Origin of the sequence: Lysinibacillus sp. FSL M8-0355, assembly GCF_038008985.1 — a bacterium.
GTDB classification, from domain to species: Bacteria; Bacillota; Bacilli; order Bacillales_A; family Planococcaceae; genus Lysinibacillus; species Lysinibacillus fusiformis_D.
In genome coordinates, this window is sequence record NZ_JBBPAI010000001.1 from 4,439,726 (window position 1) to 4,496,434 (window position 56,709).

At 37.1% G+C, this 56,709-nt stretch carries 64 protein-coding genes and 2 other annotated features (1 of these 66 running past the window's edge); of the genes, 23 read left to right on the forward strand and 41 right to left on the reverse strand.

Annotation, left to right across the window (positions count from 1 at the left end):
• Window positions 1-186: 186 nt before the first annotated feature.
• On the forward strand, window positions 187-624 hold the full coding sequence (locus MKY46_RS21665) for an Rrf2 family transcriptional regulator (protein ID WP_036128579.1): 438 nt from the start codon (window positions 187-189) through the stop codon (window positions 622-624).
• A gap of 48 nt (window positions 625-672) precedes the next feature.
• Here MKY46_RS21665 and MKY46_RS21670 read toward each other — a convergent pair whose 3' ends face one another.
• The 4 genes from MKY46_RS21670 to MKY46_RS21685 all read right to left on the reverse strand — a co-directional run bounded on the left by MKY46_RS21670 (window position 673) and on the right by MKY46_RS21685 (window position 3,396).
• A complete protein-coding gene (locus tag MKY46_RS21670) occupies window positions 673-1,653 on the reverse strand; it encodes a GNAT family N-acetyltransferase (RefSeq protein WP_036128581.1) in 981 nt (326 codons plus the stop codon).
• Between the two features lie 61 nt (window positions 1,654-1,714).
• A complete protein-coding gene (locus MKY46_RS21675) occupies window positions 1,715-2,092 on the reverse strand; it encodes a VOC family protein (RefSeq protein ID WP_036128583.1) in 378 nt (125 codons plus the stop codon).
• A complete protein-coding gene (locus MKY46_RS21680; protein ID WP_036128592.1) occupies window positions 2,093-2,527 on the reverse strand; it encodes a DUF1801 domain-containing protein in 435 nt (144 codons plus the stop codon).
• Window positions 2,528-2,901: 374 nt separating this feature from the next.
• Entirely contained in the window at window positions 2,902-3,396 is a 495-nt protein-coding gene (locus tag MKY46_RS21685; protein ID WP_036128585.1) for a DUF1648 domain-containing protein, read from the reverse strand.
• Between the two features lie 311 nt (window positions 3,397-3,707).
• On the opposite strand from MKY46_RS21685, the gene MKY46_RS21690 reads away from it, so the two are divergent.
• On the forward strand, window positions 3,708-5,402 hold the full coding sequence (locus MKY46_RS21690; protein ID WP_036128588.1) for a methyl-accepting chemotaxis protein: 1,695 nt from the start codon (window positions 3,708-3,710) through the stop codon (window positions 5,400-5,402).
• 68 nt (window positions 5,403-5,470) lie between these two features.
• On the opposite strand, the gene MKY46_RS21695 is transcribed toward MKY46_RS21690, so the two are convergent.
• Window positions 5,471-6,223: an HAD-IIB family hydrolase gene (locus MKY46_RS21695; RefSeq protein WP_036128598.1), complete on the reverse strand. Its 753-nt coding sequence runs from the start codon at window positions 6,221-6,223 to the stop codon at window positions 5,471-5,473.
• A gap of 198 nt (window positions 6,224-6,421) precedes the next feature.
• Window positions 6,422-6,660, forward strand: a binding site (T-box leader).
• Window positions 6,661-6,751: 91 nt separating this feature from the next.
• Between MKY46_RS21695 and MKY46_RS21700 the strand changes: the two genes are divergently transcribed.
• The gene (locus MKY46_RS21700; RefSeq protein ID WP_036128600.1) at window positions 6,752-8,323 is read left to right on the forward strand and encodes a 2-isopropylmalate synthase; all 1,572 of its coding nucleotides are present in this window, start codon (window positions 6,752-6,754) and stop codon (window positions 8,321-8,323) included.
• 107 nt (window positions 8,324-8,430) lie between these two features.
• On the opposite strand, the gene metG is transcribed toward MKY46_RS21700, so the two are convergent.
• The 4 genes from metG to rsgA all read right to left on the reverse strand — a co-directional run bounded on the left by metG (window position 8,431) and on the right by rsgA (window position 12,657).
• Window positions 8,431-10,065 carry a methionine--tRNA ligase gene (gene metG / locus MKY46_RS21705; RefSeq protein WP_340835365.1) on the reverse strand — a complete coding sequence of 545 codons (1,635 nt, stop codon included), beginning with the start codon at window positions 10,063-10,065 and terminating at the stop codon, window positions 8,431-8,433.
• A gap of 57 nt (window positions 10,066-10,122) precedes the next feature.
• Window positions 10,123-10,384 (reverse strand) — a binding site (T-box leader).
• Window positions 10,385-10,480: 96 nt separating this feature from the next.
• Complete coding sequence (locus tag MKY46_RS21710) at window positions 10,481-11,128, reverse strand: HAD-IA family hydrolase (RefSeq protein ID WP_036128603.1); 648 nt, start codon at window positions 11,126-11,128, stop codon at window positions 10,481-10,483.
• Window positions 11,129-11,143: 15 nt separating this feature from the next.
• A complete protein-coding gene (gene fosM, locus MKY46_RS21715) occupies window positions 11,144-11,569 on the reverse strand; it encodes a FosM family fosfomycin resistance protein (RefSeq protein WP_036128605.1) in 426 nt (141 codons plus the stop codon).
• A gap of 17 nt (window positions 11,570-11,586) precedes the next feature.
• Window positions 11,587-12,657, reverse strand: coding sequence for a ribosome small subunit-dependent GTPase A (gene rsgA, locus MKY46_RS21720; RefSeq protein ID WP_036128607.1), 1,071 nt, complete (start codon window positions 12,655-12,657; stop codon window positions 11,587-11,589).
• Window positions 12,658-13,059: 402 nt separating this feature from the next.
• On the opposite strand from rsgA, the gene MKY46_RS21725 reads away from it, so the two are divergent.
• Together MKY46_RS21725 and MKY46_RS21730 are read left to right on the forward strand one after the other, a co-directional pair.
• Window positions 13,060-14,142, forward strand: a complete 1,083-nt coding sequence (locus tag MKY46_RS21725; protein ID WP_036128609.1) for a type III polyketide synthase — start codon at window positions 13,060-13,062, stop codon at window positions 14,140-14,142.
• A gap of 1 nt (window position 14,143) precedes the next feature.
• Complete coding sequence (locus tag MKY46_RS21730) at window positions 14,144-14,686, forward strand: isoprenylcysteine carboxyl methyltransferase family protein (RefSeq protein ID WP_036128611.1); 543 nt, start codon at window positions 14,144-14,146, stop codon at window positions 14,684-14,686.
• 19 nt (window positions 14,687-14,705) lie between these two features.
• Here MKY46_RS21730 and MKY46_RS21735 read toward each other — a convergent pair whose 3' ends face one another.
• Window positions 14,706-15,899, reverse strand: a complete 1,194-nt coding sequence (locus MKY46_RS21735) for a GTP-binding protein (protein ID WP_036128614.1) — start codon at window positions 15,897-15,899, stop codon at window positions 14,706-14,708.
• 169 nt (window positions 15,900-16,068) lie between these two features.
• On the opposite strand from MKY46_RS21735, the gene rpmG reads away from it, so the two are divergent.
• Entirely contained in the window at window positions 16,069-16,218 is a 150-nt protein-coding gene (gene rpmG, locus MKY46_RS21740; protein WP_036128616.1) for a 50S ribosomal protein L33, read from the forward strand.
• 336 nt (window positions 16,219-16,554) lie between these two features.
• On the opposite strand, the gene MKY46_RS21745 is transcribed toward rpmG, so the two are convergent.
• The 4 genes from MKY46_RS21745 to MKY46_RS21760 all read right to left on the reverse strand — a co-directional run bounded on the left by MKY46_RS21745 (window position 16,555) and on the right by MKY46_RS21760 (window position 18,938).
• Window positions 16,555-17,289 (reverse strand): hypothetical protein, encoded by a 735-nt coding sequence (locus tag MKY46_RS21745; protein ID WP_036128618.1) that lies wholly within the window; start codon window positions 17,287-17,289, stop codon window positions 16,555-16,557.
• Between the two features lie 11 nt (window positions 17,290-17,300).
• On the reverse strand, window positions 17,301-17,582 hold the full coding sequence (locus tag MKY46_RS21750; protein ID WP_036128620.1) for a hypothetical protein: 282 nt from the start codon (window positions 17,580-17,582) through the stop codon (window positions 17,301-17,303).
• On the reverse strand, window positions 17,575-18,147 hold the full coding sequence (locus MKY46_RS21755) for a hypothetical protein (protein ID WP_036128622.1): 573 nt from the start codon (window positions 18,145-18,147) through the stop codon (window positions 17,575-17,577). Before MKY46_RS21755 ends, MKY46_RS21750 begins: the two co-directional genes overlap by 8 nt.
• Window positions 18,148-18,299: 152 nt before the next feature.
• Complete coding sequence (locus tag MKY46_RS21760) at window positions 18,300-18,938, reverse strand: hypothetical protein (protein WP_036128625.1); 639 nt, start codon at window positions 18,936-18,938, stop codon at window positions 18,300-18,302.
• Between the two features lie 235 nt (window positions 18,939-19,173).
• On the opposite strand from MKY46_RS21760, the gene MKY46_RS21765 reads away from it, so the two are divergent.
• Both MKY46_RS21765 and MKY46_RS21770 read left to right on the forward strand, forming a co-directional pair.
• Entirely contained in the window at window positions 19,174-20,349 is a 1,176-nt protein-coding gene (locus MKY46_RS21765) for a hypothetical protein (protein ID WP_058843894.1), read from the forward strand.
• Window positions 20,350-20,516: 167 nt separating this feature from the next.
• Window positions 20,517-21,131, forward strand: a complete 615-nt coding sequence (locus MKY46_RS21770) for an exosporium glycoprotein BclB-related protein (RefSeq protein ID WP_058843893.1) — start codon at window positions 20,517-20,519, stop codon at window positions 21,129-21,131.
• Between the two features lie 82 nt (window positions 21,132-21,213).
• On the opposite strand, the gene MKY46_RS21775 is transcribed toward MKY46_RS21770, so the two are convergent.
• From MKY46_RS21775 to MKY46_RS21840, 13 genes are all read right to left on the reverse strand, one after another.
• On the reverse strand, window positions 21,214-21,726 hold the full coding sequence (locus MKY46_RS21775; RefSeq protein ID WP_036128632.1) for a YfiT family bacillithiol transferase: 513 nt from the start codon (window positions 21,724-21,726) through the stop codon (window positions 21,214-21,216).
• A gap of 79 nt (window positions 21,727-21,805) precedes the next feature.
• Window positions 21,806-22,462 carry a hypothetical protein gene (locus tag MKY46_RS21780; protein WP_082673706.1) on the reverse strand — a complete coding sequence of 219 codons (657 nt, stop codon included), beginning with the start codon at window positions 22,460-22,462 and terminating at the stop codon, window positions 21,806-21,808.
• A gap of 367 nt (window positions 22,463-22,829) precedes the next feature.
• A complete protein-coding gene (locus MKY46_RS21785; protein ID WP_036128636.1) occupies window positions 22,830-24,383 on the reverse strand; it encodes a BCCT family transporter in 1,554 nt (517 codons plus the stop codon).
• A gap of 117 nt (window positions 24,384-24,500) precedes the next feature.
• A complete protein-coding gene (locus MKY46_RS21790; protein ID WP_036128638.1) occupies window positions 24,501-25,271 on the reverse strand; it encodes an alpha/beta hydrolase in 771 nt (256 codons plus the stop codon).
• The gene (locus MKY46_RS21795; protein ID WP_036128674.1) at window positions 25,268-26,050 is read right to left on the reverse strand and encodes an ABC transporter ATP-binding protein; all 783 of its coding nucleotides are present in this window, start codon (window positions 26,048-26,050) and stop codon (window positions 25,268-25,270) included. Before MKY46_RS21795 ends, MKY46_RS21790 begins: the two co-directional genes overlap by 4 nt.
• A 29-nt stretch (window positions 26,051-26,079) precedes the next feature.
• Complete coding sequence (locus MKY46_RS21800; RefSeq protein WP_271911233.1) at window positions 26,080-27,111, reverse strand: FecCD family ABC transporter permease; 1,032 nt, start codon at window positions 27,109-27,111, stop codon at window positions 26,080-26,082.
• Window positions 27,104-28,111, reverse strand: a complete 1,008-nt coding sequence (locus MKY46_RS21805) for a FecCD family ABC transporter permease (RefSeq protein WP_036128640.1) — start codon at window positions 28,109-28,111, stop codon at window positions 27,104-27,106. Before MKY46_RS21805 ends, MKY46_RS21800 begins: the two co-directional genes overlap by 8 nt.
• 162 nt (window positions 28,112-28,273) lie before the next feature.
• The gene (locus tag MKY46_RS21810; protein ID WP_036128642.1) at window positions 28,274-29,254 is read right to left on the reverse strand and encodes an ABC transporter substrate-binding protein; all 981 of its coding nucleotides are present in this window, start codon (window positions 29,252-29,254) and stop codon (window positions 28,274-28,276) included.
• A gap of 203 nt (window positions 29,255-29,457) precedes the next feature.
• Window positions 29,458-30,288, reverse strand: a complete 831-nt coding sequence (locus MKY46_RS21815; protein WP_036128644.1) for a helix-turn-helix domain-containing protein — start codon at window positions 30,286-30,288, stop codon at window positions 29,458-29,460.
• A gap of 10 nt (window positions 30,289-30,298) precedes the next feature.
• Window positions 30,299-30,430, reverse strand: coding sequence for a hypothetical protein (locus MKY46_RS21820; RefSeq protein ID WP_268987995.1), 132 nt, complete (start codon window positions 30,428-30,430; stop codon window positions 30,299-30,301).
• Window positions 30,420-30,764 carry a DinB family protein gene (locus MKY46_RS21825; protein ID WP_230593980.1) on the reverse strand — a complete coding sequence of 115 codons (345 nt, stop codon included), beginning with the start codon at window positions 30,762-30,764 and terminating at the stop codon, window positions 30,420-30,422. The genes MKY46_RS21820 and MKY46_RS21825 overlap by 11 nt, the downstream gene beginning before the upstream one ends.
• A gap of 18 nt (window positions 30,765-30,782) precedes the next feature.
• Window positions 30,783-31,352 (reverse strand): nucleotidyltransferase family protein, encoded by a 570-nt coding sequence (locus MKY46_RS21830; RefSeq protein ID WP_036128646.1) that lies wholly within the window; start codon window positions 31,350-31,352, stop codon window positions 30,783-30,785.
• Between the two features lie 203 nt (window positions 31,353-31,555).
• Window positions 31,556-31,921, reverse strand: coding sequence for a nuclear transport factor 2 family protein (locus MKY46_RS21840; RefSeq protein ID WP_036128648.1), 366 nt, complete (start codon window positions 31,919-31,921; stop codon window positions 31,556-31,558).
• 119 nt (window positions 31,922-32,040) lie between these two features.
• Between MKY46_RS21840 and MKY46_RS21845 the strand changes: the two genes are divergently transcribed.
• Window positions 32,041-32,532 carry an SRPBCC family protein gene (locus MKY46_RS21845; protein ID WP_036128650.1) on the forward strand — a complete coding sequence of 164 codons (492 nt, stop codon included), beginning with the start codon at window positions 32,041-32,043 and terminating at the stop codon, window positions 32,530-32,532.
• Window positions 32,533-32,557: 25 nt separating this feature from the next.
• Here the strand turns inward: MKY46_RS21845 and MKY46_RS21850 are convergent, their stop codons facing one another.
• The 3 genes from MKY46_RS21850 to MKY46_RS21860 form a co-directional block, all read right to left on the reverse strand.
• On the reverse strand, window positions 32,558-33,313 hold the full coding sequence (locus tag MKY46_RS21850) for a hypothetical protein (protein ID WP_036128652.1): 756 nt from the start codon (window positions 33,311-33,313) through the stop codon (window positions 32,558-32,560).
• A 73-nt stretch (window positions 33,314-33,386) separates the two neighbouring features.
• Window positions 33,387-35,018 (reverse strand): ribosomal protection-like ABC-F family protein, encoded by a 1,632-nt coding sequence (abc-f, locus tag MKY46_RS21855; RefSeq protein WP_036128654.1) that lies wholly within the window; start codon window positions 35,016-35,018, stop codon window positions 33,387-33,389.
• A 345-nt stretch (window positions 35,019-35,363) separates the two neighbouring features.
• The gene (locus MKY46_RS21860) at window positions 35,364-35,726 is read right to left on the reverse strand and encodes a hypothetical protein (protein WP_080717174.1); all 363 of its coding nucleotides are present in this window, start codon (window positions 35,724-35,726) and stop codon (window positions 35,364-35,366) included.
• Window positions 35,727-35,858: 132 nt separating this feature from the next.
• Here MKY46_RS21860 and MKY46_RS21865 point away from each other — a divergent pair, with 132 nt between their 5' ends.
• Window positions 35,859-36,716 carry an endo alpha-1,4 polygalactosaminidase gene (locus MKY46_RS21865; RefSeq protein WP_036128658.1) on the forward strand — a complete coding sequence of 286 codons (858 nt, stop codon included), beginning with the start codon at window positions 35,859-35,861 and terminating at the stop codon, window positions 36,714-36,716.
• 107 nt (window positions 36,717-36,823) lie between these two features.
• The gene (locus MKY46_RS21870) at window positions 36,824-37,306 is read left to right on the forward strand and encodes a DUF2243 domain-containing protein (RefSeq protein WP_419185201.1); all 483 of its coding nucleotides are present in this window, start codon (window positions 36,824-36,826) and stop codon (window positions 37,304-37,306) included.
• A 129-nt stretch (window positions 37,307-37,435) separates the two neighbouring features.
• On the opposite strand, the gene MKY46_RS21875 is transcribed toward MKY46_RS21870, so the two are convergent.
• The gene (locus tag MKY46_RS21875; protein WP_340833939.1) at window positions 37,436-38,896 is read right to left on the reverse strand and encodes an IS1182 family transposase; all 1,461 of its coding nucleotides are present in this window, start codon (window positions 38,894-38,896) and stop codon (window positions 37,436-37,438) included.
• Window positions 38,897-38,991: 95 nt separating this feature from the next.
• Between MKY46_RS21875 and MKY46_RS21880 the strand changes: the two genes are divergently transcribed.
• A complete protein-coding gene (locus MKY46_RS21880) occupies window positions 38,992-39,810 on the forward strand; it encodes a cytochrome c oxidase assembly protein (protein ID WP_340835377.1) in 819 nt (272 codons plus the stop codon).
• 13 nt (window positions 39,811-39,823) lie between these two features.
• Here MKY46_RS21880 and MKY46_RS21885 read toward each other — a convergent pair whose 3' ends face one another.
• Window positions 39,824-40,336: a DNA-deoxyinosine glycosylase gene (locus MKY46_RS21885; protein ID WP_036128664.1), complete on the reverse strand. Its 513-nt coding sequence runs from the start codon at window positions 40,334-40,336 to the stop codon at window positions 39,824-39,826.
• A gap of 18 nt (window positions 40,337-40,354) precedes the next feature.
• Window positions 40,355-41,149, reverse strand: a complete 795-nt coding sequence (locus MKY46_RS21890; protein ID WP_340835380.1) for a DUF2268 domain-containing protein — start codon at window positions 41,147-41,149, stop codon at window positions 40,355-40,357.
• A 105-nt stretch (window positions 41,150-41,254) separates the two neighbouring features.
• On the opposite strand from MKY46_RS21890, the gene MKY46_RS21895 reads away from it, so the two are divergent.
• Window positions 41,255-41,515 (forward strand): hypothetical protein, encoded by a 261-nt coding sequence (locus tag MKY46_RS21895; protein ID WP_036128668.1) that lies wholly within the window; start codon window positions 41,255-41,257, stop codon window positions 41,513-41,515.
• A gap of 65 nt (window positions 41,516-41,580) precedes the next feature.
• Here MKY46_RS21895 and MKY46_RS21900 read toward each other — a convergent pair whose 3' ends face one another.
• A complete protein-coding gene (locus MKY46_RS21900; RefSeq protein WP_036128670.1) occupies window positions 41,581-42,318 on the reverse strand; it encodes a polysaccharide deacetylase family protein in 738 nt (245 codons plus the stop codon).
• A 252-nt stretch (window positions 42,319-42,570) separates the two neighbouring features.
• Between MKY46_RS21900 and MKY46_RS21905 the strand changes: the two genes are divergently transcribed.
• The 4 genes from MKY46_RS21905 to MKY46_RS21920 all read left to right on the forward strand — a co-directional run bounded on the left by MKY46_RS21905 (window position 42,571) and on the right by MKY46_RS21920 (window position 45,173).
• The gene (locus tag MKY46_RS21905; protein WP_257982952.1) at window positions 42,571-42,693 is read left to right on the forward strand and encodes a hypothetical protein; all 123 of its coding nucleotides are present in this window, start codon (window positions 42,571-42,573) and stop codon (window positions 42,691-42,693) included.
• Window positions 42,694-42,867: 174 nt separating this feature from the next.
• On the forward strand, window positions 42,868-43,170 hold the full coding sequence (locus tag MKY46_RS21910) for a YunC family protein (protein ID WP_036128672.1): 303 nt from the start codon (window positions 42,868-42,870) through the stop codon (window positions 43,168-43,170).
• A 684-nt stretch (window positions 43,171-43,854) separates the two neighbouring features.
• A complete protein-coding gene (locus tag MKY46_RS21915) occupies window positions 43,855-44,481 on the forward strand; it encodes a DUF2238 domain-containing protein (protein ID WP_036128680.1) in 627 nt (208 codons plus the stop codon).
• A gap of 47 nt (window positions 44,482-44,528) precedes the next feature.
• Window positions 44,529-45,173: an SIMPL domain-containing protein gene (locus MKY46_RS21920; protein WP_036128682.1), complete on the forward strand. Its 645-nt coding sequence runs from the start codon at window positions 44,529-44,531 to the stop codon at window positions 45,171-45,173.
• 42 nt (window positions 45,174-45,215) lie between these two features.
• Here the strand turns inward: MKY46_RS21920 and MKY46_RS21925 are convergent, their stop codons facing one another.
• On the reverse strand, window positions 45,216-45,863 hold the full coding sequence (locus MKY46_RS21925; protein WP_036128684.1) for a uridine kinase family protein: 648 nt from the start codon (window positions 45,861-45,863) through the stop codon (window positions 45,216-45,218).
• Between the two features lie 238 nt (window positions 45,864-46,101).
• Window positions 46,102-46,749 carry a TetR/AcrR family transcriptional regulator gene (locus MKY46_RS21930; RefSeq protein ID WP_036128686.1) on the reverse strand — a complete coding sequence of 216 codons (648 nt, stop codon included), beginning with the start codon at window positions 46,747-46,749 and terminating at the stop codon, window positions 46,102-46,104.
• A 130-nt stretch (window positions 46,750-46,879) separates the two neighbouring features.
• Between MKY46_RS21930 and MKY46_RS21935 the strand changes: the two genes are divergently transcribed.
• From MKY46_RS21935 to MKY46_RS21950, 4 genes are read left to right on the forward strand one after another with little or no spacing between them, the layout of a single operon-like run.
• Window positions 46,880-47,899: an ABC transporter substrate-binding protein gene (locus MKY46_RS21935; protein ID WP_036128688.1), complete on the forward strand. Its 1,020-nt coding sequence runs from the start codon at window positions 46,880-46,882 to the stop codon at window positions 47,897-47,899.
• Window positions 47,886-48,944 carry a FecCD family ABC transporter permease gene (locus MKY46_RS21940; RefSeq protein ID WP_036128690.1) on the forward strand — a complete coding sequence of 353 codons (1,059 nt, stop codon included), beginning with the start codon at window positions 47,886-47,888 and terminating at the stop codon, window positions 48,942-48,944. Before MKY46_RS21935 ends, MKY46_RS21940 begins: the two co-directional genes overlap by 14 nt.
• A 1-nt stretch (window position 48,945) precedes the next feature.
• Complete coding sequence (locus tag MKY46_RS21945; RefSeq protein ID WP_036128692.1) at window positions 48,946-49,722, forward strand: ABC transporter ATP-binding protein; 777 nt, start codon at window positions 48,946-48,948, stop codon at window positions 49,720-49,722.
• A 44-nt stretch (window positions 49,723-49,766) separates the two neighbouring features.
• Window positions 49,767-51,221: an MFS transporter gene (locus MKY46_RS21950; protein ID WP_051891776.1), complete on the forward strand. Its 1,455-nt coding sequence runs from the start codon at window positions 49,767-49,769 to the stop codon at window positions 51,219-51,221.
• Window positions 51,222-51,341: 120 nt separating this feature from the next.
• Here MKY46_RS21950 and MKY46_RS21955 read toward each other — a convergent pair whose 3' ends face one another.
• Both MKY46_RS21955 and MKY46_RS21960 read right to left on the reverse strand, forming a co-directional pair.
• A complete protein-coding gene (locus tag MKY46_RS21955) occupies window positions 51,342-52,196 on the reverse strand; it encodes a DMT family transporter (protein WP_036128694.1) in 855 nt (284 codons plus the stop codon).
• On the reverse strand, window positions 52,196-53,104 hold the full coding sequence (locus MKY46_RS21960) for a DMT family transporter (RefSeq protein WP_036128696.1): 909 nt from the start codon (window positions 53,102-53,104) through the stop codon (window positions 52,196-52,198). The genes MKY46_RS21955 and MKY46_RS21960 overlap by 1 nt, the downstream gene beginning before the upstream one ends.
• 118 nt (window positions 53,105-53,222) lie before the next feature.
• Here MKY46_RS21960 and MKY46_RS21965 point away from each other — a divergent pair, with 118 nt between their 5' ends.
• Window positions 53,223-54,560: an aminotransferase-like domain-containing protein gene (locus tag MKY46_RS21965; protein WP_036128698.1), complete on the forward strand. Its 1,338-nt coding sequence runs from the start codon at window positions 53,223-53,225 to the stop codon at window positions 54,558-54,560.
• Window positions 54,561-54,633: 73 nt separating this feature from the next.
• The gene (locus MKY46_RS21970; RefSeq protein ID WP_036128699.1) at window positions 54,634-54,879 is read left to right on the forward strand and encodes a hypothetical protein; all 246 of its coding nucleotides are present in this window, start codon (window positions 54,634-54,636) and stop codon (window positions 54,877-54,879) included.
• A gap of 48 nt (window positions 54,880-54,927) precedes the next feature.
• Here MKY46_RS21970 and MKY46_RS21975 read toward each other — a convergent pair whose 3' ends face one another.
• From MKY46_RS21975 to MKY46_RS21985, 3 genes are all read right to left on the reverse strand, one after another.
• Window positions 54,928-55,086 (reverse strand): DUF1540 domain-containing protein, encoded by a 159-nt coding sequence (locus tag MKY46_RS21975; RefSeq protein WP_004231699.1) that lies wholly within the window; start codon window positions 55,084-55,086, stop codon window positions 54,928-54,930.
• Window positions 55,087-55,176: 90 nt separating this feature from the next.
• Window positions 55,177-56,061, reverse strand: coding sequence for a helix-turn-helix transcriptional regulator (locus MKY46_RS21980; protein WP_036128701.1), 885 nt, complete (start codon window positions 56,059-56,061; stop codon window positions 55,177-55,179).
• A gap of 69 nt (window positions 56,062-56,130) precedes the next feature.
• On the reverse strand, window positions 56,131-56,709 hold the 3' portion of the coding sequence (locus MKY46_RS21985) for an erythromycin esterase family protein (RefSeq protein ID WP_230593982.1). It continues 684 nt past the right edge of the window; 579 of the gene's 1,263 nt are visible here — the last part of the coding sequence; its start codon lies off the right edge, out of view; it ends in the stop codon at window positions 56,131-56,133.

Below are 56,709 nucleotides of genomic sequence, written 5' to 3' on the forward strand. Positions count from 1 at the left end.
CTTACCATCCTTTCGTGATTACAATATAACCCTTTCATTTTCTTAAAGCAATATTTTAAATACATCTTTAACAAAATGGACATAATTAATGTATTTTAAATACATCTTTAAAAATGGTTTGAAAATATTATACTTCAATGTAAAAATGCTATAATTATTTTGAATTATAGAAAGTAGGGTGTTCTGATGCGCTTAACTTTATACACAGACTACTCTCTGCGTACTCTTATTTATCTAGGTGCGAAGGAAGATGGTCAATTATCAACTATTCAAGAGATTTCAGATGCTTATAATATATCGAAAAACCATTTAATGAAGGTGACACATCAGCTTGGATTATTAGGGTATATCGAAACAATTCGTGGACGTGGTGGTGGCATTCGCTTAGCCATCGATCCAAAAACCATTACTATCGGTGAAATTGTTCGTCATACAGAAGAAGATTTTCATCTTGTAGAATGTTTCGATAAAGAAAATAATCTATGTAAAATAGCCCCAGAATGTCAGCTGAAAGGTGTTCTGTATGAAGCTTTACAAGCCTATTTGAACGTATTAGATCGCTATACATTAGACGATTTCTTACATTCCAAAGAAAAGTTAATGGCTCTTCTGCTTGGGAAATAAAAATACCCGCTCAACCTTTGTTGAACGGGTATTTCTTTATGAAGATACTTATAATGCCTTTGAAAAGAAAATCATATCTAATGCGCGAATGCCGTTTTCATAAATAGGCTCTGGATAATGGCGGAAGAAATCTTTTTCAATAGCCTCCATGCGAAAGCCTGCTTTTTGATAAAAGGCAATATTATCAATACTTGAGTTGGCTGTTCCAACAAGCACTGTTTGATAGCCTTCCTTCTGGCATATTTCAGTGAGTTGTCGTAATACCTCTTTGCCCATTCCCGTCCCTTGGTACTTTGGCACAATAGCAATATTCTTCAACTCGATCGTTGTATCAGATTGCGCAATGACTAACGCCACCCCCACCAGCAGCTCCCCACACTTAATTTCAAATAAAGTGCCTTTATCTAAGTATTCTCGAACTACCATTTCACTTTCATCAGCTAGCATTAATTGTGGTAAAAAATCTTCACGATTGCCATCTACCTTCTGTAGGGATATTCGATAACGGACAAAATCTTCACGTTCAAAGACATTTAACACACACGGTTGTTTTTCCTTCACCTCCAACCATGAATGCTCCTCTGGATATTTACTTTCCACACCTAATCGAATAAAAGGCAGTTTTTCTTGTGCTTTTTGTGATCGGATATTTACCTTCCGAGCCCCAGCAAAAACCCGTGCTAGTCCTAGCTCAAAAAATGCAATGTCTAAGATAGCTGTTTTGGCTTCAAGATTATAGTCTTTCCCCCAAAATTGGTGACCTAGCCAAGAGCCAATATGACAGCTCTTTTTATCATGATCTATAAACATTAGGGATGTTACACCAATCAGTTGCCCTTCCTCATTCAAAACTACACGAGGAACCGTCTTCCCCTCTTCCTCGTCCACACATTCACGTTTGATAAAATTAATGGTATCTTCTACCTTACCAGCAGGTAACCCGAGGGCATCTCGCACCTGCGGCATAGAAGATAACTCATGCATCGCCTCAGCATATTTAATATCATGCTTCACTAAAGTTACCGCCATCCTCAATTCCCCTTTTACTACTATTTTTTGTTTTCTTTTCATTATTTATATTCCTAATTCATCAATCATACGATAATTGCCAGGACATGCCAAAACGATCTTGAATCCATGCAAACTGTTTAGAAAAACCATAATGATTAAGTGGCATTAATGCTTGGCCGCCTTCTAGCATTTGGGCAACAAAACGGTTTATTTCCTCCTCCGAATCACACTCTATAAAGACTGATGTTGATGGAGTAAACGTAAACTCGTGTTGAATGGCACTATCATTCACCAGCAATTTTAATCCCTTTAAATGGAGGACTGCCATTGCTACCTGTTGTGAATTATCCATATACGCTAAGCTAACAACTTCTAAATCTGGAAACCACTGCTTATATTGTTCAATCGCCTCATTGGCCTGCCCTTGAAACATTAAAAATGGAGTCGCGCTTTTCATCTATTTTTTCACTCCTTCATAATGTGAAATCCATTGCGCAGGGGTTATTTTTGACACAAGCTCACTGATTAAATCAAATGGAATATTTTTTGCATTTGTAAATCGAATACAGCTTTTCCCCATATTTAATTTTGTGGGCACTCGCTTTGCATACTCCTCTTGGAACCAAGAAAGCAATGCTGGATCTGCATAAATACCCATGTGGTAGAGTGCAATATGACGCTTCTGTACAGCTAGGCTAATAAAAGGTAATGGCATATTCGGTGTCACATGGTAACCCTCAGGATAGGATGTTAATGGTACCACATAACTGACCATTCCATATTGCATTGTTTGTTCAAATCCATCTGGTACATTCGTTTCTACGACAGCAACAAGCTCACTAAAAGCATCACGCCATTTTTCTTCGACTTGCTCCATATATACATTTTTCATATTTTGCCTCACTTTTATCATGTAGTTTACTACCTTCACTCCTAGCGTAGTCCTCTTTAACACTTTTTGTAAATAATTTACCATCTCATCACTAGAGAACACAAATGAAATAATTCGATTAAATGGTGCTTTACCAGAACTTCTAACTAACAAATCACGAGGTTTATTGATTATAACAACTGCTAATTCAGCCTTCAGTTTAAATTCCTTTTGCCTAGCTTTAACACCATTTTACTGTACCTTTATCTCCTTTTTGGCAGCTAATAATGTACTGATACATTTTCATCTTAGTTTTGTTAGTATACTGAATTATTGAAAATTTGGGTATAAAAAATAAACGCCTGAAAAATTTCAAGCGTTTACGTTATTACCTATTATTTTATTTTTGCAGTCGCAATTATCCCTTTAATGATCGGAATAGCAGTTCCTAATAGGATGACAGGTAAGACCCACCAACCTAACGAATTTGTTTCACCAAGACCAATACGAACCATTTGGAAGGATATAAATGCGAAGAAAATAAGACAGAGGTTTTTCACTTCATTTAGTATTTTTCTGCTATTTAAATAGAATGCTTCCACATTGTTTTCATTCAAGCGTGCTGGATAGTTATGCATATGTGGGGCCCTTTCTAGTAGTCCCATGACAATCCATAAAAATAAACCAATGAATGGAAGAATAAATAACTCTACTTTTGAGCCCCATCGATCTACCTCGCCTACACCATTAAAGTGCGCAGGAATTTCATTAGGTAATTCGAACCATGCAAATATAATATAGATGATGGATACAACAAATATACCTCCGCCAATATAATTCCATATTTTCTCTGATTTTGTTTTGGGTAATTTTAAAATTGGTCTATACATTTCCTTCACCCCTATTCATTTCCATTACTCCTTCTACGTAACTACTATAAATAAAGTTTCAAAATTTATGAAAATTGGCTTAATATTCAATAGATATCATTAACCATCTCTATTATTATTAATATTTTATCTATAAAATCTCCTTTTTTTATCACATCACATATAAATTGATATTATCTTCAAACTATTAATTACAGTAAAAATACTCATAATACTTTGTAAAATCCGTATAATCTGATATAAATGATATATATACATATTTCATTATTTTGTAACATTTCTACTAATTACTGAGAAAGGACATTTCAACTATGCGATTTACTATCTACAAGAAATTATTACTCGGTTTTTTTATAGTGATTTTAGTGCTTGTTACGACAATTGGTTTAAATATAAAACAGCTAGATTCTGTAAATAAGACCTATCGTACATTACTGGAGGAACAAACAACTAAATCAATCAGTATTCAGGAATTACGAGTTATTGCAAAACAAGAAATTGTTAGTATGCGTGGCTATTTACTGCTTGGAGACAAGCAAAATTATCAAAGCAATCAGGACTCTCGCGAGGAATTTAAGCAAAAATCTGAAGAGTTGATGGCTACTTTAGATTCTGATGAATCAATAAAATTCTTAGAGGCTATTAACAAAAGTGAGCAAAGTGTCCAACAATTCGCTGACCGTATGTTTGCGTTAAAGGCTGAAGGAGAAACTGAAAAGTATGAAAAACTTGATAGTACTCAAGGACGCCTAATCATTAAACAGTTTGATGAACGCGTTGAAAACCTTTCAAATTATCAAAGTGACTATATTGATAAAAAAATGGCTGCTACATCAAAACAAATTCAAGATATTAAACTCCAAATGCTTCTACTTGGGGTCTTTGCTGTTGTCATAAGTCTGATAATTGCAATGGTTGTAGGAAGCCTAATGTCCCGCCCTATTAATGGCATGGCTAAAGCTGCTAAAAAAATAGCGGAAGGCGACTTAACAGCCGAACAAATTCGTATTAAAAACCGTGATGAGGTGGGTGACTTAGCCCTTGCCTTTAATCAAATGGCTGCAAATTTAAAGGATTTAATTACAAATGTCCGTCAAAACACAGTGCAAGTTAGTGGCTCTGCTGCTGAGTTAACAGCAAGTGCAGACCAAACTATACAGGCTACAGAACAAATCACTTCTTCTATTCAAGAGGTTGCTAGTGGCTCTGAAGCCCAAGGAAAAAATGCCTCAGAAAGCTCTGAAGCGATGAAAAATATGACAAAGGGCATACAGCAATTAGCTTCTACGACGGCTGCGGTTTCTGAACTGGCAATCGAAACGAATTCAGAAGCTAAGAAAGGCAATGATTCATTACATCGTGTCATTTCTCAGATGACAACAATTAATACAGCCGTCTTAGAGTCGGCAAGTGTTGTGAAAAATTTAGATGAACATTCTATTGAAATTGGCAATATTATTGGGATTATTACGGATATTGCTGAACAAACAAATTTATTAGCACTTAATGCTGCAATTGAAGCGGCTCGTGCAGGCGATCATGGGCGTGGTTTTGCCGTTGTTGCTGATGAAGTGAAAAAGTTAGCAGAGCAATCGAAAAAATCCGCGGAGCAAATTGCTACTTTAATTTCTGAAATTCAGCAAGATACAAATCGTGCTGTGACCGTGATGGATACCGGTACGCAAGAGGTTCAAATTGGTATGAAAGTTGTAAAAGTAGCAGAAGAAGGCTTCTCTAAAATTGTCGAGCTTATTGAACAAGTTTCCATGCAAATCCAAGAAGCTACAACCGTGTCGGAGGAGATGTCATCTAGTGCAGAGCAAATTTATGCTTCCTTTGATGAAATAGCAACGATTGCACAAATGTCCTCATCTAATTTACAAAATGTCGCTTCTGCCTCAGAAGAACAATTGGCTACTATTGAAGAAGTGGCAGCTTCAGCAGCTACCCTTTCAAATATGGCAGAAGAGCTTCACACGCAAGTTTCTCGTTTTAAATTAGATTAAATAAAAACTGCTCATTTTCTGAAGGTTTATTGCCTCTAGAAAATGAGCAGTTTTTTAGTTATATATTTCTATGTACTGTACTTTACACTTAGCATAAGAAGCATTTCAATGACGGCAGCTTCCTCGCTAGGAACTTGTAATGTAGCCATTTCACGTACCTGGTGCTCTCCTACACAGATACTTTCCTTCGCCTTCAAAAACATAGAAGCATCATTTGCATCATTTCCAAATGCAATAAACTCTCCTGCAGCAACACCCAATTTAGATAAGCCGTTCCATTTATCAATACCATTAGGACTTATATCCACAATATTTTCTGAAGCATGCTCATACAGACTCACCGGAAGCTTTTGTAGTTCAGACAATACAGCTTCTCGCTGTTCCCCTGGAAATAACACTACCTTTACAATGTCATGAATATCCTGCAATGCTACTTTTTTTGCCGCTTTTAAAGGATCTAGATTTCGATAAATTGGATGATCCTCACTTCCTGTATAAGCATAATCCCAATGACTATCTACTAGATATGGTAATTGAAAAGCGGTAATAATCTGCCGAATACCCTCCACTATTTTTGAAGTAAAAGCTGTCACCTCAATTGTTTCTCCATCACGAGCAACAAATGCCCCGTTACCACCTACCATTGGATATGCTCTCATTGATTCTGGTAATACCGGTAATAGATCACGTATTGGTCTTGCAGAGGCAAACATCACTTCATGTCTATGCCGTCTACATGCTTCTAAAGCATTGATGATTCCTTCACTTAACGGTTTCCCTTTAAAACAAATAGTCCCATCTAAATCAAAGACAAATTTCATGGTGTTTCCTTCCTTTCATGGTGTTCAATTACTCCATTATTATCTCACAGAAATTACTATTTTTAGTGGTTTCCTATACATTTCACTAAATATCAAATGATTAATAAGATACACATCGTTTAAGACAGAATTAAAAAAATTTTTAGAATATTATTGACAGGAAGTTAATATCCAAGTATTATTGCTTTCAACAACACATTGCAGGCCAAGATTGGAAATAGTAAAAGTGATTGTGTACTTGTAGAGAGCCGATGGTTGGTGTAAATCGGTAGACACACATTTTGAACTCGTCCATGAGCTACTCCCTGAACATAGTAGTAAGGGATGTCGGTTTCCCCCGTTAACAGGATAGACAGTGATAGCTGTCGATAAGTGGACTTTTTCTGTAATGAGAAGGTCAATTAGAGTGGTACCGCGAGCATAAACTCGTCTCTATTTTTATATAGAGATGGGTTTTTTTATTTTTTTAATGACTTTGGCCTACGTGTAGATTTTAGATACTAATTACGACAAAAGGAGTGTTTGAGAATGGGAAGAAAAATTTGGGTGTTTGATACAACTTTACGTGATGGCGAGCAAGTGCCTGGTGCAAAGCTAAATCTATATGAAAAAGTAGAGATTGCACAGCAACTGAAAAAACTAGGGGTCGATATTATCGAAGCTGGATTCCCCGCTTCATCACAAGGTGATTTTGATGCTGTCAGGGCCGTAGCTGAAAAGGTCGGCAACACGAACGACATCATGATTACAGCATTAGCACGTGCAGTGAAGGCAGATATTGATGCCGTCTATAACGCTGTAAAATATGCAGAAAATCCAATGATTCACATGGTACTTGGAACATCCGACATTCATGTGGAGAAAAAATTCAGCAAATCAAAGGATCAAATTCTACAAATTGGTGTAGATGCTGTGAAGTACGCTAAATCATTATTGCCGCAAGTTCAATATTCCACAGAGGATGCGTCTCGTTCAGATTTTGAATATCTTTGGAAAACAATCGAAGCTGTTATGAGAGCTGGCGCAACTATGATTAATGTTCCTGATACGGTTGGCTTTGCAGAACCAGAAGAATTTGGAGAGATGATTTTTAAATTAAATGACCGTATGAAAAATTTAAACGATAGCGTTCTTCTAAGCGTTCATTGTCACAATGACCTAGGGATGGCAACGGCTAATACACTTGCTGCCATTAAAAATGGGGCGGATAAAGTGGAATGTACAATCAATGGTATCGGTGAACGTGCAGGTAATGCTGCATTAGAGGAAGTTGTCATGGCGCTAAAAACTCGTAGCTCCGTCTACAACGCTGAGACACGTATCAATACAAAAGAGATTATGAATACTTCACGCCTTGTTTCTAGCTTTATGGGTCTAGATGTCCAGGTCAATAAAGCTATTACGGGAGATAATGCGTTTGCGCATTCTTCTGGTATTCATCAGGATGGTTTGCTAAAATCTCGTGATGCTTATGAAATTGTCCACCCTGAAGACGTAGGTCTTGATGATATGGAGCTAGTACTAACAGCTCGCTCTGGTCGCCATGCAGTAAAAAATGCCCTTGAAAAATTAGGGTTTACTAATCTTTCTACAGATGAATTTGAAGGCATTTTTGAAGGCTTCTTAAAGCTAGCGGATGCGAAAAAGGAAGTATATGATCACGACTTATACGTTATTGTGGAAAGCTATTATGAAAAACATGATGCCAATAATAAAAATGCCACACATTATAGTGACCAATTCTTTGATATCGACGATCTACAAGTCGTCAGCAATACTAGCTTCCCTTCTGCAAGTGTGAAAGTTCGTAAAGGCGGCGAAGTATTTAAAGCAAGTGCAGTAGGCTCTGGCCCAATCGATGCCTTATATTCAGCCATTGCAGAAATTACAAACATAGATATAAAACTAGTGGAATACAATATCAATAGTGTTTCACGAGGCAAAGAGGCTTTAGGTAAGGTGAAAATTACGATTGAGTATGATGGCGAAAAGTATATTGCCAAAGCAGCTGATACAGATATTCTAAAGGCCAGTGCCCTAGCCTATATTAATGCTATCAATAGCATTGTTGTAGCAAAATTAACACCTGTGATGAATTAAATTGAATTGAAAAAAGCAGTATGACGTATGTGAACTACCCCGTAAAAATTAGACATCAATCTATCTTTTTGGGGTCAGATCATATGAGTCATACTGCTTTTTCAAATCTAACGACTGTCCCTCACTAATTTTTGATACTCTTCTTCAATTCGTTCAATGTCAAGACGGTCAAACAAAGGAGCTACTGCTTGAATCATTTGAGGCAATTCTACTTGTTCATGCCACATCATTTCCTGTATGCCTAACATATTCCTTACCTTCTCTGCTGAAAATGGTAAGAAAGGATGCAGTAGCTGTCCTAAATTAGCAATAATATAGACACAGGTTGCTAGTGTACGATTACTAGCCTCCACATTTTCTTTTACTTGTTGCCATGGCTGTTGTACGTCAAAATAGCGATTAGCCCCTCGAATATACTCAAAAATGGCTTCTAACGCTTGTTTAAAATGCCCTCCTTCAATCAGCCTGCCCGCTTCATTAAACAGTTGAATGGTTTGTTTACGAATATTGCTATCTACTTCAGCCTGTGGCACCTGGCTGGCAAAGGATTTCTCAATAAACTTCAATGTACGATTGACAAAATTACCATAGGCACCGAGTAATTCACTATTATGACTGTAAATAAATTCTCGCCATGAAAAATCTGTATCACGGTTTTCTGGCGCATTCATCGTTAAGAAGTAGCGAATGGCGTCTGCGTCATAACGACTTAAAATATACGGAACCCACACAGCCCAATTTTGACTAGTTGATAATTTTCGTTTTTCTAATGTTAAATATTCGTTCGATACAATATGTGTTGGTAATGCTTGCGCCCCAATTCCCATTAAAATAGCTGGCCAAATAACCGTATGGAAAGGAATATTATCCTTCCCATGGACGTAATACGAAATGGTCTCTTCATTCCATAAATCTTCAATCGCTATTTGATGCTCTTTTGCCCACTCTAGACTTGCTGATAGATAACCAGCTACTGCTTCAATCCATACATATATTTTTTTCCCTTCAAAGCCTGGCACTGGGACATCTATGCCGTTTGGTAAATCTCTTGTTACTGCTCGGTCAGGAACCCCTTCTGCCAAGTAACGCTCCGTTAAACCTAAAGCATTATCTCGCCAACGTTTATGGGCCTTCGCTTCTGCCACATAAGACTCCAATCTACCTTGAAATTGACTAAAGGTAAAATAAAAATGCTCTGTCTCACGAATAACAGGCTCATTGCCACATATTTTGCAACGTTTATCTATTAAATCCAGTGGGTCTAAGATTTCTGAGCAGTTATCACATTGATCTCCCCTTGCCTTTGCACCACAATTTGGGCAAATTCCCTCAACAAATCGATCGGGTAGAAATTGTTGATCTGTCTCACAGTAAGCCTGTTCAATTTTCTTTTTGTATAAAAAATTGTTAGCTAGTAGCTGTAAAAATAGGCCCTTTACGGATTCATGATGGTGTTCTGCATCTGTTCTAGTGTATAAATCATAGGTAAATCCTAAATCACGAAAGCACTGCGTAAATTCAGCATGATAGTGATTGGCAATGGCCTCTGTTGTTGTATTTTCTTGTGCTGCACGAATAGAAATGGGTGTACCATTACAATCACTGCCTGATACATATAAAACCTGCTCACCTTTTTGTCGGTAATATCTAGCCAAAATATCACCTGGTAATAGTGCGGCAACATGCCCTAAATGCAAAGAACCATTTGCATATGGCCAAGCGCCTCCAATAACAATTGTCATTCTAGTTTGCTCCCCTCACTAAAAAAGTGGTAAAAAAAAATCGTCCTAATCAAATCTGATTAGGACGAGTATACCCGTGTTACCACCTATATTTACAAATAGCTCACACTATTTGTCTCCATCAGTACGTCTCCATTCAAAATGAGAGATACTGCCGCTGTTGTAACGAGTGCCCATCTCGTCGTAATCTACTTGCTAAAAAGCTTTCGGTACGAAGCTCAAAGGTCATTTTCAAAAGGGTTCATTTACCTCATTTCCACCAACAGAGGCTCTCTACAAAATGCTGATCCAATTTACTTTTCCTTTTCAATGCTTTTCCTATAGGATTGGCACTATTTTACGCTTTCTAGTGATGAAATGCAATCATTGTCGTTAAATCAACTCTATTTTTCGATAAAGATTAAAATTTAAGCAATTAATTGAATGTGATGTTTAATAACGCTGTTAAATCATCTATTATAATGTCTGCCTTTTGCAATTCGTTATCCTGTGCAAAGTCAAAACGAACGCCTATCGACTGTAGTTGATTGTCATGTGCAGCCTGAATATCCGACGAACGATCTCCCACCACTACCCCGTTCTCGATTTCATTTTCTTCTACAACTCGTTTTACTAGATCTGATTTATGCCCACTTGCAATAGATTGAATGCTGTAGATTCCCTTTATAAAACGCTCTAATTGATAGGTTTCAACAATCGCCTGTAAATAGTCAACCTGTCCATTACTCGCTATGTATAACGGATAATTCTCTGATAATGCTGCAAGAGTTTGTTCAGCATGTGGATATAAAGCTCCCTGATGATTGCGTATTTGCTCAATCAGCTTTATATGGAACAAAACATTGCTCTCTTCACGTATCTCTATTGCATGCATAGGACATAATGTTTCCCACACAACAGGTAAAGGAACGCCCATTATTTCTCTGTATTTTTCTATCGGTGTTTCTCCTTGCCACAAGCCACTTGTCCGTAGCACATCAAATGTTGCGTCGAGCGCAGGCTCTAATATAAGATTTGTTTGAAATAACGTGCCATCCATATCAAAAATAAAAGCTTTATTCATAGAATCACTCCCTGATTAATTATCAAAAAACGTCATGTGAGGCTTTTCCTGCTTATAATAAGCCAAACGATCTTGCAAAGTTCCTGTATGAAATTCAAATTTATGACCATCTGGGTCTGTAAAGTAAATCGATTTTTTGTCCTTCTCATCTCTTTGACGCCCTGTTAAAATATTGACCTTTAATTGTAGCAATTTATCATACATTTTATTATAGTCATCCTCACAAATAGTAAAGGCGATGTGGGTATAGGAATGATGGATTTCATTCCGTGGTATATCCCTCTCTACATTCAGGGCGAGCCACAGCCCATTTACATCAAAATAGGCTGTGCTTTTCCCCTTTACTAGCAATTTAGCATCGAAAACATTTTCATAGAATGCGATGGATTCCTCTAAATTGGATACAGAAAATAGTAAATGATTAATATGTTGAATGGTCATAACTAAGCTCCTAATGCTTATTTTTTACCTTTTTTTATTCCTTTAGAAATCTGCTTCCATTTACGTTGCTCCTCAAGTTTCGCCTGTGCATTGGTTTTGCGTTCCATATAAGCTAATTCTCTTTGGAGCTTAAAGTAGCTTTGGAGGCGATATTGATCCAACTCTCCATCAACAATAGCTTGCTGGACAGCACAATAAGGCTCTTTTTGATGAGTACAATCACGATAACGACAAGCTGTTGCTAGTTCCTCAATATCTTGAAAGCTTGAAGCTAAACTATCACCTTGATCCCATAATTGAAGCTCACGCATCCCTGGTGTATCGATTAAACAGCCCCCATCTGGTAATATGACTAACTCTCGATGAGTAGTTGTATGACGACCCTTAGCATCTTCCTCACGAATACCAGCAACCTTCATCAGCATCTCCCCACACAAAGCATTTGTTAAGGTCGACTTCCCTGCCCCTGAAGAGCCTAGCAATGCCCCTGTCACTCCCTCCGTGAACAATGTCTTAATTTCCATTAAGCCTTCGCCCGATAAAGCACTCGTCACAAAAATATCTACACCAAATGCTACAGACTCAACTTCTTGTACCAAGCTTGCAGTATCCTCACATAAATCTGCCTTCGTCAGGACAATCACTGGCCTTGCCCCTGAATCCCAGGCAGCTACTAAATATCGCTCCAAACGTCGAATATTAAAATCAGCGTTCAAGCTCATAACAAGTAACACAATATCCACATTCGATGCCACAATTTGTTCTTGAATTTCCAGACCTGCAACTTTGCGTGAAAAGACAGATTTCCGTTGAAATAATTGATGAATAATGGCACGTTCCTCACCAGGCATTTTCTCTACTAGCACCCAGTCACCTACTGCTGGATAATCCTCTCTTGCTAAAGATGTGTAAACATAATGACCAGCAATTGTCGCAAGCCATTCGCCCTCTTCGGCTAACACTCGGTAAGAATGCTTATGCTCCAATGTAACCCTTGCAGGCACACAATTCTTCAATTTAGGCTGTTTTTTCATTTCCATCATTTGCTCTTCAAAATACGTTGTAAAACCTACTGTTGTTAAATTCAATTTATTTTCCTCCTAAACGTACATATCCTTGACGCCTCAGCGCAATGTCTGTAATATCCGCCAGAGACTCTATCGTCATTCAGCATTTTTTGAACCACGAAAAAAACCTTGTAGCTGCAATTCGGCAGTTACAAGGTTTCACAGGCACGTTTAAAAGATACACAAATACCCCGAGTTATAGCACGGCGTCACTTTGTATATTTTAGGCGTGTGAAATGGAACAAACCGAATTGCAGTTCGCTAAAAATAGATCTATTCATCATGTCACATCACCTTCTTTCCATTTAGTTGTTATCAATATAGCTAAATTTTCAGAAATTGTCAATTATAATCTTATAAGCATTTATTCTAATCCTTGACGCATAGAATGAACAAGACCACTAAATGCGAGGAGATGTTGAATTGCCTAAAATCATTTCTATTAGCACACATCAACCACCTTACACATTACAGCAATCAAATGCAGAGGAACTAACGAAAGAGCTTTTCTATGCAAAAATCCCAAAGCTAGAGCGCTACTTAAAGGTTTTTGAAAATGGTGGCATCGACACCCGCCATTTTTGTGTTCCATCAGAATGGCATCGTACGAATCACTCCTTTGAGGAACGCAATGATTTATATATTGAATTAGCTACACAATACAGCGTGAACGTCATCCAGGCATGTTTAGAAAATGATGCTTTTTTATCTTCACCCATTTCTCCCGAAGAGATTGATGCCATCATTTTTGTCAGTAGTACTGGCATTTCAACACCAAGCATTGATGCGCGTGTGATGAATAAACTTCCCTTTTCAGATCGACTGAAACGTATTCCACTATGGGGGTTAGGATGTGCTGGCGGAGCAGCAGGTGTAAGTAGAGCCTTTGATTTTTGTAAAGCCCATCCACATGCGAAGGTGCTTGTCGTTTGTGTCGAGTTATGTAGCCTCACTTTTCAGCCAAATGATTTTTCTAAAAGTAATTTAATCGGTGCTTCTCTTTTTGCAGATGGTGCTGCTTGTATTCTCGTTTGCGGAGACGACTTAACCATCGATACAAAAAAAACAACACCTTCTATTTTGGCAACAGGCTCTAAATGGATGCCAGATTCAGAAAATGTGATGGGTTGGAATGTAAAAAACAATGGACTTCATGTTATTTTTCAAAAAAGTATTCCTGCCATTATTACTAATTGGCTTGGACCATTCATTGAAAAATTTTTAATGGAACAAGGACTGTATAGTGAGCAACTTACTCATTTCATCGCTCATCCTGGAGGGAAAAAGGTTTTAAAAGCTTATGAAGATACACTTTATTTGTCTCCCCAAAAAACCGACATTTCTCGGGAAATATTGCGCCAACATGGCAATATGTCATCACCAACTGTGTTGTATGTATTAGAGCAATTTATGCTACATGAAGGACAAGTGGAGGATACAGGTTTACTCGTCGCTCTTGGCCCTGGTTTTTGTGCAGAAGCTGTATTATTAAACTGGAGGGAGTAACATGATCTTCTATCTTATTTTAACTATTGTCATTCTACAAAGACTGACAGAGGTTGTCATTGCCAAACGCAATGAGAAATGGATGTTTTCACAAGGGGCCTATGAAGTAGGTGCCTCTCATTATCCCTATATGGTCACAATGCATGTTAGTTTTTTTCTGTTTTTAATTGTAGAAATCGTCACTAATAACAATGGTATCTCGCCCTTATTCCCATTATTTTTTATATTATTTATAGCTGTGCAAGCCTTAAGGATTTGGTGTATTCGCTCTTTGGGCTCCTTTTGGAATACAAGAATTCTTATATTACCTGATGCTCAAGTTGTCCGTAAAGGGCCATATGAATATATGCGTCATCCCAATTATGCGGTAGTTTGTTTGGAAATCCTTTTACTACCTCTCATGTTTCAGGCTTACTTTACAGCATTTTGTTTTACATTATTAAATATTACAATGCTTTCTGTACGAATTCCTATAGAAGAAAAAGCATTACGAGATGCTACTAATTATAATCGTGTGTTTCAAAAGAAGATTTCGGAGTCTTAACCGAAATCTTCTTTTCTTCTTAATGCCATTCCCAGTTGAATGGGTCCTGTAGACGCTCCCAAGGATTATGGAACTCTTCATCCGTTAATAAACAGTTGTCCAATTGTTTGATTATATCTTCTCGATTTAAATCAATCCCAATAATAACAAGCTGTGTCATTCGATCTCCAAATTCCTCATCCCAATCCTCCAATACTTCAGGACTTTGCTGAAATACATCCTGCTGCTGTGCTTTAGGTAGGGCTGCTACCCAATAAGAAACAGGTTCAATTTTTGCAGATGAACCAGCCTGAGATAATAATAGTGCAACATCCTGATGTCTTGCACTCCAAACAATTCCCTTTGCTCGTACAATCGATTCTGGCATTTGATCACACCACTCGACAAAACGCATCGGATGGAAGGGTCTTTTGCTTTTATAGGTGAATGAAGATATCCCATACTCCTCTGTCTCTGGTGTATGATTTTCATGACCAAGCTCTAATTCCTTTAGCCAACCAGCTGACTCTGAAACCCGTTCAAAGTCAAAGCGACCTGTATTTAAAATATCTGCTGGATCAATCACACCGTTTGTTGTACGAATAAGTTTCGCTTCTGGTTGCAATGCACGCAAAATACGTTCTAACCGTTCAAGCTCCTCTGCCGATACTAAATCACACTTATTTAAGACCAGAACGTCACAAAATTCAATTTGATCAATGAGCAGATCCGCAACATCACGTTCATCTAATTCACCAACCGCTTCCTTACGCTCTAATAAGCTTTCCCCCGACTGAAAATCATGCCAAAAGCGATGTGCATCCACGACAGTAACCATCGTATCTAATTGGCAAAACTTCGTTAAATCGATGCCAAGCTCCTCATCTAAATAACTAAATGTTTGTGCGACTGGAATTGGCTCACTAATCCCCGTCGATTCAATCAAAATATAATCAATATTGCCAAGCTTCGCAAGACGTTCCACCTCCTGCAATAAATCCTCTCTTAATGTACAACAAATACAGCCATTGGATAGCTCTACAAATTTTTCCTCTGTACGCGATATACCGCTGCCATTAGCAATCAGCTCCGCATCAATATTAATTTCACTCATATCATTTACAATAACCGCGACACGTAAATCCTTGTTGTTTTGCAATACATGATTCATCATAGTTGTTTTACCAGAACCTAAATAACCACTCAATACTGTAACGGGAATTCTCTTTGTCATTATTACAACTCCTTAAATCGTAATCATTACTATTTACAATTTGTAATTAAATCATACAATATTGGAAAATGCAAAGCTTTTTATTACTTACAAAAATAAACTTGACAATATTCGGTGAGAAATATATCGTTTAAATCGTAACAATTACTATTTAAAAGGAGGGTCATACATGCGTGTTCAAATAACACTAGCCTGCACTGAAACAGGTGATAAAAACTATATAACGACTAAAAATAAACGCAATCACCCAGAAAGATTGGAGCTTAAAAAATACTCCCCTCGCCTGAAACGCGTAACAGTCCATAGAGAAACAAAATAATTTTGCAATGGGATAAATTTGGAGTAGTGCTGATGCATTTATTGAGTGGATTTCTCTATTGTTGGAGCAGGGGCAACATCGTATGTGCGAGGTTATCTAATCTTGGAGCAGATGGGGCTTTCTTTAACACCAGTTTCCACACTTTGAGAGCGCTGTTGGCAAACCTTTGAGCGACCTACTCTATTTTGAGAACGAAGTTTAGCTCTTCTCGAGCGGAGCTCAAGCAGCTTTCCCTTCCATCAAACGTAGCACCTCCAACATCCCTTCCAATCGAGCAACTAAAAAATGACTGTTTCAAAGGTATACATTTTGAAACAGTCATTATAAAATTTTCAGCTATACTTGCTTTCTATTGATTTCTAAAGCTAGCTCGTTCAATTTTTGATCTAATTCATCGAGCACCCTTAATCTGAAATTTATTTGTTCATCTATCTGGACTTGTTGCTTTATCGATGAGCTACTACCATCAGTTTGATTTTTGAATTCAACTAATTCATGGGTTAATCTTTCAATTTCTAAATTTTTCATCTCCAACTCTCTTAATAGTTGCTGTTGAAGGCTGTCCGCTTCTACTTTATCCCTATGATATGTTTCTAGCGCCTCTATAATATGCTTCATTTGTTTACCTGTTACTGTTGTATAGTCGCTTATTTTTTTATCTAGACCTTCAATAATAGCTTTATCATTTGTCTCAATCGAAGCTTTATGTGAGACTTGAACACTGTTCTTCAATGACTTATTTTCAGCTCGCAATTCGGCAACTTCCTTTAATAATGCTTCTATGGATGCAATTTGTTTTTTTCTTTGTCCTTCTCGTTTTTGAATTTCTTCATCGTAGGCTTGAAGCTCTTTGTCAAAGTCTCTTTTCAACTTTAATAGCTCCATCGAAAGATCTTTTCTTAGTCTTGTTAATTGTATATTTTCTCGTTCGAGCCGCAGAACTAAAGCATAATAATCACTATCTCTAAGCCTTTTCACTTCATTTTTATACTTGGCTAATTCGGCCCTTAAAAAAATAATCATTTGTTGGAGCTGTATCGGATCATTGTTTTTTACAATATCATTGTCCATCATCACACCCCCTAGCCAGAATACCTTTTTAGTAAATCAACCACCTCTTCAAACTGCATTCTACTTTCCTCTAGTATTTCATCCAACTGCTTTATCCACTCCGCTTCTTGTTGTGGATGTTGTGATTGTTCAGCATCACTCTTTTCGCCTAAGACAAGAGAGGCGATTAATAAATGTAATGTACTTTTTTCAAGAAATGCAAAGCTATTATCCTGTTCATTACGGCGACTTAGTTGCTCCTTCAATAATTGATGGAGCACACTACCAAACTCTTGTTTTTCATTTTCACTCATTGTCTTCCTCCTGTGTTTGGCCCATTCCATTGAGATTAATCGGATTTAAAACGACAATACCATCTGTGAGCTGATCGCAATATGTAAAACCCATAATAGTGCCTGAATATGGTAAATTATGTGACCATTTTATTTGAAAATTAGTAAATGAAATGGTTTCATTCGGTTCGATTATTGATTTTCCTACGGGTTTCAGCCAGTACTCCTCTTTGCTTAATTTATCGTTAAAACGTTCCCAGTTGCTCTGTCCCTGTGTCTTAAAATTTGGCGTAAAATTTTCATGAACATATCTCCCAGAAAAGTAAAATGGCGATTCCTTCGGTAATGTTATACACAGATAGGGGTTTGTAATGGCTGTACTACCGATATTGTGAATATGATAGGAGCCTAAACATAAACTTTCTTGTTCAGGGTCATAAGAAATATTGAACGAGGTTGTAAAATAACTAATGAGGTTGACTCTGTTTGGAATGGTCAGCCCCTCGACCAGCTGTTTAATTTCATAAACATAAGCGTTTGTTTGTTCTTTTAATTCCTGTATCTTGTCTTCTACACGATTTTTCACTCCGTACCTCCTTACTATTTTCCATCAATTGTGCCTAGGCGTAATGGTATCCAGATTATTTTGGAAATCTGCGACATCCGCTGACTTAAAATAAAAAAAAGAGAGGATTATCCTCTCTTCATGATATGACTTTCCTCTATTTGTTAGCACCGTTAACCTAAAGTTGGGAAAATAATAGGGCACTGTTGTGGACGAACTGCAGTTGGACATGAGAATGGTAAGTCTGCTCTTGGTTCGCAGAAAGTTGCTAAGAATTCCACAGTAACTGGGAATGTAGACTGAATGCTTTGACAAACGGCAACAGTAATTGTTAACGCAGAAAACGTAATTGTACCTGTTCCAGCTGCAAGTGTTCCAGTTGTACATACGAAGCAATCTAAATCTGTGTATAAGATTTCAACATCTGTACCTTTAGGAGCACATAATGTCACTTGCTCACAGCGAGAAACTGGAATTTCAGCACTTGTGAAAACAGTACCATTAGGTAAAGTAACGACAATCGTTAGAATGAAGTTCTTTTGAATATTTAAATGTTGCAGACAAACAGTTGATCCATCAATAGAGAATTGACGATTCTCACGGTTCAGGATCACAATTGGGTTTGTAGCAGCTGGAATTACTCTACATGTAACAATTGCACCAGTTAAGTCAGTCGTTGGTGTTACGCCTGGGAATGTAATTGCTCCAGTAGGAGAAATATCAAATGACATTTCTTTTACAATCCAGTCATATACCTTATCGACATTTATACAAATTAGTTCCTGCGCCTGGGATGGCATATGCTCTTGCATCCTTTTGACACCTCCATAAAATTTTTATCTTTCGTTTGTAGCATATGTTTTTCAGCTATAAGTGCATGGGCTAACAAATAGTTCCTTATGATATTTGTTAAAATCAGCAAAGGATCATTTTTTCACACACTTTCTTCTTTATAGGAAGACTAAAATGTTGAAAGGACCGGTATATTTGTAACAGAAAGTCAATATTTTTAATAAACTAATAATGGACTGAAAGGGGTGAACTACAATGGAAGAGTCAAAATTGTATACCACTCAAGAAATTGAAAAATTAAAGCAAAAAATTGAAACCTACAGAGAATCGTTAACTTCATTAAAGATGGGAACGTCAATTGAAGATTTCCTTTATATGCAGCAGGAGTTTGATGGACTGAAAACACAAATGGCCCATTTAGAAGGGATCACAGAGACATTAGATAGTAAACAAAATTCGTATATAAAAGGCTATGATGACCAAATAAAGCTTCTTTCAACACAGATTGAATCTTTGAATCAAACCATTGAAGGGATGAATCAAGAGATTTTAGCGGTTTTAAACAAATTATTAACAGTTGAAGAAAATGATACAACAACCATTCCTTCCTCCATTGAATTGCCTTCTCAAACTTCGGCTACTCTTTTACCTAGACAACCTAGAATGGCTCAGACAACAGATCAAACGACGATTACATCAGCACAGCCCTCTTATAGACTACTGCAAAGTTTGGCAGGTAAAGCTACAAACCACCAACTAAATGTAAATAATAGCGCTCCTTCTCCTGGCAATGATCTACAGGCAACTAAGCCTGAAGAGCGACATTTTAATCAACAATATTTTCAATCAATTAATACGCACCCAAGCCAAATATACAATGGTTTATACAGAAACACGACAGTTGAATCCACCTTCCATTTTAAAAATGCCACGGATGCAAAGGAAGTTCCAGTAAGTATTTATGACCCATCTGCTGTACAGCCTACTTCAAGTGATGAAAACATCGAGAATAATTCTTCTATTGTTCATGAATCGGTTAGCATTGGAACGGAAATAGTAGACGATCCTAGCGAGGTTATGCATTCTGAAAAAGAGGATAACAATCTTGAGTTTTCCCAAATATCTAAAGAATCGTTTGAACAAGTTATTTCGGAATTGCCTAGCGAGCCTGTTAGTCAAGATATTACAGCAATAGTTAGCGAACCTCTCGACCAAGTCATTTCAGAAACAATAGCTGACCCTGTTGACATTTATCATTCTCCTTCTTTAGAAACAGAGGAGTTTGTTGAAGTGTATCAAACCGGAGCAGCTTATGAGGTTCATTCGTCCCTTGAAGAGGAGAATACGCATCCTGAATCTGTAAATAAGCCGATTGAAGAAAATAAGAAGGGAAAGAACTCATTTTTCGATTTCTTTAAAAGATGGAGTTAACTTATTTATTTTTTACATCCACTATGTATTTACACACATAGTGGATGTCTTTTTGTTTCCAATAAAAACTGTCTTTTAAGAATTCATCGAATTTGTAGGTTTAGAAGATAATTGCCCTTAACCCCCAATCTGAACTGAATAGAATAATGAAGAAAGGGGGTGTAAAAATGTGTTTTAATAACTCAATGTGTGGCTGTTCAGGTAACGGTCATGGAAATGGTGAATGTAGTGCACTTGGACCTTTTGTAGCGATTGATGCAGCATGTATTACTCCACCAGTAGCAACAGGCTCACTCATCCCATTCGCTTCTGGAACAGTTCCGGTTATACTAGTATCACTTGCTACAGGTTTAGTGGATACAGTAAGCCTTGTGGGATTCGGTACATCTATTCCAGGCGTATCCCTTGCAGGTACTAATATCGATTTATCAGCATTAGTTGGAACAGAAGCTTTTTCTGTTTCTAGAGCAGGTTCCATTACATCTATTTCAGCTACATTCTCTGCAACTATTGGTGTAACTATAATAGGCTCGGCAACAGTTAGAGCACAAGTTTATCACGCGGTAGCAGGAAGCAATGTCTTCACTCCTACAACAGCATTTGTTGACTTAGCACCAGCTCTTTCAACAGTAGTTCTAGGTACTCTAGCAAGTGGTACAGCAAATGTTACTCCAGTACCAGTATCTGCAGGTGACCGTTTATTAATGGTGTTCTCCGCTACTTCGACAGGAGTAATTGCAACTCTTACTGGTAACGCTAGTGCAGGCATTACTATCGTATAAAATATACTATAAAGTTAAGCAAGCAAATAAGTGATTTCCAGTAACTAGGAAATCACTTATTTCTTTCACAAAATACTATTCTTTAGTTCGTCAAAGCATGCTGAATATGAGCCAAATGATGCTTACCGTGCCATGCATAGAGACCAATTGCATGTTCCAATGTTGTTAGCCCTGAATCAGGATGATGAAAGGCTCTTTGTAATTGTTCCTCCGTTAAGCTTGTCAGTAAATAAACCCAACGTTCATGTAAATTTTCAATTAAATTAAAAGAAGTTGCTACTGGCATTTCAGAATCTGGTAATTGTGCCCATTCCGCTTCATTATATGGCTTAATGGTTGGGACATCCTCTGTTAGCGCTAGCTTAAAACGGATATAGCTATTCATATGACTATCGGCAATATGATGGACTAGCTGTGTAACTGTCCAGCCATTTTCACGATAGGATTTAGCCAATGCATGCTCGCTTGCACCACTTAATGCTTCCGCCAGTTGTTTTGGTAATAAACGAATGTCTACAATCCATTCCTGTACTCGCTGTGGAGTCATTTCTTTTGGGAATTGAAATTGTCCAATAGGGTATCGTAGATCTGTCATAGTGCTATCTCCTCCGTTTCTATTCTCTTACTTTTCCATGGTACCATTAACAGTATTGCCTATTAAAATAGAAATTGTTTTATAACGTTACTTCCATTTGCTTCTTTACGACCTCAACCAAAGCCCTTAGTGGATGAATAATTGTTTGAGCGGTCTGCTCTTCAAATTGTCTTGCCGCATCCATCATTGAGAGCTGAGCTACGGAGATGGCCTTTTGCTCACTCATTAACTTATGTAGAGCTTGTGAAATAGCATCATTATAAGCTTTCTTTTTCCCTTGCATAATGAGATCAAATGTCCCCTTGATGATTTTTGCCTCAACATTTACTGATTTCCCATGCTGCCTAGCATATTGGTGAAGTCTTGCCATCGTTCCTTCTACTGTCGCAGGATTTGTAAAAAGAATAATTTGAGGCTGTTGCACATTACATATGCTTTCAAAAAAAGGCTCGTCAATCTTTATAATGGGTATCGAGGCATTGAACACAGCCTCATTCTCTAATAAAGCAATATAATTTGTACACGTTATTAACATCGCATCCACATCACAGCTAATAATCCATTCTATTTGCTCCTTAACCTTATATGCTACACCATCACTACCTTTCGACACATGCTGTAAAACGCCAGGATCTACAAAATGAAGCAGCTCTAAATCTTCCTCACTTTGAAAAGCTTGCTCTATGTACTCTATATTTGAATGATGAGCATGCAAGCAGCCAAGTTTTTTCATCAATTGTCCCCCCTCTTTCCATTGCAGCTATAGCTAGCTGCTCTCCCATTTCTTCATTCGTTACAACATTACCCAACGAGCAGTATAATTCAATATTTCGTAGAACACTTATACATACTTTACGCTAAATTCTTTTTTTGATTATATTAGTGCATATTCAATTGACTCTGTCGTTGCACTCAGTGTACTAGAGCTTTTTCGTACTCTTGCAAAGCCTGTAGCATCAACTTATATATTCATTGGTGCATCCTTTATCTCTGCTAAAATTACCTTCATAGCTCAACAACTCTTCAATCACCTTTCTTCATATATTTAAACAAAAAGAAACCGTATTATGCACGAATACGGTTTACTGCTTTAATTTTTTTCTTTATTTTTTTGTTTCCTTTTCAATATGCTTTCTTGCTATTTTTAAACGTTGAATGTCCTTTTTCTTCAGAGGAATAACTTCATCCTTCATCATTTTAATGTATGAAAACATGAGTAACAGTAAAATCACGGTAAAGGGCAATGCGGCAATTAACGAGGCGGTTTGCAATGCTTCAAGCCCTCCTGTGTACAATAAAACACCTGAAATTGCAGCCATTAAAATACCCCATACTAGCTTCGATAATATTGTCGGATTTAAAGAACCTTTTGTTGTCATACTTGCCATAATGAATGTGGCGGAATCGGCAGAGGTAACTAAAAATATAACGATTAACAGTATTCCAATTACAGAGGCAAGCGTTGAAACTGGCAAGTGTTCTAACAACTGGAATAGGGCAACAGTTACATCATTATGAACAGATTGAGCGATTTCTGCATCTTGATGTAAATCAAACCACATAGCCGTTCCACCGAATGTGGCAATCCAAAAGCAAGCAATAATAGGCGGAATAATTAATACCCCTATAATGAATTCTCGAATGGTTCTCCCCTTGGATACACGAGCAATAAAGGAGCCAACAAAGGGTGACCAAGCGATTGCCCATGCCCAGTAAAAGATTGTCCAATCCTTCACCCAAGTTCCCCCAACATATGGCTGCATTCTTAAACTGTATTGAATAAAGTTAGAAATGTAATCACCTATCGCTAATGTAAACGTCTCAAGTATGAAAATCGTTGGACCTGTAATAAAAACGAATAACAGTAAGACAATCGCTAAAGTCATATTGACATTACTCAGGATCTTCATGCCCTTTTGAAGTCCTGTCGTTGCAGACAACATATAGCCAATAAACATGATAAGAATAATGGCTACTTGCAAGATAAATGTATCCGGCAAACCAAAGACGAAAGTCAAACCTCCGTTCGTTTGTAGCACGCCAAGCCCTATGGATGTGGCTACCCCCATAACTGTAGCAATGACCGCAAGAATATCGATCGTTCCTTTAACGACTCGATTTGTTCCCGTTATAGGCTCTAAAGCGGTAGAGATGAGCATATTTCTTTTTTTATTGAATTGAACATAGGCCATAACAAGCCCCAATATGGCATAAACAGACCATTGGCTTAATCCCCAATGAAAGAAGGAATAACCCATTGCCAATCTGGCTGCATCCGTTGAAAGAGGTTCTGTGTCACTAAAGGGTGGTGAAAAGTAATGACTCATAGGCTCAGCCACGCCCCAAAAAACCAGTCCGACACCTAGTCCAGCTGAAAAGAGCATGGAAATCCATGTTAGAAAACTAAATTCTGGACGACCATCTTCAGATCCTAAGCGAATGGTGCCATATTTGCTAATCGCCAAGCCAAATAGAAAAATAACGATAATAAAGACTGCCATTAAATAAAACCAACCAAAATAATCCGTTGTCATATGAAATACGCTGTTTGCTACGTTCTTAAATTTTTCCGGTATCGTTGCTCCGATAATGACTAAGAGTAAAATTGCCCCACTAGAAATAAGAAATACTGGGTTCTTTAAAATTTTATTTTGCATACAGCGCCTCCATTTATCCCAGACAGATGACCAAATTTCCTTTATTATGCGTACAATTCAAGTATTTTATTAATGAAAAAAGAAACCGCATTATCAAAAGACAATGCGGTCTACCTATTATTGTGTTTTCTGCATAAAACGTATTGCTCTACTCATAACAGTTGGTACGATAGAGGCATGATTTTCATCTAAAGCTTCATAAAAATCAACTTCCATTATTTTTTCTAACACCGTTGCCATTTGTCGTGCATCATCCACCATAAAGGTTTCAAGTTCACCTGCGCTAATAAACAATGTTTCATTCATATCTTGATGCTCGTTCAAAAATACTGACGCACATTGTACTAATTCGTGCTCATTCCACCAAATAGAAGGGCTAATAGCTAGATAGCGTTGGAAGCTAGATTGATGGTGAAATAGTTGCCAAAGCGTAAAATAACCGCCTAAGGAGTGACCAAATAATGCTTGCTGAGTTTTATTTACTGGATAATGAGCCTCAATTATTGGCTTTAACTCTTCCTCTATAAAGCGGCTAAAATCTACTGCTCCTCCAAGCTTTTCATGACCTTTTCCTTTAAATCGTGCGGGATAGATATACGTCTCTGCTGGCGCTGTAAAATCGTAAAACCTTCTTTCACGCATATCATCACCATGTTCAATGCCCACAACAATGGCTGGTTGAACTCCTGTTTTCGGTGCATTACGACTTTGTAGACGCACGGCTTCCTTTACAAGATTAAAATAAGATGAGCCATCTAGTACATACAACACTGGAAAACCTTCTTCTGGTGCTTCCTCATTTGGTACAAAGATATTAATCGTATACGTATAATCTGTCAATTTTGAAGTTATTTGTTGTGTAGCATACTCTATTTTAGCTGTACTCATTTGTTGTCCTCCTTCAAAATGTCATAGCCATAGCACACAGGTGTATTCGTTACAGGATCTTCCATAATGCGAGCATCAATATTAAATACTTTGCGCATCACCTCTGCACTTAAAATTTCCTGTGGCGTTCCAGATTGCATAATAACACCTTTGCGCATCGCAATAAGATGATCTGAATATCTGGCAGCGTGGTTAATATCATGTAGAACCATCACAATTGTACAGTTGTGCTGCTCATTTAAACTTTTGACAATATCCAATACTTCTAACTGATGTGCCATATCTAAATAAGTAGTAGGTTCGTCCAACAACAAAATATTTGTTTCTTGTGCTAATGCCATCGCTAGCCATACACGCTGACGCTGTCCCCCAGAAAGCTGTGCAAGCTCCCGATTGCGATACTCCATCGTATTCGTGACCGTTAACGCCCACTCAATCATTTCCTCATCCTTATTCGTTAAACGATTGACGTTGTTTCGATGTGGATAGCGACCATACGCAATTAACTCCTCCACTTTTAACTGACCTGGAGCAACAGGTGTTTGAGATAATATGGCTAATTTCTTGGCTATATCTTTCGTCGATAAATTTTGCATGTTTTGCTCCTGCAAATAAACCGTCCCTTGTTGCTTTTTTAAAATACGTCCAATCGTCTTAAGGAGGGTTGATTTACCGCAGCCATTCGGGCCAATGATTGTTGTCACTTTGCCCTCCTCTATCGTTAAATTTAATCCCTCAAAGACACGAACCTGCTCATAACCAGAAGCCAAGTTTTCCATTCTAAATGCAGTTTGCACATCTTTTCCTCCTATGCCTTAGATTTCACCAGTAAATACAAGAAATATGGAATCCCAATAATTGAAACAACAATTCCAACAGCTAGCTCCGATGGTGCAAATACGGTTTTGCCGATAAAATCAGCTAAAATTAACAAACCTGCACCAATTAACGCACTCACGGGCATGACATAACGATGCTGAATACCAACAAGTTGCTTCGCAATATGTGGTGCCATTAAACCGATGAAACCAATACTTCCTGATACGGATACACAAGCACTAACAAGACCGACACTGGCTAATAAAAGCTTCATTTTCTCCTTTTCAACCGCAATCCCTAAACTCGTGATGCTATCCTCTTCAAGCTGAAAATAATCCAGTAAATACGATTTCCTATGCACATAAATGCCTAAGATGACAAGCCAAGGAATCATCGTTAGTACAAAAATCCAATTCGCATTATAAATTGAACCTGCCATCCAAATGGCTGCTGATTCAAAATCTTGTGCACTCATTTTTAAGGATAAGAACAGGGATAAAGCTCCGAACCCACTGTTAATGGCTATACCCGTTAATATTAATCGTTGCATATCGAGATGACCATTTTTCAAAGCAAAAGAAAAAATCAGGATAGCCGCAATCGTTCCACCGATAAAACCGAACAATGGCATCATTAAAATAGACAGCCAGCTGCTCATATCTGCACTCACTAGCTTTAATTGAAAGAAGAACATAAATATGACGACTGCCGCACCTGCTCCTGCATTTATCCCTAAAATACCTGGGTCTGCTAGTCCATTACGTGTAATACCTTGTAAAACTACTCCTGCCATTCCTAAGCCAATGCCAACGAGTCCGGCAATGACGATTCGAGGTAAGCGAAATTCAAAAATAACAAGGTCAAATTTAGAATTTGGCTCAATACGCAATAGTGTTTTGATAACATCCATTACAGACATATCGAAAACACCATTTGTAATATGTAGATAGCTCGCAACTAAAATCAGTAAAACAAGCATCGACATAGTCAAAAAGAATACACTTGAGGTATTTTTACGCACGTTTTTCACCTCCGTGCTTACGAACTAGATATAAGAAGAATGGTACACCAACCAATGCTGTTAGGACACCAATTGGCGTTTCAAATGGATAATTGACAACACGACTTAAAACGTCACAGAGCGCTAAGAAAAAGGCACCAATGACAGCCGCGCAAGGAATAATATAGCGATAATCAACACCAACAAGGAAGCGTGTAATATGTGGTATGACTAACCCTACAAAGGCAATTTTTCCTACTAGGGCTACTGCTGTCCCTGTCAAACATACTACAGCTAGCATACTAATAATACGCACTGCTTTTGTTTTCTGCCCTAGTCCCATGGCAATATCTTCACCTAGTGAAGTAATGGTAATTGCTTTTGCAGATAATAGAGCCAAGACTAATCCTGTCAAACCAAACGGAATAGAAAGGACGAGCATATCCATATCTACCATATGTACCTTTGTGTTATACCAAGCACTTACTGTTTGTGATACTTGGAAATACATAGCAATCGCTGTAGCAATACTACTTAAAAATGTACCAATGACCGTTCCTATAATGGCTAGCCTTACTGGTGATAGACCATTGCGAATTAACGAGCCAAAACCAAAGACAATCCCTGCCCCTAATGCAGAGCCTAGCATTGACAATAAAATCATTTGATAATTTGGTAGCCCTGGAAAAAAGACGATAGCTAATGTGATGACAAATGCAGAGCCATCATTGACCCCCATTAACGAAGGAGATGCTAAATAATTTCGTGTAATCCCCTGCATGACTGCTCCAGCTACTGCTAAAAATCCTCCAACTAGCAATACAGCGGCTACTCTAGGAATACGTCCTGTCCGTATAATTTGATGATCAACATTAGATGGATCGAATGCTGTCATTGACTGCCACACTGTCATTGCACTAATATCTTTAGTTCCATACAGAACGGAAACGAGTGCTATAAGGACAATCAGGAAAGGAGATACCGCTAATATTGAAAATGACACGATGTTTGTTTTTTTCAACTTTCACACCTTTTTCTTTATCCATTTCGCGAAACACAATGTCGATTACTCAGGTGATATACCCTTTGGAAAACAACTACCTTCAATGAAAAAATACGATATCTTACAAAAGGCTGGTAATAGCCCGGTGATATCACCAAATCTACTACCAGCCTGTTTATCTTATTTAAGTAATTTTTCAGCTGCGGCATCTAAAAATTTCACCTTAGACCAAGCAGTACCACCTTGTGCTAATGGCTCAATTGTGTTGACGAAAACTTGATTATTTTGTGCTGCCTTTAAGCTAGTGAAAATTGGATTCTTTTGTAACTCCTCTAACGCTTTTGGAGAATCCGTATTTTCTGATTCCTCAAATTGAAGGAAAATGGCATCTGGGTTTACTTGCGCTAATGTTTCAAGTGATAATTCAGCTTGTGCTTTTGCAGTTGTTAAAATTTCTGGAACTGGTGCTCCTAAATCTTCATATAGTACAGGGTTTAAATACACACCTGCTGGATAGATGTACATTACGCCACCGCGAACACGAATGATTAACACTTGCTTATCTGCTAATTGCTCTTTGGATTTCACTTGTGCATCAGCAACTTTTGCTTCATAGTCTGAGATGATTTTCTTAGCATCATCTTCTTTATCAGCTAACTGTGCAAGCAATGTTAAATTTTCCTTCCAGTTTGTTGAAATATGTGAGTATGGAATCATTGTTTGAATTTTATTCAACTTTTCAGCCGTTTCTTCAGGGAATTTCGAAGTACCCACGATTACATCAGGGTCCAGATTAAGAATGGCTTCTGCATTTGGCTCCATTTTATTTCCTACAAGTGTAGCACCTTCAAAATCTGATGCTAGATAAGCAGGAATTTTGCCACCAACTTCAAGTACACCGGCTGGCTTAATACCAAGCATTGCAGCATCTTCCATAGATTCAAGACTTGCAGCGATAATATTGTTCACTTCTGCTGGAAGCTCATATTTCTCACCTAAGTACGTGATTGTCTGTGTTTTAGATTGTTCAGTTTGTGATTCCGTTGCACTTGTTTCTGCTGTATTAGTAGTTGACGTAGACTCCTCTGCCTTATCTGTTCCACATGCAGCCAAAGATAATGCTAAAAGTGCTGGAGCACACATTTTAAAATATTTATTCATAGATATTCTCTCCTAACGAGCTCATATTGATAATGATAATCGTTTTCATATGTATGTCAATACATAATTGATACTCATTATCATTTACGGATACTATCCTAACAAAGTGAAAAAAGATTGTGAATGGACGATTTCGAAAATGACATGGATTTTTGCCGATTTCATCAAAAAAAAACTGCTTCTTTTTTATGAAGAAACAGTTTTTATATATAGTTAGCTTCCTCCATTTTTTCCTTTCGGTATGCTGAAGGTGACAAGCCCGTACATTTTTTAAAAACTCGGCTGAAATAAAAACAATCTACATATCCGACACATTCAGCTACTTCTGCTACAGGAATCACATCATACTCGAGCAATTCCTTTGCACGTCGTATACGATATTCTGTTATATATGTGCTCGGATTCATGCCTGTATGCTGCTCAAACAAATAAGCAAAGCGGCGACGCTCAATACCAAATTCCTTAGAAATATTTGATACGGAAAGTTGCTCCGCATAATTTTCATGTATATACTGTAATGCCTGTTCCATTAACTCACTGGCACTATCTAGAACCTTCATTTTTGCCGCTAAAAGAATATTCTCCAGCAAATTCATAAATAAAGTCTTAGACTTAAATATAGCCATATTCCCCGGAAAGGAATAGCTTTCTATCAATTGCTGAACATGACTAATAATTTGCGTATTAAACCCTGTATTAATTAAAAAATGTTGCTCTGAAAGTGGAAAAAGAGCTACTTCCTCTGTTGGTAGACTGTAGTGAACGACTGCATACTCCCAACCCTTGTGGCCCGTCGCTTTCACTTCGATTGGCATTTGAGGCCCTGCGTGGACAATCATTCCAGGCTCCATCACATAGGGAGTTCCATTAAAGCTAAAGATTGCACTACCTGCAAGGGGAACAACTAATCCACACTTTTCTGGTGCTGTTGTTCTGCCTCTATCAACTTCACCAGGTTCCATTTTTTTAGTAAACACATCTGTAAATTTTACAGAAGCATGTGCAAAATAATCAATTAAATATTTGATATCCATAGGCAAACTCCTATACCTGTATAGCTTTCTGAAGCTGTGAAAAATGATGTACATCGTGATTGATTAATTCTACAAAATAGTCCACAATTGTCAGCTCCGACTGCCCAATTGTAAACGATTGCTGCCATTGCTCATCTGTCAATTGTTGTATGGCCTGAAGTAATCGACTCCTCGTGGAAAATAAAATCTGTCAATGTTGCAAGCATAGGCTGTTCACGACTTTTTTTAGCCGCCATCTTATTCAACTGTGCTGCATCAGGTCCTGTTGGTAAAGGTTCCTCTGTAAAAAGAAAAGGAAGTCGATGATTCAAGACAAATTCATCCCATGACGGAAGATGTCCGATGACCTCAGCAACTGACCATTTTTCAGGTTCGATCGCCATACGCCATTGATTCTCCGATAGTCTCCTCAAATCATTTATCCAGTCAATTGATCTTTCATCATGTTTGATGATATAGATTTTATCTCGTTGCAATGGACTCCCCTCCTTTTTTTACTGAAGATTAATTTCTAATTTTGGCCAACTTACATGCCATTTCTTTTGAAGAATTCTTTGGCGATAAATTGTATAACAATCCTTATTTTCGAGGAAGAATGGTGTCGGCTCTACAATGCCAGCTCCTAAATGCCTAATGCCATATGGTGCAGCAATTTCTAGTGAATCATCTATTAATTTTATCCCAATTGTCGTTGGGATTTCAGGAAAATGAGCGATTCCATCGACAGCAGATTGATACGGCTTACTACCATTTAGCACATGCATTCTTGCCTGATTTTTCACAGACCACGGCTCATTTGGAGATATCTTTCTAAGTTTCTGTTCATACTGTTTTTCTATGTCTTCTGCTAAATTGATTTTATCAAAATATATCACATCAATATCAGCAATTGGTGTTCTTTCTTCTTTTTCATGAAGATAATCCCATACCATGGAACGAATGACCCCAGCACATACCCACCAATCGGGGAGTTGCAATGTATTGATTGTTGATAAAATATTCATCATCCAATCATCTGCTACTATTAAATTTCTTAGTTCTTCCTCCGTTTGTAGTAATCTCACTTCATTAGCCTCCAATTTATATACCACAGTTATATAAGGGCTGTTCAGCTCACATGTGTCCTCATCTTTGGAAGCTGTACAGGTGCATTTATTGGCTCCCAGTTAGGTTTCCTAGCACTGCCAAATATTCCGTTAAAAGTAGCTAAAATACTACTAACACTCATTATTTCATTGTTGTTTGTCCAAGTCGCATTGAAAATAATTTAATAGGCACCACTCAAATGTTCATGAATTAACTTCCATTCATCGTTCACCCAAGTAAAAATATTTGTTGCTCTACCACTACCTGATACAAATTTTTCGTTATGATAACCTTCATAGTGATATGTATAAAGACAGGTAGCCGTCTTTTCATCAATTGTTAACCATTTTACATTACTAGCCGAGTAAACCTCTTCTTTAATGACATGCCACGCATGCTTGAAGTATGCCTCAATCTCTTCTATAGTTGTGCATGTTTTATCAGAAAACCAATAAACCGCTTGTGGATGCAAAATTGCCTTTACTTCTTTAAAATCATGCGTATTTGTTGCTTGTATATAACGTTCTAATGCCTGTTGATGTGTCATTATTTCTCCCCTTTTTTAACAATATTATCCTAAAATTTCATGATTGTCGTGTGATTTTTTGCTCTAACAGCCTATAATGAAGATAAAACTCTAAAGGCGAAGAATTGAGGAGGAAGCTGATGTTAGCGACTATTGAAAAACAATCTAATCGTCATGTCGTAAAGTACAAACGACCGCTACCACATTCAGTAAACGCAGTTTGGGAAGTGATTACTACCAATGAAAAACTGCAAAAATGGATGAGTAATCTTGAAATCATTGATCTACGTAAGAATGGTAAAATGCGTTTTAATATGAACGATGGAACAGATACCTATGAGGAAATAACTATAACAGATTATATAGAGAAAAAGGTACTCGAATTTGATTGGGGAACAGATTCCGTAAGATTTGAATTGTCTTCTACTGACAATGGCTCATTATTGCTTTTTGCAGAGACCTTGCACGAGCTAACGGGGCACACTTCAAGGGATTTAGCAGGGTGGCATATATGTCTTGATCTGTTAACAGATTTGTTGGATGGCATTGAACATCATAGCTTTCCAATGGAGGCGTGGCAACAGCGATTCAACGAATACAAAGAACTGCTGGATAGCTATAAAAAACCCTAGAGTAACCATTACTCTAGGATCACTATTATGGATAAAAGGCAGTGGCTATTTCCAATGCTTTTAAAGGATCTTTGATCGAATCGAGTGTGTAGACAAGCTTTTCATCCTGCCACACGATTAAATTGCCTGATTGATAAACATCCAGCTGAGCCATGCCATATTGCTTAGGAATAGGCAGCATATGACTCTCTAAATATTCTACTGCCTGCTTAGCAAGTTTTACTCCTGCTTCAGGATTATCAGTTCGTGTATGCGAGGCAATGGACCATCGTCCCTCATTCCACCCAGTCCATAATGAGCCAGCACCCGCATCTTGATAACCTTTTATATTATACCCTAGGTCAATTTTTTGCCCGCCATTTTGACTAAAGTTATCAAATGCAATCTGTGTGCTTGCCCCTTCTGCGCTTTTATATTGTTTGACCAACAATCTTCCAATGACCGTCGCTGAATTCTTTAATCGAATATCATTAATTGGCATATTCTCTTTGCTTTCATAAAAGATAATTTCAACTAGGTCATCATCAGTCCTTGTTGTAGCTGTTAAAAAGCTTCCTTTAGCAATGGGTAAAGCGGTTGGCATTTTTATTGGTACATTCACATGTATTTGCTCCTTTATTTGTTGTAGAGCCTCAGTCTGTGTCATAGATGTATCAGTATTAGATTGTCTTACAGATGTATCGTTCTTATTGTCATGTGCTTGATGATTAGTAGTTTGATCAGCACAAGCACCTGCTATAGTCATACTTAACAACAAAAAGAGAAATATTATTTTTTTCATCGCTTAAACCTCCATTTACCAGTTTACCTATAATCCATATTTTTCCCTGGCAACAGTTTATTTAAACGCTTAGCTATTTAAGCTCATTGATTTGCTTCGTCAGCTCATTAAATTTTTGATCAAGCATTGGGTAATCCTTATCTTTAGCTGTCAAAAAGCTCAGTTTACCTAGTATCTCTTGTCGCTCTGTTTCAAGCTTTAAACGAAGTGCGACTGTGTCATCTACTTGCTTCGGAGCATCTTTTCTCCATTTTTTCTTTATGTGCTGATTGTCAATCTCCCAAACACTATCCGTTACTTTTTCTAGAAAGTATCGATCATGGGAGACGACAAGTAATGTCCCATTATATTGCGCAAGTGTTCGCTCTAACTGTTCACGCGAAGGTAGGTCAAGATGATTCGTTGGTTCATCTAAAAGAAGAACGTTTTTGTCCTCTAAAATATAAGCCATCAGTTTACATTTGACACGCTCGCCCATGCTCATCTTGCCTATAGCAGATGTCCAATGTGTTGGTGTAAATCCTAGATTCTTCATCAGATTGCGAACTTTCCCACGCTCTTCAAATGTTTCTTGATAAAAATATTGCTCTGGTGTCTGATCTAGTGGTAAATCAAATACTTCCTGTGTTAAATAACCTATGGTTGCCGCAGGGGATAGCCACACCTCTCCCTCAGCTTCTAGCTTCCCTAAAAGAACTTTTAAAAAGCTTGTTTTTCCGCTACCATTCTTTCCTGTAATAGCAATTTTATCTCCAAATTGAGCAGTGATGCTGACATCTTTCAATAACGTACGATCACCAAAAGATAAAGATAAACGTTTGCTCTCCAATAATCGCTTGCCAACACGTTGATTCGCGTTTAAAGAAAAACGAATGTCTGCTTCAGGCTCCACCGCTTCCACCCTTGCCTTCGCAAGCTCTGCCTCTAATCGCCTCTTCTTAGATTTCACTTGTGCGTCTAGCCGCTTTGCCTTCACACGATGATACTCCTTAAAGCCTTCTAGTTTTGTTGACTGTGCATGACCCTTTTGTGACCAAGATGTGAGTTCCTGCATTTGGGCCTCAATCCGATCAATGTTTTTTTGCTGTTTCTCGTAGGCACGTTGCTGCGTCAATCTTCGGTGCTCTCTTTCAGCCATATAGCTTGTATAATTGCCATAATGTTCAATTAAGCTCTGTTCCTCAATAGACCAAATTTTTGTGGCAACCTTATCTAAAAAATAACGGTCATGTGAGACCACAATAATCGTTCCCTTATAGTTTTGTACTTGTTTTATAAGAAAAGCGGTACTTTGCTCATCTAAATGATTCGTCGGTTCATCAAGCAATAGAATTTGAGCATTCTGAGCAAAACCTTCTGCAAGACGCATTTTAAGTTTCTCTCCACCGCTTAAAGCTGCAAATGATCTATTGGGTACCTGCCATTTTGCCAGCAAATCAGCCTCTCTTGCAGATATTGCTGGTTTGTCAAAATGAGCTAGCTCCTGTTCAACGATTGTGATTTTTACAGTTGATAACCCTTGTATTACTCCCGCACTTGGCAATAATGCACCTTGAATCAACTGTAACAATGTCGATTTCCCAGCACCATTTCTTCCAATAATGCCAATAACCTCACCTTGTTTTACTGTGCCTGTCACATGTTCAAATAGTAAAGTATCCTTTATTTCATAACGTACATCCTGTAATTTTAAAAGTTCCTTCATAACTATCGACCCTCTCCAGTTGGACGGACAAAAAAAATCCCTCCAATTATTTTGGAAGGATTAGTCGCTGCAATATCATGCATAAATAAGCTATTGTAATAGCTATATTTATCACTCCAAAAGCAAGTTTTGGAGTAGCTAAATATTAGCAACTATGGGCCAATATTTAGCTATTATTATAGAAAATGGGCAGACTAATCCTATTTTTGTTTTTCGTGAAATATAAATTTCATGTGCAAAAAATAAGATTAGTTATTCATTAGCCACCCATCTTCCCTTCATTTTTAGTTACCGTCATTGTAACACCTTTTATTAAAAAATAAAAATCTCTACTCTAGAGTAGGTTTATCTAAAACATTCATAGGAGCGAATTTGATTTCTTGAAATGGTACGGAAATACCAGCCATATCTGCGGCTCCAGCGGAAACCCGCAATGATTTCCCTTCCTATAGCAGTTGGGAAAAACCAAAAACTCCGACCAGTGTTCATCCAAATATACGTATTTCTAAACAAACAAGAACGTATACCACTTGATCCTACTCGCCATGCAGGAATCGGTGGCGAAAAACCTGGTGGTGTGCTCATGGGCATTTGTCCTGCCGGAGGAGGTCCGAAATGAGTTGGCCCAAATGACGTTGTTTCAAAATCATCATAATCTCCCCAGCCAGGTCTTCTAAAATTATCTTCTCTAAATGGATTATTGTACACACAAACCCTCCTTTTACATTACTCAATATATGTAAAAGGGCGATTAACCGTTGAGCCATTGCCCATCTATCGAAGGTAATCCGTTACCTATTAATGTATAATGAAAGGGATATTTTTCTAAAAGGAGTCCTTATGAGAAAATTACTGTTACTCTTACTAGCCATTCTTATCGCAGGAAGTATGTGGTTGCTACTTGCTCAAAATCCAGTATCTTCTTCCACTAGTATCCAAGCAAAAATTGCTGACATGAAAGATTACAAATACTACTTAGATAAAGGCAATGCTGCCATTGGTAAGGACATGACGAAGCTTGATCTAGTGATTGTAGAACCTATTGAAATGCAGCAGAAGTATATTGACAGTGCCCAAAAAAGCGGTACTTTAGTGTATGGCTATATTAATGCAATGGAGGCAGATAAATGGAACAAAGCCCTCTACCATCAATTAAACGAAGAAGACTTTTATCGAAATAAACAAGGTGAAAAAGTGTATTTTGCTGAATGGGATTCCTATTTAATGGATATGACTTCGAGTCATTATCAAGAACTTTTACTAACGGAAATCCAGAAGCAAATTGTACAGAAAGGCTTAGACGGTGTGTTTTTAGATACGGTTGGTAATATTAATTCTTATTTACCCCAAGACGAGCAAACATGGCAAAATGAAGCCATGTTATCATTTCTCCAACAAATTAAAAAACACAATCCTGATCTATCTGTTGCTCAGAATTGGGGGTTTCAAACACTAGCTGATTATACAGCACCCTATGTCGACTTTATTATGTGGGAAGACTTTTCTTACCCAGTGGTAGGAAAAGACGAATGGTCACTCGATATGATGCAAAAACTCGTCCATATACGAGATGAATTTGGTACACAGGTTATGGCAATTAGTTTTGAAGATGAAACAAAAAGTCGTGTATTAGCTGAGAAGTTTGATTTTAAATTCTTTTATAGCCCTGCTGGTTCATACTATAACACCTGGCAGTGATGATATCCCCCCTCTAAAACACTACTGTTTTTGTGGGGGTATTTTGTTTAAGTGCTCACCTCATGGGTAGACTAAAAGAAATTCAGCTTGAGGTGATATGATTGGGTATGACAAAGATGTACGAGGAACAAAATCATAAACACGAAAACCGCTTTCAATATAAACAACGTAATACGTGGACAGGCATATTATTCGGCCTTGGGGTTGTGGCATTTATAGATGAGGTCATTTTCCATCAATTATTACATTGGCATCATTTTTATGATAAATCTACAGCTGCTATTGGGTTAGTGTCAGATGGTTTATTTCATGCATTCAGCTTTTTCGCGACGATTGGTTCTGCTTTTTTATTGGCTGACCTACATAGAAAGCATGGATTTTGGCTAAAAAGATGGCTTGGTGGTATTTTTCTAGGAGCTGGCATATTTCAATTATACGACGGGATTATTCAACATAAATTCATGAAACTGCATCAAATTCGTTATCATGTTGATATTCTCCCATATGATGTGGTTTGGAACATATTAGCGGCTCTATTAATTGTTATTGGTGTGGTCTTGTTACTCCAAACCAACCAAAAGGGACATTAGGAGGTTGCCCGTTTTGCATGAGGCCACTGAAAAACTTGCGTTTTTTATAAATAAATTCGTTTTAGAAAAAGATAGGGCGCTTCTTGTTCAATTTTGAACAGGAAACGCCCTATCTTTTTCACCTATTTATTACCCTTTTCCATTCAGAAGCTTTAAGATTCTTTTTAGATTGACAGCGAATATCGTCGTTGCTCCCTGAATTTGCATGCCAAATGAACCCGCAGCCGATGCTTGATCGTACCCGTGTTTATTTTTTAACTCACTATTTTTTGCTTCGATTTTATAACGTTCTCGAGCTAAGCGTTTAAATTCTTCTGTTTCTTGAAAAGCTTGTTGGTCTAAATGTTCTTCTGATTTAATGGCAACAGAATAGGTCTTAGTTTTTGCACCTTCTTTAAAACACCCTTCTCGGAGTGGACAGACCTTACATTTTTCAATGTCAAAAAAATAAACCATTCTTGCACTTGCTCCTGGGTGTGAATCTGGTTTTTTACTTTTTCTATTTGCTAAATGTCCTGCTGGACATACAAATAAACCTGCATCTTTATTAAAGTCAAATCCTTTTCCGTTTCCTCGCCCATTTTGAGTAATCATTGGATTTAACTTAGAAATCAGTTGAATGCTTTGTTCTTTTGTATAAAGTAAATTGTTTTTCCCTGAATAAGCTGTGTCAGCGATGACTGTTTCAACTTCCATTCCTGTTACTTTACTTTTTTCAATCAGTTCTTGTAGATAATGTCCATCTGATTTTTCACCTGTTGTAACGACTGCTGCTGTAATTATACGTTCATCACTAATTGCTAAATGTGTTTTATAACCAAAGAAAGAACTGTCTGCTGTTTTATGTCCTACTCGTGCATCGGTGTCTGTTGAATAATTTAGATGTTCTTGCGTATCTTCTACAGCTTCTTTTAACACGTTCAATTTTTCCTTTACAGCTGGTAGATGAGCGATTTGTGGTTTATTTTCAATAATGGCAATCAATCTTTCACAGTAAGTTAATTCATCTTTTACTTCGTTAGAAGTATTCTTCTTTGGAAATTTTTCTTTCATGGATTTATCAAATTGATACACTGCTTTGCGGGTATATTTTGATTTTTCTTGTAAAAATTCTTTCGGTGATTTTTGGTTATAACGTGCTTTGGTATGTGTTGCGTCCACAATGATTGTTTTACTTTTGATAATGTTCTTTTCGAGTGCGATTTCAACTGTTTTTCCAATGAGCATATCTAATAAACTTACATTTTGAAGACGCAGTCTTCGGAATTTTGTGAGTGAACTTGAATCAATCACGTCATCTTCTGGCGCCATACCTAAAAAATACTTGAAAGACATGTCATATTTTGAACGTTCGACAAGGTCTACATCAGATACATTAAAAATGGCTTTTAACAATAAGTACTTAAACATTCGAATCGGAGGAATCGCATTTCTTCCATTGTCTAAACAATATTTTGTTTTCAATTCTTCTAAAATGAATGAGAAATCCACTAGTTCGTTAATTTGACGAAGCATATTATCTTTTGGCACGACAATATCGTAAATGGCCATATATGGACTTAAGTTGAAAGTCTCTTGGTTTGAAATCATTGGGAACACCACCTGCATTTAGTCACTCAATTATAAATTAAAAAGGCGAGGTATTCGACGATTCAATCGTCGAATACCTCGCTAAGTGGAACCAGATGAAGTTTTTCAGTGGCCTCGTTTTGCATTCTGCTCATGCTCAAAGCTTTCCCATTATAGTACAGCTACTAATAGCTTTGCCATTTTTTATAGCCATTATTTTTTATATCGTAGCTGTCATTGTTTCGAATCAACATAAAAAACAATGGCCGCATTTTCGTACTATCTGTTGGCTTGTGGGAAATGTAAGTGCCATCGTGACACTAATCGGTCCATTGGCTTCTCTTAGTCATGTCCACTTCGCAGCACATATGATAGGGCATCTATTGCTTGGCATGCTTGCCCCCCTACTTATGGCATTAGCAGCTCCCATGGCACTCCTTTTAAGGACATTATCAGTGAATACGGCTCGTACTCTTTCTCGTACAATGAGGAATCCTTATGTTCGTTTTATTTCTCACCCAATTAATGCGTCTATTTTAAATGTAGGTGGCTTATGGTTACTCTATACGACATCACTTTTCAATCTTATGCATGAACATATACTTCTATATATTTTCATTCACCTTCACATTTTTCTAGCAGGCTATGTGTTTACCATTGCCTTTATTTATATTGATCCTACACCCCATCCATACCCTTATGTCTTTCGATCACTTATATTAGTAGTAGCACTAGCAGCTCATTCTATATTGGCAAAATATATTTATGCAAATCCTCCTCAGCATGTCCCTGTCACACAGGCAGAGCTAGGTGCCAAGATCATGTACTATGGTGGCGATGCAATTGAAATCATCCTTGTTTATATCCTTTTTTATCAATGGTTTAAAAGCACAAGAAATGCTATTCACACAAAGACAACCATTTCATCACGCTAATTCTACCTCTGACTTAAGAGGATAAATAGGATTGAATAATCCGCCAGTCCTCTAGCTTTTCAGCAAAAGATTTTATATTTTTTCCTGGGATCGGACTGGTTGATGGCATTTTTTTATAAGCTCGTTCTTCTAAAAGCTCTAGACCTATATGCTTTTTAAAAACCTCAAATGCTTTCGCTCCATTAAAGAGTACTAACTGGATATTAGGATATTCTTCAAATAAGGTTTGAAAATCATTTGGTTTTTCATTGCGAATTGCTGCGTCTAAGCTTCCTTCACGCTCACAAGTTTCAATCGTGTCCCAAAGACCGATTGCATTGTGTTTTAACAATGCGATTCTCTTTACATAATCGTCAGGAACCTCCGTCTCTAACAGCTCACTCATAATGGGCCAAAAGTGATTGCGTGGATTGCCATAATACTGTTGCTTTTCTAATGATTGCTTTCCTGGCATTGAGCCTACAATGAGCACCTTTGTTGCTGAATCTACGACTGGTAATAATACATTTTTTATTTCACTGGACACAACAATCACTCCTTTCCTCTATTGTAGCGGAAAATCTGAACCAGCAAGTATATCTTTGCTTGACGTAAATAGGAGATGTCGGGATGAATGCTTCTTACTATACGACTGAACAATTTTATAGCCTATACAGTAGCCTATCCAAGGTGGCAGCTCACCACCGTATAAAAACGGCCTATGTTTTTCTACTCCTTCAACCTGTAAATTCTGCAAAAAATGACTTTTCCATAAAACTAAAAGCTCTGTAGCTGAATATTTTTTTAACCATGGTGCAAGCCACTTTTCTCCGTATAAATCTTTCACTGCACTTTCTGCTAAGCCCTCTAAAATAAGAGCATCCAACAAAGTCATCTCATCGAGGGATTTTTTTAAATTGTGTAAACGGCAGACATGATTATATTCATGTGCGAACAATGCTTGCAGTTCCTGTGTCTCTACTTCTCCGATAAATAAAAAAAGAGCCTGAGGATAAGCCACACCGTTTTTATTGGTCATCGTTTGCTGTTGGGTAATTGGGAAAATATAAATCGGTATAGTCGGGCCATTCCATTTTTTTTGCAAGTATATAAATTCTTGCTGTACGCAATCCCACACATTATGCTGCTTTAATTGCTCTACATCGACTGTCTCATCTGGTAGAAAAAGTCCCTGTTGCTGTAAAGAATGGTGTATTTCTTCTGACAAGCCATCTTGAAATAATTCGACTAAATGATCACAAAGAATGGAGCATTGCAAACTATGTAACTCATCTTTTTTTGTGGATTTTCTGGCATAAACAAATTCATCTAACCACTTATCTGTTGGCACAACTGCCATGTCATCACCTCTTCTCAGCATATGTCGTGAATAGACAATCGGCTAGTGATAAATGCTTCGGATCGCATATATTAGCTTGTAATGACATCGAAAGGAGGGATAATATTGAATCCAGCTGATGCTTATAATCTTTGCTGTAAATATCATGGCAAACGCGTTCGAATCTCGGATTCATCTGGTAGGGTACATGTTGGGGAAATCACTAAGGTAGACAGAAGACAGGTATGGATTCTACCTGATAGAAGACATAGTGGTTATGGTTTAGGTTTTTGGGGATTTGGAGGATTTGGTGGGGAAGGTTTTGGCTATGGAATTGCTTTAGGAACAATCTTAGGGATTGCACTAGCTCCAATCATATTCTTCTAACTCAAACTTTTAATATATGTGAAAAATAAGCCATTTCAAACCTTGTTGAGATGGCTCATTTTTCATTATTGAACTTGCTCCTGTTGCTGTTGTTTACTTTCAATCATCTCGGATATTGTGACAAATGTGTAGCCCTGTTTTTTTAATGCAGGGAGGATTTCTTCTAATGCCTTAATGGTTTGTGTACGATTCCCACCACCATCATGAAATAAAATGACATCTCCAGGCCTCGTTCCCTTCATCACCTTTTGCACAATTTTCTTTACACCAGGCTCTTTCCAATCTTGCGTATCCTGATGCCAAGACCACATCACAACCTTGTAGCCATCCTTTACAGCAGCATTAATCATAGCATCCGTATAATTTCCACCTACAGGACGGAATAAAACTGGGGAAAAACCAGTAATACTATAAATCGTGTCATTTGTCTTTTGAAGCTCCTCTTGCAATTTTTTGATGGAAACTTTAAACGGATGTGTATACGTATGATTGGCTAATTCATGGCCTTCTGTATAAGAACGTAAAACAAGCTCTGGATATTTTTCTGCATTCTTTCCAATAATAAAAAAGGTTGCTTTGGCATCATATTTTGCTAATAAATCAAGCACTGCCGCAGTGTACTTGGGATGTGGGCCATCATCAAAGGTGAGGGCGACAATTTTATCCTCTGTGTTGATATCCCATACCACTTCTCCTGTTTCCTCATAATAAGGGCGACCCTTATCAGCATAGCCTTTCTCTCCTAAAAATCCCGAGATGATTAAAAAGCAAACTGTAAAAACCAATACATGTATACGTGTCATAGCATCACCTCCCAAGTCCGAATTCACAGAACTCCGTCAACTTACTATTTACGAATTGCAATGAAATATACTTGTGAAGGATTGTCTGTTTTCTCCTTTTAATTATTTCATAACAATTTTGAACGATATGTGAAAAACAAGGGATAGTGCTTTATTTTTTTCTTTATTGATGTAAAATAAAATTATAAGTGATATATAACAACTCGATAAATAGACACGATGTTATGTAACACAATGGAAGGGATGACATATATGTGGGTTATTACAGTATTTGAAGAAAACACTTATCGAATGTTTGAATATCGTTCTAAAAGTGAGGCAACAACTGCATTACATAAATTTAAACAAACTGCTCTGCTTTCTTATACAAGGTAAAGAGATACAAGGAATCTATTCATCAGGAGTAGATTCCCTTTTTAATTGCCTCCATTAACTTCATCCATCATCTCATTCGTTTTCAGCATTATTCATCTGATGACTTTTTTCAAGGAAATGTTGAACACCTTGCTAGTCATCACCATATGTATATAGAGAAAAGGAGTGATTTCGATGGTGACAATTGAACCTATTATGATTAAAGGGCATTTCTTCACTGCAGTAGTTGTTCAATTACCTAAAACAACGCTACTAACCATTTCTAATACGACAGGCTACATTATGTGTGGAGCTTTAGATGTTGGCCTATTAAATAGTCGCTTAGTTGATCGAAAAATCGTTGCTGGTCGTGCAGTAGGTGTTAAAACAATTGATGAGCTATTAACAGCCCCATTAGAATCGGTAACGTATGAAGCAGAACAACTTGGCATTACTGAAGGAATGACTGGCGTAGAGGCACTTTTAAAAATGATCTAATTGGCTATAAAAAAGCGTCAACTAGACGCTTTCTTAGTGTTGATAGACAAAACAGTCAATTGAAAGGTAGAAATGGATTTCCGTTGCAGGCTACTTGCTTTCCTATGGGCGAGCGCCGAGCCGCTTCCTCCGCTACTGCTCCGTGCAGGGCTCGCCTGTCTCGCTATCCCACGGGAGTCAAGTAGCCTTCCACTCCAACCCACAAAAGTGTTACCTTTTTAGCAAAGTTTTCAAATAAAGTGAAGGTGTTCACTACTTTTTATGAAGAGGTGTTGTCACGCATCACTTCTCCATATTGAAAATAAGAGTTTATCCCCTCTAAGAATACAGATAATGGGCGATTTGATCGCTATGCTACTATGAAAAAAAGTAAAGACACTTTGCAGAATGGTTGATTGGAGTGGAGCCAGCGTCACTCCTAGGGGATTTAGCGTCACAGAGGAGACCCTGGAGCGAACGTTAGTGAGTGAAGCGGCTCATCGGACGCCCCCTGGAAAGGACGCTGGCGGAACGGAAATCAACCTCTCACCTTGCAAAGTTGCTTCTTCTGCCTTTGAAATTATCTTTTTTCAACAACATGAAAGCGTCAACTAGACGCTTCGCTTTTCTTTTTTGTTTGCCAACCGATAGTTGAATAAGCAAATATCCCCTTCCACATACTGTGGGACAAAGGGAGTTGTTGTTATGAATAATGGTCAACATTTTAAGATACATCTAACCTTACTTGCTATCGTCTTAATTGTATTTACCTGGTCAGTCATTAAACCATCCTCCTATTTAGATTGGCTGGCTGAGGTTAGCCCAGGGGTTGTGGCAATAACAGTCGTAGTTTGTATCTATCATAAATTTCGCTTCACCACATTTTCTTATATCATCATTGCCCTATTGTCGATCCTTACTTTTATAGGTGGACATTATACCTATTCAGAGGTTCCTCTTTTTAATTGGCTAAAAGAAGAATTTCATTTCCAACGCAATCACTATGATCGTTTCGGTCATTTTTTAAAAGGTTTATTAGCCATCGTGATAAGGGAAATATTACTTCGAAAGACGCAGCTTACTAAAGGAGCTTGGCTAACAGGTATTACAATTAGTATTTTGCTCGCAATTGCTGCTTTTTATGAAATCATCGAATGGTTAAGTACAAGAATCTCGAAGGGCAGTAAAGGGACGAAAGATTTTTTAGGCATGCAGGGAGATCGCTGGGATGCACAATGGGACATGTTTTTAGCCTTGTTGGGAACTATTTTAACTTTACTTTTCTTCACAAAGCTTCATGATAAATATTTAAAAAGACTAAACAAGGAATAAATTTCTTTGCATAGCATTATTATATACCTTACGAAAGGTGGTTTTGTATGTACTATGCACAAGTCAATCAACAAGTACCCCATCTATCACGCGTTATTACGGTAACTGGCAATGGCCAGGTAATGGCTACTCCAAGCTCTGTACAAATACAAATAGAAGTCCAAACACAAGGCCATAATGTACAAGGCCCTCAGCAGGAAAATGCAAGGATCATGAATCAAGTCATTCAGTCACTAGTAGCCCTCGGTATTCCAAGAGAACAAATACAAACAGCTAGTTATACAGTTACACCACAGTATCATTTTGAGGATGGCAAACAAATTTTTAATGGCTATGAAGTGGTCAATGCCATTACCGTCAATGTATCAAACATCGATAATTTGGGCTTAGTCATTGATACAGCCATAGAAAATGGAGCAAATCGTATTGCCAACATTCAGTTCAAATTGGACCATATAGACGCTTACTATCAGCAAGCATTAAATTTTGCTCTTCAGAATGCACAGTTGAAGGCGAAAACAATAGCAGAAACCATGCATCTTCCTTTACAGCCACTCCCTATAGAAATTGTGGAAGAGCAAGCTAACACACCGATCCTTTACCGCTCTATGGCTGTTTCCTCAGGAGTTACGCCTATAGAACAGGGACAAATTGCTATTGATGCTACTGTCCGCGTAAAATTCCAATACTAAAGACAGGCGCCTTCCACTAATTGATTAGTAGAAGGCTCTCATTTATTTTACAAGTGTATTTTTTTCAATAAGGATTTCATCATCCTCTGTTTTAATAACCATATCAAAATGTTGGCAATATGGATGCATAAATAATTCATATTGAATACGTCGTTCATCATGTGATTGTTTTAAATAATTTATATCTGTCCCTCTATCAAGTACATCACGATCTGATCTTCGCTTAAGCTCTGTAGCCCCATCTGTATAAAAATAAATTTTGAAATCCAATAACTCTGGATCTATAAATGCTACACTCATTCCTTCTACTATCGTGATCTGTTTTTTTGAAGAAATTAATGTGCTTTTCATATAATGTGTACCGATTGTCAATAAATCCAGCCCTGCTCTTATCATCTGAACATCTCTTTCCAATGAAGGAAGGTGATGGGCAGCGGGATGACAAGCGGTCATTTTAAAACGATGATTTACATTTTGATATGTATAATTAATCATTGTCTGTTTGCGAATATCTGAACTAACAATATAAGGATCAGTATTCAAATAATTCACTTCAGCTTGATTTAAAACTTTTAAAAGCTTTTCAGCAAATGTTGTTTTTCCTGCAGCTCCATGACCTGAAATGCCAATAATAATCCTTTTATCAGCAAATCTGATCGATTCCAATATTTCTTGAAAAATCTTCTCCATAGTATTGTTGTCCTCCCTAATTAAAAAGGTATGATGGAAAATTTGCACCATACTCGCTGTACTTTAAAAATAATAACAAACAGTTACAATACATAGAAGTTCGTTTTCCAAATTTTTATGCGTTAACTCTATATCATTTCTAGCTTCGATCTAATAAAAACAATTTGACAGGTTGTCAGTCAATAATTATAATAAAAGCATCTTAATTGATATTGATTATCATTTAAGATGCTTTCACTCAATAATTAAATTTAACTTTCACAGTTTGTCTTAGGAGGGATAAATCAAATTTTCCATGAGGGACTCCGAATAAATGTTCGAACGTAGATTGAATGGCTTTAATTCTAGCAATACGTTCATCTTTATTCCATTTAAATAACGATGAATCTACCCAATGGTGGATTGTCGATAGGAAAAATTCTGCCACTAGCGTTGGATTTTCAATGTGAAAGAGCCCCTCTTTATTGCCTTGTATATTTAAATCTGTTAGCAGTGGCGTAAACTGACAAATGGTTTGTACATGTAATATTTGACGCAGAGTAGCATTACTATCATGTTGTAAATATTTAAAGATTTCGACATGGCCTGTTGGATCATCAAGCTCATAAACAAAAATCCATGCAATTTTCTCATACGCCGTAAGTGTCTCATTATAGATGACTTCTGTAAATTCTTGCTTTATTCCTTTAAGTTGCCTATCAATTAATGCATTTGCCAATGCTTCTTTGGATTTAAAGTAATAGTACAGCGTTCCCTGTGCTACTCCCATCTTTTTAGTTATATCAGTAGTTGAGGTTTTTTCATAACCTTTTTCACTAAAAAGAGACTCTGCTGTATCTAAAATCTCATTTCGTCGTTCTGATGCACTTTTTGTTACTCTAATCATTTTCTGAACTACCCCCTTTTTTCATTTAAGCATTTGACTAATAACTAGTCAAATGATCAGAGTGAGAAGAAATATTGTGAAACATTATTGAGTGACTGTCAGTCAAATACTAATTTTTAGGAGGATTTAAATGTTAAAAAAAACCCTTTCTCTATTAGGTTTCACACTTATATTGCTGATTTTAGGTTGTGCACAATCACAGGAAACTATTTCTGAGAAAAAAGACAATACAACTATTAATGGAAACTATCCATTAACACTAGATACCTACACTTATGAAGGACAGAAAATCTCTCAGACTATCCCCAATGCTCCCGAGAAAGTGATGGTCATCGGTTCAGCTGTCGCAGAGTTAATAGTTAAGTTTGGACAGCAAGAAAAAGTCGTTGGATTTGCATATAGTGATTTAACAAATTCAGACTACAAAGATGACATTGACAAACTACCTTTAGTTAGTGAAATGTGGCCAGCTAAGGAGGCTATCATGGCTCTAGAACCTGATTTAATCTACTCTATTGCTTCTGCATTTAGAGAAGAATTAATTGGAAGTATCCCTTCTTGGAACAACCGTGGACTGCCTGTTGTTTCTTCCACCAACTTTACAATAGGACGTAGCATAGATATTTACTTTGAGGAAATTCAAACATTTGGGAAGGTTTTTAATATAGAAGGTAAAACGAACAAATATCTAACTGAACAACAAACACGCATAGATGCCATTACTTCTAAAGTTAAGGATTCTAAAGAAAAGCCTACTGTCCTATTGATAAGTGGCGCTAGAGGAAAGTATTTCTACTTCTCACCAAAATGGGCCATGATTGACGAGATGATTGAAGGTGCAGGCGCTACATATTTAGAACTTTCGAAAGAAGACTATATTGAGCTTTCAACAGAGGCAATTATTGCAGCAAATCCAGATAAAATTATCATCACAGAATTCCAAGAGCCTGATCAAGAAAAAACAAAAAATAATTTAATGAATGATAAAAAGCTTCGAACTGTAAAAGCCATTCAAAATAATGAGGTTATGGCCGTAGAATATACAGGAGCTATAAATGGTGGTATTGAGATTGCTGATTTATATGAGGAAGTAGCTGCATTTATCAACCCTGAAATAGTTAATGGAGTGAAAAAAAATGCTCAAAAGTAAATTTTCTTTTTTTACCCTACTTCTATTTTTGATAGTGCTAGTTTTCATTTCTATAATTGCTTCTGTTTCCATAGGACAAGTCAGTATACCATTTCTTGATTCTTGCAAAATTGTTTTATATCAAATTACAGGAATAAACATAGGTCATATAGATACAACTATTTCTAACATGACACTTGAAATCATATGGCAAATTCGTTTTCCCAGAGTTTTATTAGCACTATTCGTCGGGAGTGGTTTGGCACTTTGCGGTAGTGTGATGCAAGCAACCATTCAGAATCCACTTGCAGATCCTTATTTACTTGGTATCTCCTCAGGTGCTTCACTAGGTGCAACATTCTCTATCATATTAGGGTATCAACTCAGCCTTTTTGGAGAATCAAATTTAATGATTTGGGCGTTTCTAGGTGCGTTATTGGCAACATTTCTAGTATTGCTGCTATCAAGTATTGGGGAAAAAATGTCTGTTATTAAACTTATTCTAGCCGGAACTGTTGTCAATGCACTATTTACAGCTCTATCTAATCTATTTATATATTTTGCTAAAGATGCGGAAGGTGTACGTTCAGTATCATTTTGGACAATGGGGAGTTTGTCCACTGCTGATTGGGATGACCTGCCTTTAATCGCTACTACTATTATTATTATAGCTGTATTTTTCCTCTCCCAATGGCGCATTATGAATGCAATGCTTATGGGAGATGATGCTGCTATGACATTAGGTATTAATATAAATACTTATCGGAAAGTATTTTTAGTTATTTCTGCCGCTTTGACAGGCATTATAGTTTCAACATGTGGAATCATTGGCTTTGTTGGGCTTATCATTCCACATATTGTACGCATCTTTACAGGGTCAAATCATCAACAACTACTACCTATTGTTATTTTAGTAGGGGCTATCTTTTTAATCTGGACAGATTTATTAGCAAGGTCAATCATTCCTAACAGCGAATTACCAATTGGCATCGTAACCTCATTATTAGGTGCCCCAGTATTTATGCACATGTTAATAAAAAAGAAATATGGTTTTGGGGGTAACTAATATGGAATTAGATGTAGAAAATGTTTCATTCGCAGTATCAGATGTTGAAATTATCAAAAGTATTTCGCTAAAGGTGAAAGAAGGACAATTTGTTGGCATTATTGGACCGAATGGTTGTGGAAAATCAACACTATTAAAAAACATTTATAAAGTCATAAAACCCACTAGTGGCAAGATTTTTTTAGATGATATAGATATTGTTAAATCCTCTGCCAAAGAAATCGCGAAAAAAATGGGGGTTGTTGGACAATTTAACAACTCGAATTTTGACTTTACTGTACGTGATATGGTGATGATGGGAAGAACACCACATAAAAGAATGTTAGAATCAGATACAAAAAATGATATTGAACTTGTGGATAACATATTACGAAAATTAAACTTAGAGCATTATGCTTCAAAACATTTCTCTTATCTTTCTGGTGGTGAAAAGCAACGTGTCATTCTCGCACGTGCCTTAGCTCAAGAACCACAGTTTTTAATTTTAGATGAACCTACAAATCACCTGGATATTAAATATCAAATTCAAATTTTATCACTAGTGCAATCATTACAGATTGGTACACTAGCCGCATTGCATGATCTATCTATTGCTGCTATGTATTGTGAATATTTATATGTACTAAAAAATGGTCGCATACTAACACATGGCAAGCCTGAGAAGCTATTAACACCTTCATTAGTAAAAGAGGTTTATGAAGTTGACTGTTGTATCTATCAAAATAATGATACGAATAATATAGTCGTTGCGTATCATCCAGCTTTACCTAATCACTAAAGCTATTTTTGACTGACAACCAATCAATAAAAGGAGGAGTATCTATGAATCCAATTTCATCAGAAAAATCAAGTACGTTCTATTCATATAGATGGTTGGCATTAACGGTGATACTACTTCCAACATTATTAACCTCCTTAAATACTTACATGATACAAATTGCATTACCTGCCATTCAAAACGACTTGCATATATCCTTTTCTCACGCTCAATTACTATTTTCAGGATATTCGGTTGGGCTTGCAACTGCTCTAATAATTGGGGGGAAACTAGGCGATATTTACGGTAGAAAAAAAATATTATGGATTGGTGTATTGTTCTTTACCCTTACTGCTTTCTTAGGAGGAATACTTTCAAGCCCATTGCTATTAGTTGGGATTCGATTTGTTCAAGGCTTAGCCGCAGCCCTTATTCAACCTCAAGTTTTATCAACAATCCAGGAAATTTTTCCGCCTAGAGAAAAAAATTTAGCTTTCGGCTTGTATGGTGCTGTCATTGGAGTAGCCTTTACCTTTGGCTTAATATTAGGGGGATTATTAGTTCAATGGAATATATTTAACGGCGGTTGGCGAACTGTATTTTTTTTCAATGTTCCAATTGGCATGCTAGTACTCCTTTTGCTCCCTTTTATACCGGAGTCAACGGATAGGAAATCCAATCATATTGATTGGATGGGTTCAATTTTATTAATGGTTAGTATATTTCTACTTATTTATCCTTTATCCGAAGTCCAACAACAAGGATGGCAAACATGGGTTTTTAGCTGTCTACTGCTTTCATTTGTTGTACTTATTCTGTTCATTTATCTTGAGCGATTTAAGCAAAAACTTCAACAATCACCTCTCGTAGACCTAAGTTTATTTAAGCATCGCCCTTTTGTATTTGGCATTTGTTCTGTGCTAGCTATTTACTTAAGTATGTTTGCCTTTTTCTTTATCCTTAGTTACTTTTTACAATATGGCCTAAAGTATGATACAGGAGAAACGAGTTTAGTTTTTCTACCAATAGGAATTGGATTTTTTGTAACGTCTATTATTTCTTCAAAAATTATTAATAAGTATGGTTTTATTGTTTTAAAAATGGGTGCATTATGTATGAGTATGTGTACTTTTTTACTTGTCTTCTTTTTATGGATGGAGCAATATAATTTACTCAGAACGGATGCAATAATCCTTTTATTCGTCTATGGCCTTGGACTTGGTCTTGCTACAACACCTTTAGCAAATGCCATATTGGGTAACATTCCAAAGATTCATATGGGGGTTGCTGCTGGTCTATTTACAACCTTTATGTACTTAGCAAATTCCTTAGCAGTCGCAGGTATTAGTATACTATTTTCTTATTATTTAGGAACAAGTTTAGAGAGCGCTTCTTTGTTAAATTATATACATGCTTTTACTATAAGTTTAATTGTCATTGGACTGTTTTCTATGATAGCCTATATGATTTTGTCACTTTATCATAAAATGATTTTAAGAATAAAAATAAAGCAACAATAAATTACTATTTTGATTTATAGATTTTTCAAATAATGTATGACAAGCTCTTCATTATTTCGAGCTTGTCTACAGTCTGAAATCACCTCGTACACTATCGAGGTGATTTTTTATAACCAACGTTCACTTCTTGTTTCTTTTCGACAACAAAAGAGCACAAAGAATAATACATATCCCTATGAAATGTTTGATTAATAACGGTTCTTTCAATATCAAATATCCAAGTAGAACACCTACTACAGGAACGATATAATTACTAAAAGAGGCAAATAAAGCACCCTCACTTTTAATTAAAAGATTATAAAGCATATACACAATCCCTGCGTGGAAAATGCCTAATATAACAATGGAGACGACCTGAATCCCATTTATGCTTAATCGTAATGGTTGTTCAAGGATAAATGCCATTGGTAATAAAATCACAGTGGCAATTCCTAAAACATTTCTCATATGAACGATTGGTGAACCACCCTCTAACTTCTCCATTAAAATTAACGAAAATGCAAAGCTCAGTGCTGCTAATAGTAGCAGCACATTCCCTAATACTGTCCCTGAACCACTCACCCCTTGTATTGGCCAAGAAAGAATGATGATCCCCAAAAAGCCTAATAGAATGCTAATCGTTTGAAACGAACTAACTTTTTTATTAAAGAAAAAAACAAAGAGAACTGACGTGATAATCGGGACCATTGCTATGAGCATAGACGCAATACTACTGGATACATATTTTTGACCTTGCGCAATGAGGACGAAGGGAATCACTACTTCAAAAATGGCAATCCCAATGTATAATTTACTATTTGCTAAGTAGTTTTCTTTTTTCAAAAATAAGCTCATAATACTTAAGCAGATTGCACCGATTAAAGCTTTTAACAAAGATAAAGTGACAGCTCCCACATCATTCGTAACTAATGCTACGAAGAAAAACTGAGAGCCCCATATACAACTTATTAATAGCAAAAGGCTGTATTTTCTCATTACACTACCTGCCTCTGCCCAAAATAATTTGTTCCTATGACGCCAATAATGATGATGATTCCACCAATAAAGTGATAAAGGTGAAAGACTTCCTGTAAAAACAAAACGCCTGCAAGTATTGTAATGAGCGTAGCAAAGTTACTAAAAACACTCATTTTAGAAGCCTCTAATTTAGATAACGCATAATTGGATAAATAGGACGTACCGAGCGAGGATAATAGCCCTAAATATAAAATCGCAATGACAAAATCAACATGTGTTAATGGCTGAAAAAATTCATCGATTGTACCATTCATCAGATGATTTCCAAGAGCCACCCCATTAAAAATGACAAATCCACATAATGTCATTACATACGTTAAAATCAGTAATGAATATTGCTTTGTAAGCCTTCGTGCAAACACGTTATAAAGCGACGCAGCAAGGGCTGAAAGTAAAATAAGTCCACTGCCGATGACATTTCCTGTAGTTGCATTGGCCCCATTCATAATTAGCATGTAGATAACTCCAAGTACAGATAAACTAATGAAGACGAGCTGTCCACGAGTAGCTTTTTCCTTTAATAATAAACCTGCTAGTGCTAATGTAAAAATAGGAATCGTTGCTTGAATAATTCCAGCTTCTGAAGAGGAAATTTTAGCAAGCCCAAGCACTTGAAAAGTGAAAAAAACAATGGGATACAATATGGCTAACGGTAAAATTTTTAGTAAATCATATTTTTTTATTGTTAGCTTATTTTTCGTAAATACCATTAAAATAACAATACAGATGAAGGCAAACGTAAAGCGATGGGCTAATATATCAGTTGGACTCGCCACCGTTAATGTAACTTTCACAAACATGAATGAAAGGCCAATGATAAATGCATACGAAATCGCTGCTATATAGGCTTTTCTTTTTTCTGACATACGATAATGCTCCTTCTCAAATCATTCCGGCCGGTATAGTTATCGTATTAAAAAGAGAACCTATAGACGATATGAAAAAAACACATCTGTACCGATACAGATGTGCTGGAGGCTGTCTATGCTTAAATATGAATGGATTTATTCTCAGCTGCTGACTCAAATACAAGCAGGTACTCTTCAATCAGGGGCAAAGCTACCTTCTATCCGCCAGTTATCACAGCAATTTTCCTGTAGTAAAAGTACTATTTTAACTGCTTTAAAAAAACTTGAGGATCAGCATCTTATCTATGTATTACCGAAAAGCGGCTACTATGTTGTTGACCACCAGTTACCCTTACAACCACAGGAAAGAGATCACATAGATTTTGCTACATCTTCACCCAGTTGGCATGCTTTCCCATATCAGGATTTTCAACATTGTATAAACAAAGCTATTGATACATACCAAACAGATCTATTTAGATATGGAACACCAAAAGGCTTACCATCTTTAATAACAGAAGCGAAAAAATTATTAGCAAACTATCAAGTATTCGCAAAAGAAGAAAATATTTTTATTACTTCTGGCGTCCAGCAATCCCTGTCTTTGCTAAGTATTATGCCATTTCCAAATGGTCGTTCAACCATTTTAGTGGAACAACCTAGTTACCATTTATATATGGATTATTTAAAAACCTATGGAGTTTCGGCAATAGGCATCAAAAGAACAACGGATGGCATTGATTTACATGAATTAGAAAGCATTTTTAGTAAACATGACATAAAGTTTTTTTACACGATGCCACGTCTGCACAATCCTCTAGGTACTTCTTATAGTAAAAAGACAAAAGATCTAATCCGTAAACTTGCTTATCAATATAATGTTTACATTGTTGAAGATGATTATTTGGCAGATTTCGAGCAAAATTCGAAAATAGATCCCATTTATACAGATGATACACAGCAATATGTTATCTATTTAAAAAGCTTTTCTAAAATCATGTTTCCTGGCTTACGTATTGGACTTGCCGTTTTACCAGATGTCTTTACTGACACATTTCAGCAGTACAAAAATACCACTGATATTGATAGCTCCATGATTTCACAGGCTGCCTTAGAGCTTTACTTGAAAAGTGGTATGTTTGAACGTTATCAAAAGAAAGTCACCGAAGCTTATGCAAGCCGAGCGAATAGCCTTCAGCAATCCATAGCAACGCATTTAGCCCAATATCAGGCATCAATAGAAGTCTGTATGCATAGCCATATCGTTCTACCAAGACAGGTCAATACTCAAAAGCTTATTCAGCATTTGATGCAACACAAAATTTATCTAGATACGATTAACCGCAATTATTTAGATGCATTTGATCATGAGCGAATATTAAAGCTAAATGTGTCCAATGTGGAGGAATCTAAAATCGACGTTGGCATAAGGGAAATTGCATCAGCCCTTCAAAGTCCTAGCAATTACTTCTAAAGAAAAAAATTCATGAAACCTTATTGTAGCTCATATAATGAGACATCTTAAATTGCTTAATAAGGAGGATTCAATGCAATCTGAAAAATTGCGATTAAGGAAAATTCAGCGTCTTGCATATGAAATCATGGATGAGATGCACAAAGACAAAGACCGTACTGAATTACACAAACTCATTCCAATTATCGATAATTTATCTCGGGCCATTGGTGATTTAACAGATTCCGTTGGTAAATACTCGTTAGATTATGTGGAAGAAAAAGTGAGCAATGCACATGCACTTTTATTTAGTAAAGAAAAGGTGGATATTTTTTATTAATAAAGACAGGGAAAAAGGGTAACCATATACATGGCTACCCTTTTGGCATTAATGCGTTTCAGGTTCGAATGTTTTACAGTCTGTTTCCTCGCTGTTGGAAGCATGTTGTCCCTTTTGGCTGACAACATAAATTTTTTCGGCTGTACATTTGTTACCAGAATCCCAAAATGTGCAGTTATTGACTTCACAAAGAATTTCTTGTGCCATTGTCTCACACCTCCTCTTTGTTAGTTTTAACAAATTAGAGGTAAACAATACGTTGTTAAACAAAGTCAATCGATGATTACATTGCCTCCATTAAGCCATACTAAAGTCTAGATTAGCTGGATGGGTTGGTAAATGCTCCTGTGAAAGCATATTCGTTGTTGGAACTTTGTCATCTACCTCTTCAAATCGGAAACCATCTGCCCATACTTTCCCAGAACCAATTAATAACACACCAAAATAAATGGAGTCACCTTCTTCAGGTACGTCTAAGACAATAGAATAATGATTCCATTCAGTAGAACCTGTCACAGAACGCTGATCCATATTATCAAATTGAATAGTATCACCCGTACCATTGTCAATACGCATCCATGCACCACACTTTGTGGCATCTGCCGTCTTTAAATAGCAAGACATTTTCAAGCGCTTTCCTTTATAGTCAGTAGCCTGAAAGCCCTGCATCATCGTAGCAAATTGTCCCTGATTTGCTGATGCAGCTGTGGAATACAATACGCCTGAACGCTTCCCTGAATGAAACACCTTGTCATCTGTATGAAATTTATATAATTCTGGATTCGCTCCACTCAACATCCAACCTTTAACCTGTTCAACTGTTTCCATGTAATTTTCCTCCTCCAACATATTAAGTGATTGCATCAATTTTCGATACTTCCCTGGTGGTAATGCATAAACTTCTTTAAAGGCTCTTGTAAAAGCTTCTTGTGATTGAAACTGAAGTGTAAATGCAATGGTTAATATCGATACACTAGAGTACATCAAATAACTCGCAGCCATGGCTATTCGACGTATACGAATATATTCACCAATCGTAATCCCCGTTTCCTGCTTAAAAATACGACTTAGATGGAACTTCGAGTAGCCAACATTATTAGGAAGACGTTCAAGTGAAATTTCTTCCATCAATTGCTCCTCGATATAGGCAATCGTTCTTTGTGTTGCCTGACTATACTCCATGTTACTCACCTCATCTTTATTATATTGAAGAAGGAAAGAGATTTTTTGATGGAAGTTGCTAAATTTAACTTAATCAATTATTTTTGTTGGTGTTGCTTCTTGCACAACAATGAGACCATCATAAGCCTCTTCAGGTGTCATTTTAATGGTATACAGCATTTGTGTTAGCTTATACCACGGACGGAAATCATCACCGATATTGCCCATTCTTTGCTTTTGGGAAAGGATATCTGCCAGCTCCTTCGATTGTTTGGCAGTTTCAAAATCCACATAAAAGATGTTGCTATCGATGTCACTAAAAGCATCCACTAACACATTATGATGTTCAATTGAATATTCCTTTCGTTCACCAGAGCCGTTTTGTGCTTGAAATGTATTATTGACAAAGTCTGTGCCAATCGCAAAATAGTGTTCTTTATATTGCTCATTTAAGTATTGTCCCATTGATTGATAGCCTGCCATCGAAGCAGAGGTTTTCTCAATATGACCGTTATGAGCAGACATTAACACTTTATCATGCCCTTGCGTTGCTTCGTACTCCACAATCCACTGTAAATTTTCAGCCAAATATTCATCCCGTAAATTCATATAGTTTCCATCATTTACAAATAATTGCGTACGTTGCTTCATAATTTGTGCATATTGAGC

What these genes read in the sequence shown, in the direction of transcription:
- MKY46_RS21665 (WP_036128579.1), top strand. Translation starts at nt 187, where the DNA reads ATGCGCTTAACTTTATACACAGACTACTCTCTGCGTACTCTTATTTAT.
- MKY46_RS21670 (WP_036128581.1), bottom strand. Translation starts at nt 1,653, where the DNA reads ATGGCGGTAACTTTAGTGAAGCATGATATTAAATATGCTGAGGCGATG.
- MKY46_RS21675 (WP_036128583.1), bottom strand. Translation starts at nt 2,092, where the DNA reads ATGAAAAGCGCGACTCCATTTTTAATGTTTCAAGGGCAGGCCAATGAG.
- MKY46_RS21680 (WP_036128592.1), bottom strand. Translation starts at nt 2,527, where the DNA reads ATGAAAAATGTATATATGGAGCAAGTCGAAGAAAAATGGCGTGATGCT.
- MKY46_RS21685 (WP_036128585.1), bottom strand. Translation starts at nt 3,396, where the DNA reads ATGTATAGACCAATTTTAAAATTACCCAAAACAAAATCAGAGAAAATA.
- MKY46_RS21690 (WP_036128588.1), top strand. Translation starts at nt 3,708, where the DNA reads ATGCGATTTACTATCTACAAGAAATTATTACTCGGTTTTTTTATAGTG.
- MKY46_RS21695 (WP_036128598.1), bottom strand. Translation starts at nt 6,223, where the DNA reads ATGAAATTTGTCTTTGATTTAGATGGGACTATTTGTTTTAAAGGGAAA.
- MKY46_RS21700 (WP_036128600.1), top strand. Translation starts at nt 6,752, where the DNA reads ATGGGAAGAAAAATTTGGGTGTTTGATACAACTTTACGTGATGGCGAG.
- metG (WP_340835365.1), bottom strand. Translation starts at nt 10,065, where the DNA reads ATGACAATTGTTATTGGAGGCGCTTGGCCATATGCAAATGGTTCTTTG.
- MKY46_RS21710 (WP_036128603.1), bottom strand. Translation starts at nt 11,128, where the DNA reads ATGAATAAAGCTTTTATTTTTGATATGGATGGCACGTTATTTCAAACA.
- fosM (WP_036128605.1), bottom strand. Translation starts at nt 11,569, where the DNA reads ATGACCATTCAACATATTAATCATTTACTATTTTCTGTATCCAATTTA.
- MKY46_RS21730 (WP_036128611.1), top strand. Translation starts at nt 14,144, where the DNA reads ATGATCTTCTATCTTATTTTAACTATTGTCATTCTACAAAGACTGACA.
- MKY46_RS21735 (WP_036128614.1), bottom strand. Translation starts at nt 15,899, where the DNA reads ATGACAAAGAGAATTCCCGTTACAGTATTGAGTGGTTATTTAGGTTCT.
- rpmG (WP_036128616.1), top strand. Translation starts at nt 16,069, where the DNA reads ATGCGTGTTCAAATAACACTAGCCTGCACTGAAACAGGTGATAAAAAC.
- MKY46_RS21745 (WP_036128618.1), bottom strand. Translation starts at nt 17,289, where the DNA reads ATGGACAATGATATTGTAAAAAACAATGATCCGATACAGCTCCAACAA.
- MKY46_RS21750 (WP_036128620.1), bottom strand. Translation starts at nt 17,582, where the DNA reads ATGAGTGAAAATGAAAAACAAGAGTTTGGTAGTGTGCTCCATCAATTA.
- MKY46_RS21760 (WP_036128625.1), bottom strand. Translation starts at nt 18,938, where the DNA reads ATGCAAGAGCATATGCCATCCCAGGCGCAGGAACTAATTTGTATAAAT.
- MKY46_RS21765 (WP_058843894.1), top strand. Translation starts at nt 19,174, where the DNA reads ATGGAAGAGTCAAAATTGTATACCACTCAAGAAATTGAAAAATTAAAG.
- MKY46_RS21770 (WP_058843893.1), top strand. Translation starts at nt 20,517, where the DNA reads ATGTGTTTTAATAACTCAATGTGTGGCTGTTCAGGTAACGGTCATGGA.
- MKY46_RS21775 (WP_036128632.1), bottom strand. Translation starts at nt 21,726, where the DNA reads ATGACAGATCTACGATACCCTATTGGACAATTTCAATTCCCAAAAGAA.
- MKY46_RS21785 (WP_036128636.1), bottom strand. Translation starts at nt 24,383, where the DNA reads ATGCAAAATAAAATTTTAAAGAACCCAGTATTTCTTATTTCTAGTGGG.
- MKY46_RS21790 (WP_036128638.1), bottom strand. Translation starts at nt 25,271, where the DNA reads ATGAGTACAGCTAAAATAGAGTATGCTACACAACAAATAACTTCAAAA.
- MKY46_RS21795 (WP_036128674.1), bottom strand. Translation starts at nt 26,050, where the DNA reads ATGGAAAACTTGGCTTCTGGTTATGAGCAGGTTCGTGTCTTTGAGGGA.
- MKY46_RS21810 (WP_036128642.1), bottom strand. Translation starts at nt 29,254, where the DNA reads ATGAATAAATATTTTAAAATGTGTGCTCCAGCACTTTTAGCATTATCT.
- MKY46_RS21815 (WP_036128644.1), bottom strand. Translation starts at nt 30,288, where the DNA reads ATGGATATCAAATATTTAATTGATTATTTTGCACATGCTTCTGTAAAA.
- MKY46_RS21840 (WP_036128648.1), bottom strand. Translation starts at nt 31,921, where the DNA reads ATGACACATCAACAGGCATTAGAACGTTATATACAAGCAACAAATACG.
- MKY46_RS21845 (WP_036128650.1), top strand. Translation starts at nt 32,041, where the DNA reads ATGTTAGCGACTATTGAAAAACAATCTAATCGTCATGTCGTAAAGTAC.
- MKY46_RS21850 (WP_036128652.1), bottom strand. Translation starts at nt 33,313, where the DNA reads ATGAAAAAAATAATATTTCTCTTTTTGTTGTTAAGTATGACTATAGCA.
- abc-f (WP_036128654.1), bottom strand. Translation starts at nt 35,018, where the DNA reads ATGAAGGAACTTTTAAAATTACAGGATGTACGTTATGAAATAAAGGAT.
- MKY46_RS21865 (WP_036128658.1), top strand. Translation starts at nt 35,859, where the DNA reads ATGAGAAAATTACTGTTACTCTTACTAGCCATTCTTATCGCAGGAAGT.
- MKY46_RS21870 (WP_419185201.1), top strand. Translation starts at nt 36,824, where the DNA reads ATGACAAAGATGTACGAGGAACAAAATCATAAACACGAAAACCGCTTT.
- MKY46_RS21875 (WP_340833939.1), bottom strand. Translation starts at nt 38,896, where the DNA reads ATGATTTCAAACCAAGAGACTTTCAACTTAAGTCCATATATGGCCATT.
- MKY46_RS21880 (WP_340835377.1), top strand. Translation starts at nt 38,992, where the DNA reads ATGAAGTTTTTCAGTGGCCTCGTTTTGCATTCTGCTCATGCTCAAAGC.
- MKY46_RS21890 (WP_340835380.1), bottom strand. Translation starts at nt 41,149, where the DNA reads ATGGCAGTTGTGCCAACAGATAAGTGGTTAGATGAATTTGTTTATGCC.
- MKY46_RS21900 (WP_036128670.1), bottom strand. Translation starts at nt 42,318, where the DNA reads ATGACACGTATACATGTATTGGTTTTTACAGTTTGCTTTTTAATCATC.
- MKY46_RS21905 (WP_257982952.1), top strand. Translation starts at nt 42,571, where the DNA reads ATGTGGGTTATTACAGTATTTGAAGAAAACACTTATCGAATGTTTGAA.
- MKY46_RS21910 (WP_036128672.1), top strand. Translation starts at nt 42,868, where the DNA reads ATGGTGACAATTGAACCTATTATGATTAAAGGGCATTTCTTCACTGCA.
- MKY46_RS21915 (WP_036128680.1), top strand. Translation starts at nt 43,855, where the DNA reads ATGAATAATGGTCAACATTTTAAGATACATCTAACCTTACTTGCTATC.
- MKY46_RS21920 (WP_036128682.1), top strand. Translation starts at nt 44,529, where the DNA reads ATGTACTATGCACAAGTCAATCAACAAGTACCCCATCTATCACGCGTT.
- MKY46_RS21925 (WP_036128684.1), bottom strand. Translation starts at nt 45,863, where the DNA reads ATGGAGAAGATTTTTCAAGAAATATTGGAATCGATCAGATTTGCTGAT.
- MKY46_RS21930 (WP_036128686.1), bottom strand. Translation starts at nt 46,749, where the DNA reads ATGATTAGAGTAACAAAAAGTGCATCAGAACGACGAAATGAGATTTTA.
- MKY46_RS21935 (WP_036128688.1), top strand. Translation starts at nt 46,880, where the DNA reads ATGTTAAAAAAAACCCTTTCTCTATTAGGTTTCACACTTATATTGCTG.
- MKY46_RS21940 (WP_036128690.1), top strand. Translation starts at nt 47,886, where the DNA reads ATGCTCAAAAGTAAATTTTCTTTTTTTACCCTACTTCTATTTTTGATA.
- MKY46_RS21945 (WP_036128692.1), top strand. Translation starts at nt 48,946, where the DNA reads ATGGAATTAGATGTAGAAAATGTTTCATTCGCAGTATCAGATGTTGAA.
- MKY46_RS21950 (WP_051891776.1), top strand. Translation starts at nt 49,767, where the DNA reads ATGAATCCAATTTCATCAGAAAAATCAAGTACGTTCTATTCATATAGA.
- MKY46_RS21955 (WP_036128694.1), bottom strand. Translation starts at nt 52,196, where the DNA reads ATGAGAAAATACAGCCTTTTGCTATTAATAAGTTGTATATGGGGCTCT.
- MKY46_RS21960 (WP_036128696.1), bottom strand. Translation starts at nt 53,104, where the DNA reads ATGTCAGAAAAAAGAAAAGCCTATATAGCAGCGATTTCGTATGCATTT.
- MKY46_RS21965 (WP_036128698.1), top strand. Translation starts at nt 53,223, where the DNA reads ATGCTTAAATATGAATGGATTTATTCTCAGCTGCTGACTCAAATACAA.
- MKY46_RS21970 (WP_036128699.1), top strand. Translation starts at nt 54,634, where the DNA reads ATGCAATCTGAAAAATTGCGATTAAGGAAAATTCAGCGTCTTGCATAT.
- MKY46_RS21975 (WP_004231699.1), bottom strand. Translation starts at nt 55,086, where the DNA reads ATGGCACAAGAAATTCTTTGTGAAGTCAATAACTGCACATTTTGGGAT.
- MKY46_RS21980 (WP_036128701.1), bottom strand. Translation starts at nt 56,061, where the DNA reads ATGGAGTATAGTCAGGCAACACAAAGAACGATTGCCTATATCGAGGAG.